General features: G+C 67.0%; 40 protein-coding genes and 1 riboswitch. Of the genes, 16 read left to right on the top strand and 24 right to left on the bottom strand.

Features of this window, described 5'->3' with window-relative positions:
• From N5D45_RS18715 to N5D45_RS18705, 3 genes are all read right to left on the bottom strand, one after another.
• The coding region (locus tag N5D45_RS18715; RefSeq protein ID WP_279939458.1) for a hypothetical protein at positions 1 to 389 on the bottom strand (389 nt) is incomplete at its 3' end.
• Between the two features lie 83 nt (positions 390 to 472).
• The gene (locus N5D45_RS18710) at positions 473 to 1369 is read right to left on the bottom strand and encodes a siderophore-interacting protein (RefSeq protein WP_019338659.1); all 897 of its coding nucleotides are present in this window, start codon (positions 1367 to 1369) and stop codon (positions 473 to 475) included.
• A gap of 141 nt (positions 1370 to 1510) precedes the next feature.
• Positions 1511 to 2737: a multidrug effflux MFS transporter gene (locus tag N5D45_RS18705; RefSeq protein ID WP_010482798.1), complete on the bottom strand. Its 1227-nt coding sequence runs from the start codon at positions 2735 to 2737 to the stop codon at positions 1511 to 1513.
• 301 nt (positions 2738 to 3038) lie between these two features.
• Positions 3039 to 3141, top strand: a riboswitch (glycine riboswitch).
• Between the two features lie 62 nt (positions 3142 to 3203).
• Between N5D45_RS18705 and gcvP the strand changes: the two genes are divergently transcribed.
• Positions 3204 to 6071 carry an aminomethyl-transferring glycine dehydrogenase gene (gene gcvP, locus N5D45_RS18700; protein ID WP_019338660.1) on the top strand — a complete coding sequence of 956 codons (2868 nt, stop codon included), beginning with the start codon at positions 3204 to 3206 and terminating at the stop codon, positions 6069 to 6071.
• Between the two features lie 92 nt (positions 6072 to 6163).
• Here the strand turns inward: gcvP and N5D45_RS18695 are convergent, their stop codons facing one another.
• From N5D45_RS18695 to N5D45_RS18685, 3 genes are all read right to left on the bottom strand, one after another.
• On the bottom strand, positions 6164 to 6574 hold the full coding sequence (locus tag N5D45_RS18695; protein WP_057502732.1) for a VOC family protein: 411 nt from the start codon (positions 6572 to 6574) through the stop codon (positions 6164 to 6166).
• 139 nt (positions 6575 to 6713) lie between these two features.
• Positions 6714 to 8081 (bottom strand): amino acid permease, encoded by a 1368-nt coding sequence (locus N5D45_RS18690; protein ID WP_057502733.1) that lies wholly within the window; start codon positions 8079 to 8081, stop codon positions 6714 to 6716.
• Positions 8082 to 8163: 82 nt separating this feature from the next.
• On the bottom strand, positions 8164 to 8886 hold the full coding sequence (locus N5D45_RS18685; protein ID WP_043399063.1) for an AraC family transcriptional regulator: 723 nt from the start codon (positions 8884 to 8886) through the stop codon (positions 8164 to 8166).
• Between the two features lie 114 nt (positions 8887 to 9000).
• Here N5D45_RS18685 and N5D45_RS18680 point away from each other — a divergent pair, with 114 nt between their 5' ends.
• Positions 9001 to 11091: a catalase gene (locus tag N5D45_RS18680; RefSeq protein WP_057502734.1), complete on the top strand. Its 2091-nt coding sequence runs from the start codon at positions 9001 to 9003 to the stop codon at positions 11089 to 11091.
• A gap of 22 nt (positions 11092 to 11113) precedes the next feature.
• Complete coding sequence (locus N5D45_RS18675) at positions 11114 to 11620, top strand: hypothetical protein (protein WP_057502735.1); 507 nt, start codon at positions 11114 to 11116, stop codon at positions 11618 to 11620.
• A 138-nt stretch (positions 11621 to 11758) separates the two neighbouring features.
• Here the strand turns inward: N5D45_RS18675 and N5D45_RS18670 are convergent, their stop codons facing one another.
• Positions 11759 to 13882, bottom strand: coding sequence for a methyl-accepting chemotaxis protein (locus tag N5D45_RS18670; protein WP_197657180.1), 2124 nt, complete (start codon positions 13880 to 13882; stop codon positions 11759 to 11761).
• 235 nt (positions 13883 to 14117) lie between these two features.
• Between N5D45_RS18670 and N5D45_RS18665 the strand changes: the two genes are divergently transcribed.
• Positions 14118 to 15077 (top strand): L,D-transpeptidase family protein, encoded by a 960-nt coding sequence (locus N5D45_RS18665; protein ID WP_057502737.1) that lies wholly within the window; start codon positions 14118 to 14120, stop codon positions 15075 to 15077.
• Between the two features lie 4 nt (positions 15078 to 15081).
• On the top strand, positions 15082 to 15732 hold the full coding sequence (locus N5D45_RS18660) for a M23 family metallopeptidase (RefSeq protein WP_057502738.1): 651 nt from the start codon (positions 15082 to 15084) through the stop codon (positions 15730 to 15732).
• Here the strand turns inward: N5D45_RS18660 and N5D45_RS18655 are convergent.
• From N5D45_RS18655 to hflK, 5 genes are all read right to left on the bottom strand, one after another.
• On the bottom strand, positions 15668 to 16330 hold the full coding sequence (locus tag N5D45_RS18655) for a hypothetical protein (RefSeq protein WP_057502739.1): 663 nt from the start codon (positions 16328 to 16330) through the stop codon (positions 15668 to 15670). The genes N5D45_RS18660 and N5D45_RS18655 overlap by 65 nt on opposite strands.
• A gap of 127 nt (positions 16331 to 16457) precedes the next feature.
• On the bottom strand, positions 16458 to 17750 hold the full coding sequence (locus N5D45_RS18650) for an adenylosuccinate synthase (RefSeq protein WP_010482787.1): 1293 nt from the start codon (positions 17748 to 17750) through the stop codon (positions 16458 to 16460).
• A gap of 325 nt (positions 17751 to 18075) precedes the next feature.
• The gene (locus N5D45_RS18645; RefSeq protein WP_005414170.1) at positions 18076 to 18261 is read right to left on the bottom strand and encodes a DUF2065 family protein; all 186 of its coding nucleotides are present in this window, start codon (positions 18259 to 18261) and stop codon (positions 18076 to 18078) included.
• Positions 18262 to 18328: 67 nt separating this feature from the next.
• On the bottom strand, positions 18329 to 19192 hold the full coding sequence (locus N5D45_RS18640; RefSeq protein WP_010482785.1) for a protease modulator HflC: 864 nt from the start codon (positions 19190 to 19192) through the stop codon (positions 18329 to 18331).
• Positions 19189 to 20322, bottom strand: coding sequence for an FtsH protease activity modulator HflK (gene hflK, locus N5D45_RS18635; RefSeq protein WP_010482784.1), 1134 nt, complete (start codon positions 20320 to 20322; stop codon positions 19189 to 19191). Before hflK ends, N5D45_RS18640 begins: the two co-directional genes overlap by 4 nt.
• A gap of 153 nt (positions 20323 to 20475) precedes the next feature.
• Between hflK and N5D45_RS18630 the strand changes: the two genes are divergently transcribed.
• Positions 20476 to 21471: a YhdH/YhfP family quinone oxidoreductase gene (locus N5D45_RS18630; protein WP_010482783.1), complete on the top strand. Its 996-nt coding sequence runs from the start codon at positions 20476 to 20478 to the stop codon at positions 21469 to 21471.
• Positions 21472 to 21559: 88 nt separating this feature from the next.
• Positions 21560 to 21931: a twitching motility response regulator PilH gene (pilH, locus tag N5D45_RS18625; protein ID WP_005410644.1), complete on the top strand. Its 372-nt coding sequence runs from the start codon at positions 21560 to 21562 to the stop codon at positions 21929 to 21931.
• An 88-nt stretch (positions 21932 to 22019) separates the two neighbouring features.
• On the opposite strand, the gene N5D45_RS18620 is transcribed toward pilH, so the two are convergent.
• A complete protein-coding gene (locus N5D45_RS18620) occupies positions 22020 to 22913 on the bottom strand; it encodes a DnaJ C-terminal domain-containing protein (RefSeq protein WP_010482782.1) in 894 nt (297 codons plus the stop codon).
• 261 nt (positions 22914 to 23174) lie between these two features.
• Here N5D45_RS18620 and N5D45_RS18615 point away from each other — a divergent pair, with 261 nt between their 5' ends.
• Together N5D45_RS18615 and N5D45_RS18610 are read left to right on the top strand one after the other, a co-directional pair.
• Positions 23175 to 23657 carry a peroxiredoxin gene (locus N5D45_RS18615; protein ID WP_019338671.1) on the top strand — a complete coding sequence of 161 codons (483 nt, stop codon included), beginning with the start codon at positions 23175 to 23177 and terminating at the stop codon, positions 23655 to 23657.
• A 29-nt stretch (positions 23658 to 23686) separates the two neighbouring features.
• Positions 23687 to 24262, top strand: coding sequence for a ferritin-like domain-containing protein (locus N5D45_RS18610; RefSeq protein WP_043399090.1), 576 nt, complete (start codon positions 23687 to 23689; stop codon positions 24260 to 24262).
• A 154-nt stretch (positions 24263 to 24416) separates the two neighbouring features.
• Here the strand turns inward: N5D45_RS18610 and pbpC are convergent, their stop codons facing one another.
• From pbpC to prpB, 9 genes are all read right to left on the bottom strand, one after another.
• Positions 24417 to 26798 (bottom strand): penicillin-binding protein 1C, encoded by a 2382-nt coding sequence (gene pbpC, locus N5D45_RS18605; RefSeq protein WP_279939456.1) that lies wholly within the window; start codon positions 26796 to 26798, stop codon positions 24417 to 24419.
• Positions 26799 to 26847: 49 nt separating this feature from the next.
• Positions 26848 to 31755 carry an alpha-2-macroglobulin gene (locus tag N5D45_RS18600; RefSeq protein WP_279939455.1) on the bottom strand — a complete coding sequence of 1636 codons (4908 nt, stop codon included), beginning with the start codon at positions 31753 to 31755 and terminating at the stop codon, positions 26848 to 26850.
• Between the two features lie 157 nt (positions 31756 to 31912).
• Positions 31913 to 33373 (bottom strand): bifunctional 2-methylcitrate dehydratase/aconitate hydratase, encoded by a 1461-nt coding sequence (locus N5D45_RS18595; protein WP_279939454.1) that lies wholly within the window; start codon positions 33371 to 33373, stop codon positions 31913 to 31915.
• A gap of 71 nt (positions 33374 to 33444) precedes the next feature.
• A complete protein-coding gene (prpF, locus tag N5D45_RS18590) occupies positions 33445 to 34623 on the bottom strand; it encodes a 2-methylaconitate cis-trans isomerase PrpF (RefSeq protein WP_279939453.1) in 1179 nt (392 codons plus the stop codon).
• 23 nt (positions 34624 to 34646) lie between these two features.
• On the bottom strand, positions 34647 to 34973 hold the full coding sequence (locus N5D45_RS18585) for a type II toxin-antitoxin system RelE/ParE family toxin (RefSeq protein WP_279939452.1): 327 nt from the start codon (positions 34971 to 34973) through the stop codon (positions 34647 to 34649).
• Positions 34960 to 35217, bottom strand: a complete 258-nt coding sequence (locus N5D45_RS18580) for a type II toxin-antitoxin system ParD family antitoxin (protein WP_019338677.1) — start codon at positions 35215 to 35217, stop codon at positions 34960 to 34962. Before N5D45_RS18580 ends, N5D45_RS18585 begins: the two co-directional genes overlap by 14 nt.
• 100 nt (positions 35218 to 35317) lie before the next feature.
• On the bottom strand, positions 35318 to 37936 hold the full coding sequence (gene acnD, locus N5D45_RS18575) for a Fe/S-dependent 2-methylisocitrate dehydratase AcnD (protein ID WP_279939451.1): 2619 nt from the start codon (positions 37934 to 37936) through the stop codon (positions 35318 to 35320).
• Between the two features lie 97 nt (positions 37937 to 38033).
• The gene (prpC, locus tag N5D45_RS18570; protein WP_010482770.1) at positions 38034 to 39191 is read right to left on the bottom strand and encodes a 2-methylcitrate synthase; all 1158 of its coding nucleotides are present in this window, start codon (positions 39189 to 39191) and stop codon (positions 38034 to 38036) included.
• Positions 39192 to 39227: 36 nt separating this feature from the next.
• The gene (gene prpB / locus N5D45_RS18565) at positions 39228 to 40121 is read right to left on the bottom strand and encodes a methylisocitrate lyase (protein WP_010482769.1); all 894 of its coding nucleotides are present in this window, start codon (positions 40119 to 40121) and stop codon (positions 39228 to 39230) included.
• Positions 40122 to 40275: 154 nt separating this feature from the next.
• On the opposite strand from prpB, the gene prpR reads away from it, so the two are divergent.
• Positions 40276 to 41859: a propionate catabolism operon regulatory protein PrpR gene (prpR, locus tag N5D45_RS18560; protein ID WP_279939450.1), complete on the top strand. Its 1584-nt coding sequence runs from the start codon at positions 40276 to 40278 to the stop codon at positions 41857 to 41859.
• Between the two features lie 84 nt (positions 41860 to 41943).
• Here prpR and pdxH read toward each other — a convergent pair whose 3' ends face one another.
• Positions 41944 to 42543 carry a pyridoxamine 5'-phosphate oxidase gene (pdxH, locus tag N5D45_RS18555; RefSeq protein WP_057502748.1) on the bottom strand — a complete coding sequence of 200 codons (600 nt, stop codon included), beginning with the start codon at positions 42541 to 42543 and terminating at the stop codon, positions 41944 to 41946.
• Between the two features lie 40 nt (positions 42544 to 42583).
• Here pdxH and N5D45_RS18550 point away from each other — a divergent pair, with 40 nt between their 5' ends.
• The gene (locus tag N5D45_RS18550; RefSeq protein ID WP_279939449.1) at positions 42584 to 43411 is read left to right on the top strand and encodes a kinase; all 828 of its coding nucleotides are present in this window, start codon (positions 42584 to 42586) and stop codon (positions 43409 to 43411) included.
• A gap of 6 nt (positions 43412 to 43417) precedes the next feature.
• Here N5D45_RS18550 and N5D45_RS18545 read toward each other — a convergent pair whose 3' ends face one another.
• Positions 43418 to 43621, bottom strand: a complete 204-nt coding sequence (locus tag N5D45_RS18545; protein WP_005410663.1) for a dodecin family protein — start codon at positions 43619 to 43621, stop codon at positions 43418 to 43420.
• A 98-nt stretch (positions 43622 to 43719) separates the two neighbouring features.
• Here N5D45_RS18545 and N5D45_RS18540 point away from each other — a divergent pair, with 98 nt between their 5' ends.
• The 5 genes from N5D45_RS18540 to mdtD all read left to right on the top strand — a co-directional run bounded on the left by N5D45_RS18540 (position 43720) and on the right by mdtD (position 48342).
• Positions 43720 to 44262 (top strand): shikimate kinase, encoded by a 543-nt coding sequence (locus N5D45_RS18540; protein WP_279939448.1) that lies wholly within the window; start codon positions 43720 to 43722, stop codon positions 44260 to 44262.
• On the top strand, positions 44259 to 45371 hold the full coding sequence (aroB, locus tag N5D45_RS18535; protein ID WP_057502750.1) for a 3-dehydroquinate synthase: 1113 nt from the start codon (positions 44259 to 44261) through the stop codon (positions 45369 to 45371). Before N5D45_RS18540 ends, aroB begins: the two co-directional genes overlap by 4 nt.
• A gap of 120 nt (positions 45372 to 45491) precedes the next feature.
• Positions 45492 to 45731, top strand: a complete 240-nt coding sequence (locus tag N5D45_RS18530) for a WGR domain-containing protein (protein ID WP_019336384.1) — start codon at positions 45492 to 45494, stop codon at positions 45729 to 45731.
• 26 nt (positions 45732 to 45757) lie between these two features.
• On the top strand, positions 45758 to 46840 hold the full coding sequence (gene hemE, locus N5D45_RS18525; RefSeq protein WP_057502751.1) for a uroporphyrinogen decarboxylase: 1083 nt from the start codon (positions 45758 to 45760) through the stop codon (positions 46838 to 46840).
• A 92-nt stretch (positions 46841 to 46932) separates the two neighbouring features.
• Positions 46933 to 48342 (top strand): multidrug transporter subunit MdtD, encoded by a 1410-nt coding sequence (gene mdtD, locus N5D45_RS18520; protein ID WP_010482759.1) that lies wholly within the window; start codon positions 46933 to 46935, stop codon positions 48340 to 48342.
• The last annotated feature ends 366 nt before the right edge of the window (positions 48343 to 48708 follow it).

Genomic DNA, 48708 nt, shown 5'->3' with positions numbered 1-48708 from the left:
CTGTTCTTCTTCGCCGCCATCGCCGCGGCCAGCTCGGCCTTGAATTCCTCGAAGGTCTGGCCTTTCTCCTGCGCTTCGGCCTGTGCGGCATCGCGCAGTGCATCGGAGTACATCAGGCGCACCGGCGTGCCATTGCGCTCGTGCAGCTCACCGGCCTGCATGATCAGCGCCAGCACCTGCGCAGCGCTCTCGCTGTGGCCCGCGATGCGGCCGTCCATGCCCAGCACCCATTCGCCGTCGCGGCGCACGACACCGGCCAGCAGGGTGCGCTGAGCATCGCGCAGTTCGGCATGCGGTTCCACCGGCGACGCCTGCGCGGCGGCCTTGTTGGCGGCCTGCTTTTCCTGGCGACGGCGCTGGTCGCGGCGGGTCTTGGAACTGGTGGACATGGTGCGGTACCGCTGCGAAGGGGGGCGCAAGGATAGCGCACCCCACCCACAGCGCTGCTTCACGCGTGCTCGATCCAGTCAGGTCAGTCCAGCACCTTGCCATGCCGCCAGTAGCCCATGAAGGTGATCGCGCGGCGGTCCAGCCCGCAATCGCGCACCAGGTGGCGGCGGATCGCCATCACCGCCCCCGCCTCACCCGCCACCCAGGCATACAGCGGACCGGCCACGCGGGTATCGGCCTGCTCCCAGAGGATCTGCGTATCGACGTCGATCTCCTCCAGCGCATCGCCGGCAGCCACGCTCGAGGTCGCTGCCAACCGCGCCTGGACCGCCTGCAGCAACGGCTGTCCGTAGGCGGCCTGCCCGCGCGGCAGCCAGACCAGCTCGGCGCTGGAGGGCGCCTTCAGGTGCACCGCATCACCGGCCTGCGCCACCTCCAGCAGCGCCAGCGTGCGCGGTGGGTCGACCATGGCCGCCAGTTCCTCAAGAATTCCGGCCACCGCCGGCAGCGCGGTTTCATCCGCCACCAGCAGCACCTGGCCGACTCCCGCCGGCGGTTTCCATTCCCAGCCTTCGCTGCTGTCGGCACAGTCGGCATCGGGGGCCAGCAGCACTACGCGGTCGCCCGGTCGCGCGTGGATGGCCCAGCGCGAGGCCGGCCCGGTCTCGCCATGAAGCACGAAATCAACGTCGACCTCGCCCTGCTCGGCGCGCAGGTGGCGGATGGTGTAGGTGCGCATGGGCGGACGCTGGTCGTCCGGCAGCGCCCGGTAGCGCGGATACCAGTCCTCGCCGCTGGGCACCTGCGGCACGTCCTGGCCGGGCAAGGGGAAGAACACCTTGATGCGCTGGTCCGGGCCTTCGGTCTTCATCCGCGCCACGTCGGCACCAGTGAACACCATGCGGTCCAGGGAAGGGGAAAGAACGCGGCGCTCCTTCAGCGCCACCTCGAACAGGCGATAGGTCTGCTGCGCAGCCATGGGGGAACCTCATGCAACGACATCGGATCGGCTGGCTGTCGTGCATCCACGCACCGGCTGGCTGGAGTCCCCAGCCTAGTCCGGTCGTTCCTCGCCGCAAGCGTTACGGGCATCGCGGCCTGCCCTACCCCTGCGCACTGCTCAATGGCCCGTGCAGGCTGCCTGCGCCGCGCGTTCACGCTGGTGTTCCCAGTACCAGAAAACGAATCCGGCGCCGAAGAACGCGGCCTGGCCCAGCGCCAGGTGCAGCGGGCTGGCACTGAGCAGCGGCGACACCACGCCGGCCACCACGGTGCTGATCATCAGCTGCACGAAGGCCTGCAGCGACGAGGCCAGGCCGCGCTGGTGCGGGTACATGTCCAGCACCGCCAAGGCCAGGATCGGGAAGATCAGGGCCATGCCCATGCCGCCCAGGAAGATCGGCAGCACCGCCCACGGCAGCACGAACTGCGGCGACAGCGCCACGTAGCCGACATTCAGCAGCGCCGACAGCGCGCACAGGCTGAAACCGATGGCGACCTGGCGTGTGGGCGTGGTGTGCCCGGCCATGCGCCCGGACAGGAACGAGCCGGTGGTCATGCCGCCGATGGTGGGGATGAACAACCAGGCGAAACCGCCCTCGCCCAGGTGCAGGTGCTGCATCACGAACACCGGTGCCGAGGAGATGTACAGGAAGATGCCGCCGAAACCGATGCTGCCGGCCAGCGCCAGGCGCAGGAAGCGCGGGTTGAAGCCGATGCGCACGTAGTCACGCAGCAGCACGCGCGGCGACAGCGGCACCCGTGCCTCGACCGCATGGGTTTCCGGCAGGAAGCGCGCGGTGGCCGCCAACAGCACCAGCCCGAACACCACCAGGAACCAGAAGATCAGCGGCCAGCCGGCGCCACTGAGCAGGATCCAGCCACCGATGATCGGTGCGATGGCCGGAGCGATGCCGAACAGCATCGACACCTGGCTCATCAGCCGCTGGGCATCGTGGCCGTGGTACAGGTCGCGGATCACCGCGCGGCCGACGATCATGCCGACACCCGCCGACAGGCCCTGCAGCGCGCGGAACGCCAGCAGCGTGGACAGGTCGGTGGACAGCGCGCAGCCGACCGAGGCGCCGACGAACACCACCAGACCGCCGAGGATCACCCGCTTGCGGCCCCAGGCATCGGACAGCGGGCCGTGCGCCAGACTCATCAGGCCATAGAACAGCAGGTACACGCTGATGGTCTGCTGCACCGCCACCTCGTCCACCGCCAGGCGCTGGGCCAGCTGCGGGAACGCCGGGAAGATGGTGTCGATCGAGAACGGGCCGAACATGGCCAGGCCGGCAAGCAGCAGGGCCATGCGGCGGGTGGAAGGGGCAACAGCGGCGGTCATGGAGGAAGCGTCCGGCAGGGCCATGCGGGGCACGCACGGCGGGCGCCGGTCCCGCAACAACGGGGACGGCGCCAGATGAATTCGGGTATCCGCCCATCATAGGTGGGGATTGCGCCTGATGCCATGCAGCACTGCACAAAACGCACGGCCGGGCCATCGGCCATTCAGGCGCGGCGGCACCGACCGGCGGCCGCTGGCCGGGCCCGCAACGGGCTATAATCGGCGGGCAACACGGTGGGAGAAGCGGAACACCGCTGCCGAAGGCGCAACGCCCGTAATCGCTCAGGCCCGATACCACCCGTAACACAACTCTGGAGAGACCGGTTCGATCCGGCGCCGAAGGGGCACGAAGCTGCGGTTTTCCGCGCTTTTAAACTCTCAGGCAAAAGGACAGAGGGGCGCCCCGCAGACCGCCGACCGGCGGCTTGTGCCCGTGCGTGTGCCCTTTCCTGACGGATCCTTCGCCATGTCCCAGAACACCCCTTCCCTGCGTGAGCTCGAGCACCACAACGCGTTCGTCGAGCGCCACATCGGACCCAACGACGCCGAGATCGCGCAGATGCTCGATGTCGTCGGCCACGCGTCGCTGGATGGCATGACCGATGCCATCGTACCGGCCAAGATCAAGTCGCCGGCACCGCTGGCGCTGCCGGAGTCGATGACCGAAGTACAGGCACTGGCGAAGATCCGTGCGATCGCCGACAAGAACACCGTGCTGCGCAGCTTCATCGGCCAGGGCTACTACGGCACCCACACGCCGAACGTGATCCTGCGCAACATCCTGGAAAACCCGGCCTGGTACACCGCCTACACTCCGTACCAGGCGGAAATCTCGCAGGGCCGCATGGAAGCGCTGATCAACTTCCAGACCCTGTGCGCCGACCTGACCGGCATGGAAATCGCCAACGCCTCGCTGCTGGACGAAGCCACCGCCGCTGCTGAAGCGATGACCCTGGCCAAGCGTTCGGCCAAGTCCAAGTCGGACACCTTCTTCGTGCACGACGCCGTGCATCCGCAGACGCTGGAACTGCTGCGTACCCGCGCCGAGCCCATGGGCATCGTGCTGCGCGTCGGCACCCCGGCCGAAGCGCTGGAAGCGGAAGCCTTCGGCCTGCTGCTGCAGTATCCGGATACCTTCGGCCAGGTGGGCGACTACAAGGCGCTGGTCGATGCCGTGCACGCACGCGGCGGCCTGGTGGCCGTGGCCACCGACCTGCTGGCCCTGACCCTGCTGGCCGCCCCGGGCGAATGGGGCGCGGACATCGTGGTCGGCAACAGCCAGCGTTTCGGCGTGCCGTTCGGCTTCGGTGGCCCGCACGCCGCCTTCATGGCCTGCCGTGACGCCTACAAGCGCTCGATGCCGGGCCGCCTGATCGGTGTTTCGGTCGATGCCCAGGGCAACCCGGCCTACCGCCTGACCCTGCAGACCCGCGAGCAGCACATCCGCCGCGAGAAGGCCACCTCCAACATCTGTACCGCGCAGGTGCTGCTGGCGGTGATGGCCTCGATGTACGCCGTTTACCACGGCCCGGAAGGCCTGACCCGCATTGCCCGCCGCACCCATCGCCTGGCCTCGATCCTGGCCGCAGCGCTGCGCAATGCCGGCGTGCAGGTTGGTGGCGATTTCTTCGACACCCTGCATGTCACCGGCGTGCACGCCGATGAGATCCATGCCAAGGCCCGCGCCGCCGGCTACAACCTGCGCGCGATCGACAGCGACTCGGTCGGCATCAGCCTGGACGAGACCACCACCCGCGCCGACATCGTCGCCGTGGCTGCGGTGTTCGGTGCTTCGCTGGACGTCGACGCGCTGGATGCCAGCACCGCCGACGCGCTGCCGGCCGGCCTGCTGCGCCAGTCCGCGTTCCTGACCCATCCGGTGTTCAACACCCACCACAGCGAGCACGAACTGCTGCGCTACCTGCGTTCGCTGGCCGACAAGGACCTGGCGATGGACCGCACGATGATCCCGCTGGGCTCGTGCACCATGAAGCTCAACGCCACCGCCGAGATGATCCCGGTGACCTGGCCGGAGTTCTCGCAGATCCACCCGCTGGTGCCGGCCGACCAGGCGCTGGGCTACAAGGAACTGATCGACACGCTGGAAGCGATGCTGGTCGAATGCACCGGCTACGACGCGGTCAGCCTGCAGCCGAACTCCGGCGCGCAGGGCGAGTACGCCGGCCTGCTGGCGATCCGCGCCTACCACCGTTCGCGCGGCGAAGATCACCGTGACATCTGCCTGATCCCGGATTCGGCACACGGCACCAACCCGGCTTCGGCACAGATGTGCGGCATGAAGGTGGTGGTGACCAAGACCGATGCCAACGGCAACGTCGATGTAGAGGACATCCGCCTCAACGCCGAGAAGTACAGCGACCGCCTGGCCGCGATCATGATGACCTACCCGTCCACGCACGGCGTGTTCGAGGAAGAGGTGGTGGAGATCTGCGAGATCATCCACAAGCACGGCGGCCAGGTGTACACCGACGGTGCCAACATGAACGCCCTGGTCGGCGTGGCCAAGCCGGGCAAGTGGGGTTCGGACGTTTCGCACCTGAACCTGCACAAGACCTTCTGCATCCCGCACGGCGGTGGCGGCCCGGGCGTTGGCCCGTGCGCGGTCAAGGAGCACCTGGCGCCGTTCCTGCCGGGCAAGCTGGGTGACAACGGCCCGGTCGGCATGGTCAGCGCGGCCAGCTTCGGCAGCGCCTCGATCCTGCCGATCAGCTGGATGTACATCGCGATGATGGGCCGCGAAGGCCTGCGCAAGGCCACCCAGGTCGCGCAGCTCAACGCCAACTACATCGCCAAGCGCCTGGCACCGCACTTCAAGACCCTATACACCGGCCGCAACGGCCTGGTGGCGCATGAGTGCATCCTGGACGTGCGCCCGCTGGAGAAGACCAGCGGCATCGGCGCCGAGGACGTGGCCAAGCGCCTGATCGACTTCGGTTTCCACGCACCGACCCTGAGCTTCCCGGTGGCTGGCACGCTGATGGTGGAGCCGACCGAGAGCGAATCGCTGCACGAGCTGGATCGCTTCATCGACGCGATGATCCAGATCCGCGAGGAGATCACCGCGATCGAAGACGGCCGCCTGGACCGCGAAGACAACCCGCTGAAGAACGCGCCGCACACCGCCACCGCGGTGACCGCCAGCGAGTGGACCCACGCCTACCCGCGTGAACTGGCTGCATTCCCGCTGGCCAGCCTGAAGCAGAGCAAGTACTGGCCGCCGGTGGCGCGCGTGGACAACGTGTACGGCGACAAGAACGTGATGTGCGCCTGCATTCCGGTCGATGCCTACAAGGATGATGAAGTCGAGGCTTGATTCCTCGCTGCATCGGTAAAGAGAACGGCCCGCGCAAGCGGGCCGTTTTCATGAGGGTGTGTGGACCAAAGTCCACACCCACAAACATCCGATCACGGGTCCGGCATCTGCCCCAGGCTCAACTGCCACGACACGCCGAAGCGATCCTGCACCCAGCCGTAGCGGTTGCTGAAGTCATAGTCGCCCACCGGCATCAACCAGTGGCCGCCCTCGCCCAGCACACGCGCGGCGCGCTCGAACTGCTCGGCACCGGAACACTCGACGAACAGCGAGATCGACGGGCTGAAGGTGAAGTCGTGCACGTCCAGGCTGTCAAAGCACAGGTAGTGGGTGCCGCCCAGCAGGAAGATGGCCTGGCGGACCTGCCCGGGCACGCCGGCACCGGCGCCCTCGGGGTGGCGCTGCAGGGCCAGCAGGCGGAGATCGGCGAAGGCTTCGGCGTACAGGGCCAGGGCGGCCTCAGCCTGGCCGGTGAACATCAGGAAAGGACGGCTGCGCAGCATGCGGTACTCCCGGTCGACGGGCCGCTGGCGGCCCACGCGATCAGGATGGCACGGCGGATGTATGCCTGCTGTAGAGCCGAGCCCATGCTCGGCTGGCGGCCGCGCGAACAGCAGCCGACCGTGGGTCGGCTCTACAGAATCACGCCTCGCGCATGCGCCGCGCGATGGCGCTGCCAGCGGCGATCGTGGCGGTCAGCGCCACCATCGACAGGAACTGCAGGCGGGTGTGCGCCTCGCTCAGCAGCAGGCCGAAGATCAGCGCCAGGATCGCCAGCGCGCAGCAGGTCAGCCACGGGAAACCGGCCATGCGGAACGGCAGGCGAGTGCCCAGGCGATCGGCGCGGCGGCGCAGCACCAGCTGCGAGACCAGCGACAGCGTCCACACCAGCAGGCAGGTGGAACCGACGATGTTCAGCAGTACCGGCAGCACCCGGTCCGGAAACAGCAGTTCCATTACCGTGGCGGCGAAGCCGAACAGCACGCTGGCCAGCACGGCGATCACCGGCACCTGGCGCGGATCGGTCCAGCCCAGCACGGCCGGCGCTTCACGGCGCTGCGCCAGCGAGTACATCATGCGCGAGGCGCCGTAGAGGTTGGCATTGAGCGCCGACAGCAGCGCGATCACCGCGATCAGGGTGATGGCAGTGCCGGCACCCGGAATACGGGCGATATCCAGCACGGCGGCGAACGGCGACTTCAGCGCCTCGCTGGTCCACGGCACCACAGCGATGATCACGCTCAGCGAGCCGATGTAGAACACCAGGATGCGCCACGCCACGGTGCGGATGGCACGGGCGATGCTGCGCTCCGGATCTTCGGTCTCCGCCGCCGCAACGGCCACGATCTCGGTACCACCGAAGGCGAAGACCACCACCAGCAGCGCGGCACCGATACCGGCCAGACCCTTGGGTGCGAAGCCGCCATGTTCGGTGAAGTTGCTCAAGCCCGGCGAGGTCACCTGCGGCAGCCAGCCCATCAGCAGCGCCACGCCGATGGCGATGAACGCCAGGATCGCCGCGACCTTGAGGATGGCGAACCAGAACTCAAACTCGCCGAAGTTCTTCACCCCGAGCAGGTTGATCGCGGTGAAGAACAGCATGAAGGCCAGCGCTGCCATCGGTACCGGCACCGCAGGCCAGACCGTGGCCAGCAACCCGGCCGCGCCCACCGCCTCGGCGGCGATCACGATCACCAGCTGCACCCACCACAACCAGCCGACCGTGGCACCGGCGGTGGCGCCCATGGCGTCGGCCGCATACACCGAAAACGCGCCGCTGGTCGGTTTGGCCGCCGCCATCTCGCCCAGTGCGTTCATCACGATGATCACCAGCGCGCCTGCGACCAGATACGACACCAGCACTGCCGGACCGGCCACCTGCACGCCCACGCCCGAACCGAGGAACAGGCCGGCGCCGATGGCGCTGCCCAGGCCCATCATGATCAGCTGGCGGGGCTTGAGCGAATGCCCGAGGCGGGACGGCGAAGCGGTCGGAATCGAGTTGGGCATCGGCGGGGCTGGCGGCGGGCTACAGGGGCGACACCTTACCCTGTCCCATGCCTGCGGGGATAGGCACAGCGCAGCAGGCGGCTCAGGCCAGCGCTGGCTCGCCGACACTGCCGCCGATGCGGGCGCGGTAGGCGCGCGGCGAGAAACCGGTTTCAGCCTTGAACTTGCGGGTAAAGGCGCTCTGGTCGCTGAAACCGCAGGCCTGGCCGATGCAGGCGATGCTGTCGTCGCCGTGCAGCAGGTGCATGGCCATCTGGATGCGCAGCCGGGTCAGCACCTGCTGAGGGGTCATCTGGAACACCTTGCGGAAACTGCGCTCCAGCTTGGACAGCGAAAAGCCGGTGATGTCCAGCAGGGTCTGCATGCGCACGTTCTCGGCGTAGTGCGCATTGAGGTGGGCCAGGGCCAGCCGTAGCTGCTCGTACTGGGTACCGAGGCTGTCCTTCTGGCCGAGGTCGCGGGAAATGCCGATCAGGCCCTCGATGGCCCCATCGACCACCAGCGGGCGCTTGCAGGTCAGGCACCAGCCCGGTTCGCGGTTGGCGAACAGGTGCAGCTCCATCAGGTTCTCGATCACCTCGCCGGACAGCACGCGGGCGTCCTGGTCGACGTAGTCCGCACTGAGCCCGGTCGGGTAGATCTCGGCCGCGGTACGCCCGATCACGTCCTTGCGCGCGCGCAGGCCCAGCCGCCGCAGCATGGTCTGGTTGACGTGGGTGTAACGCCCCTGAAGGTCCTTGATGAAAAACAGCACATCCGGGATGGCGTCGAACAGGGCTTCGATGTCGGCGGGCTCGACTCGCATGGAGCAAGCATACCCGAGCCTGCTTTTGCCTGTACGTTCACCTCTGCCGGACCTCGGTTTAACGGGGCTGGTTCCAGTGTCGTGGTTCCTTCTGATGATCCGGAGCCAACGTCAATGGCCGCCAGCAAGCCGACCGGCAAGCGCGCAACCGCCCCTGCCGAAAACCACCGCCGGGGCGACGGCGATGAACTGCACCAGCAGGCCGGGGGCACCCATCCGGTGATGACCACCGATCAGGGCATCCCGGTGGCGGACAATCAGAACTCCCTGCGGCAGGGGCCCCGAGGGCCCACGCTGCTGGAGGACTTCATCCTGCGCGAGAAGATCACCCACTTCGATCACGAACGCATTCCCGAGCGCATCGTGCACGCACGTGGCAGCGCAGCACACGGCTACTTCGAGCTGACCCGGTCACTGGCCGCCCATACCCGCGCGCGCATCCTGACCGAGGTAGGCGTCAAGACGCCCGTGTTCACCCGTTTCTCGACGGTAGCCGGCGGCGCGGGCTCGGTGGATACCCCCCGCGACGTGCGCGGCTTCGCGGTCAAGTTCTATACCAAGGAGGGCAACTGGGATCTGGTTGGCAACAACATTCCGGTGTTCTTCATCCAGGACGCCATGAAATTCCCGGACCTGGTGCACGCAGTGAAGATGGAACCGGACCGTGCGTTTCCGCAGGCCGCCACGGCCCACGACACCTTCTGGGATTTCATCTCGCTCATGCCCGAGTCGATGCACATGATCATGTGGGCGATGAGCGACCGCGCCATACCGCGTTCGCTGCGGATGATCGAAGGCTTCGGTGTGCACAGCTTCCGCCTGCTGAACGAGGCGGGAGAGTCGACCTTCGTCAAGTTCCACTGGCGGCCCAAGCTGGGTATCCAGTCCACGGTCTGGGACGAAGCGTTGAAACTGCAGTCGGCCGACAATGACTTCCATCGCCGCGACCTGTTCGAGGCCATCCAGCGCGGCGACTTTCCCGAATGGGAACTGGGAGTGCAGCTGTTTACTGAAGAAGAGGCCGACGCATTCCCGTTCGATCATCTGGACCCGACCAAGATCATTCCCGAATCGCTGGTGCCGTTGCAGGTCATCGGGCGCATGGTGCTGGACCGCTGGCCGGACAACTTCTTCGCCGAGACCGAACAGGTGGCGTTCTGCCCGGCCAACGTGCCGCCGGGCATCGACTTCAGCAACGATCCACTGCTGCAGGGCCGCCTGTTCTCCTACCTGGACACCCAGCTGCTGCGGCTTGGCGGCCCGAACTTCCACCAGATCCCGGTGAATGCCCCGAAGTGCCCGTTCGCCAATCACCAGCGCGACGGCCACATGCAGATGCAGGTGCCCAAGGGCCGCGTCGCCTATGATCCCAGCTCGCTGCAGGAGGACTCGCCGCGCGAGACGCCCGCAGGTTTCCGCAGCCATTCCAGCGCCGACGATGGACGCAAGGGCCGCACCCGCGCGGAGAGCTTCGCCGACCATTACAGCCAAGCCCGCATGTTCTTCCGGAGCCTGGAAAAGCCGGAGCAGGCGCACCTGGCATCGGCGCTGGTGTTCGAGTTGTCCAAGGTGGAAACGCTGAAGGTGCGGGAGCGTACCGTCAGCCACCTGCGCAACATCGACGAATCACTGGCGCAGCGCGTAGCTGATGGGCTCTCGTTGCCTGCACTGCCCGACCCCGCGCCGACCGCCACGCCGGTGCAGGACATGCCTGCCGCTTCCGAGGTGCGCGTGATCGGGCGCAACAAGCCCACCCTGCAAGGGCGCAGCATCGGCATCCTGTTTGATGAGGGCTCCGACGCGCGCGTGATGGCCAGCCTGAGCAAAGCGGCCCGGAAGGCGGGTGCAGACGTGAAGCTGGTCGCGCCCAAAGTAGGCGGCGCCACGCTGAGCGATGGGGCGATGCAGACGGCGGATGGGCAACTGGCGGGCACGCCATCGGCTGTGTTCGATGCGGTGGCCGTGGTGCTCAGCCCGGAAGCCGCGAAGGCCTTGTCGAAAGAGAGTGCAGCCGTCGAATTCGTCAGCCAGGCGTGGGCGCACCTGAAGGCCATCGCCAGCGACGCAGGCGGCCAGACGCTGCTGAAGGCGGCGCGGGTCGGCAACGATGCCGGCATCGTCGAAGCGGAAGACGCCAAGGCCTTCCTGGCGGCGGCCGCCACCCGCCAATGGGCGCGTGAACCGAAGCTGCGCCTGCTGGCCTGACTACTACGACAGGAGATCCGTCATGCCCCGTGGTGACAAATCCGCATATACCGAGAAACAGAAGCGCCAGGCCGAGCACATCGAGGAAAGCGAACGTGATCGCGGCGCGAGTGAAGGCACCGCCGAGCGCATTGCCTGGGCCACCGTGAACAAGCAGGACGGTGGAGGCAAACGTAGCGGCAGTGCCCGCAAGGGCGCGAAGAAGGCGACCAGCAAGAAGGCTGCCAAGAAGGCGCCTGCCAGGAAGTCGGCCACAAAGAAGGCCACGACCAAGGCGACGGCAGCGAAGAAGGCACCTGCGAAGAAGGCGGTGGCAAAGAAGGCACCCGCTCGCAAGACCGCCACAAAGAAGGCCACCAAGAAGGCCGCAAAGAAGACGGCGAAGAAGGCTGCGGCCAGGAAGACGGGTACGGCCGCCTCGCGGAGCGCCGCCGCAAAGAAGGCAGCCAAGACGCGGGCCGCGAAGAAGACCGTGCGCAAGGCGGCGGCGAAGAAAGCTGCGCGTACGCGTACGCGTGCGCGCGCCTGAAGCGTCGGTCAGGGGGGGAGCGCCCTCATCCATGCGACAACTTCGGCTGCGTCAGCACGGCCTTCAGCAGTAGACGGGCTCCTTCCAGCGAAATACGGCCGCTCAAGGCGGCCGTATTCCTGTCGCTGCACTGCCCGCTCAGGCTGCGCGACGGGGCACAGCAGAGACCGCCGCGCCTTCTACCTTGAATACCGCCACCGACGTGGTCAGTGCATGCGCCTGTTCTTCCAGCGCGCGGCTCGCGGCAGTGGCTTCTTCCACAAGCGCGGCGTTCTGCTGGGTCACCTGGTCCATCTGCACCACCACCTGGTTGACCTGCTCGATGCCGGCGGCCTGTTCCTTGCTGGCCGCTGCGATGTCGCTCATCAGCTGGGTGGTGCGCGAGCTGGCCTGGGCCACGCGCGCGATCGCGGCTTCCGATTCAACGGTCACCGCCAGGCCACTCTTCACCTTGGCAGCGGCGTCTTCGATCAGCTCCTTGATCTCCTTGGCGGCGACACCGGCACGCTGCGCGAGCGTGCGCACTTCGCTGGCGACCACGGCAAAACCACGGCCCTGCTCGCCTGCGCGCGCAGCTTCCACTGCAGCATTCAACGCCAGGATGTTGGTCTGGAACGCGATGCCGTCGATCACCGTGGAGATCTCCGAGATGCGAGCCGACGACTGATCGATCTCGCCCATGACCGATGCCATCTGTGCCATCGCCTGCTCGGTCTCGCGCACCGCGGCACCGGCGGCATGCGCTTCGCTGTCGGCCTGACGTGCCAGCTCGGCGTTCTGGCGTACGGTGGAAGTCAGTTCCTCCATCGATGCGGCCGCTTCTTCCAGATTGGCGGCCTGCTGCTCGGTGCGGCGCGACAGGTCGTTGTTGCCGGCGGCCAGTTCCTGCGCCGCGTTGTTGATGCTGTCGGCAGCCACCTGGATGCCCCGCACGATGCCAGTCAGCTGCGCAGTGGTGGTGTTGGCGTCGTCGCGCATGCGGGCGAACACACCGTCGTACTCGCCATCCATGCGTGCGGTCAGGTCGCCGTGCGAGATCGCGCGCAGCACGTCGGAGACATCGGCAATGCTGGACTGCGAACTGGCCATCATGCCGTTGAGGTGCTCGACCATCGCCTTGAACTGGAACTGGAACGCAGTGGCATCGCCACGCATGCTGAAATCACCGGCACGCGCGGCGCGGGCCAGTTCATCGATCTGCGCGTTGATCGCCATCAGGCTCTGCTTCACCGCGGCCAGGGTGCGGGTCAGCGTGCCCTTCTCGCCCGGGTAGTCCGGCAGGTCGCGGCTGAGGTCACCGATGGCGTAACGCTGCATCACTTCAGCCATCAGCAGTTCCACCTGCACGTGCGATTCGACCAGGCTGTTGGTCGCCTGCACCATGCGGCCGAAATCGCCAGGGAACGCACTGGCGTCCATGCGATAGCGGATCGCGCCCGCCTCATGCTGTTCGGCCATCTGCAGCTGCGCGCCGATCGCCGCCTGCACGCTCTGCCGCACGCTGGCCATCGCCTCACCCAGCTGGGTCAGTTCGTCACGGCCGCCAAGACGGAATTCCTGTTCCAGCTGGCCCTTGGACAGGCGTTCGGCCAGGTTCACCGCGCGGGCCAGTGGGCCGGTCAGGCTGCGGCCGATCATCACCGAGGCACCGATGCCGACCAGCAGTGCGACGCCGCCCAGCACCAGCAGCTGCAGCAGGCTGCGCTCGCCCAGCCTGATCGCCTCGGCGGCTGCATCGCGGCTTTCCTTCTCTTCGAAGTCCACGCCGTCGGACAGTGCCTTGTTCCAGCCATTGGCCGCTTCCTGCACCGGGCCCAGGGTCAGCGCCACGGCGCCCGGGTAGTCGCCCTGCTCCATCAGTTCGCTGGTCTGCTTGTTGAGCGGGCGCGCGATGGCGCGCTTGGCCGCGATGGTTTCCGCGATGGCCTTGCCCTCCGCATCACCCGGCAGTGCCTGATAGGCGGTCCAGCTGGCCTCATAGCGCTTGACCAGATCGGCGATGCGCTGCTCGTCGCTGTCGCGCGCTTCGCCCTGGCGGATCAGCATTTCACGGCGCACCACCATCATCTGGTTGTTGGCATCGAGCATCTGCGACAGCAGGCGCACCTTGGCCACGCTGACGTCGACCACCTGCTGCATCGCGCGCTTCTGCACGACACTGGCGGTGGCGCCGGTGGCCACCACGGCGGCGACCAGCAGCAGCAACAGGCCAAAGCCCAGCCCAAGACGCCAGGCAACCCTGACATTCCTCAAGTAGTTCATCGGTACATCCAAAACGGGGGGATGCGCCCCTATCGGCCGTGCCACCGGCAATCTTGATCGGCAACACGCACGCGCGTCGGCAGCCGTTCACCTTGGTGAGGCCACGCGCCGCGCTTCTGCGGCAAGGTCCAACCGCCCGCCGGGACCGCACTGCTCATGCCAGCATCAGGTTGCTTTCACGGGGGCTGCGCAGCCTCTCCGGGCAGGGTGGAGCTGCCATCTGCCGGAGATCTCCATGCCCGTATGTCGCCCCGCCCTGCTCGCCCTGTCCTTGCTGATGTCCCCCGCCTTCGCGCAGGTGCCGCCGCCGGTCCAGCTGCCGGAGCCCATTGCCGAGAAGACCGGACCCGATACCGCGGCGCGATCGCCACTGCACGCCCAGGTGCTTCTGGATCGCGCCAATTTCTCCCCGGGCGAGATCGACGGTGAGGTCGGCAGCAATCAGCGCCGGGCCGTGGCAGGCTTCCAGGCGGCCCACGGCCTGACAGTGAGCGGAGAGCTGGACGATGCCACCTGGAAAGCACTGCAGGCCGATGCGACCACGCCGCTTGCCAGTTACACGTTGACCGCCGAGGACGTGGCCGGGCCGTTCATCGCCGTTCCGAAGACGCCCGCCGCGCAGGCAAAGCTGAAGGCATTGGGCTACAGCAGCGTCGAGGAATCACTGGGAGAGCGTTTCCATGCGTCGCCGGCATTGCTGAAGGCGCTCAACCCCGGCGTCGATCTGGCCAAGGCCGGCAATCGCATCCAGGTGCCCAACATCGCACCGGCTGCATTGCCGAAGGCGGCGAAGATCGTGGTCGACAAGTCCGATTCCACGCTGCAGCTGCTGGATGTGCAGGGCAAGGTGATCGCGCAGGTGCCGGTCTCTTCCGGCAGCCAGCATGATCCGCTGCCGATCGGTGAATGGAAGATTCTCGGCGTATATCGCGACCCGCCGTTCCACTACAACCCCAAGCTGTTCTGGGATGCGCGCAAAGGCGAGAAGAAAGCCACGCTGCCGCCAGGCCCGAACAATCCGGTCGGCCGGGTCTGGATCGACCTGTCCAAGCCCCACTATGGCCTCCACGGAACGCCGGTACCGGGCCATGTCGGCAAGACCGAATCGCATGGCTGCGTACGCATGACCAACTGGGATGCGCTGCGCGTGGCCGATGCGGTGGATACCTCCGTCCCCGTGGTGATGCAGGAGTGAGCCGATGCGTTTTTCGCAGCTGATCGTGCTGGGCGTGCTGCTGGGTGTGGGACTGGGCTGGTGGCTGCGCCGCGATGCTGGCGAATTCGTGGCCGCGTCCACTCCTGCAGCGCAGCCCAGCGTGGCCACAACGCCGTCGATGCAAGCTGCCGCGCCGCGCGCGACGGCACCGACTGGCATCGACGCAGCCTCGGGCACCCTGCTGCTGCCGGTGCAGGGGGTACTGCCCTCTCAACTGCGCGACACCTTCACCGATGCACGCAGCGAGGGCCGCGTGCACGATGCGATCGACATCATGGCCGATGCCGGTACGCCGGTGCTGGCGGTGGCCGACGGCACGGTGGAGAAGCTGTTCGACAGCAAGCGCGGTGGGCTGACCATCTACCAGTTCGAGCCCAGCGGACGCTGGTGCTACTACTACGCGCACCTGCAGCGCTATGCCGATGGCCTGAGCGAAAAGCAGGTGATCAAACGCGGGGATGTGATTGGTTATGTGGGCAGCACTGGTAATGCCAGCGCGGAGGCCCCGCACCTGCATTTCGAAGTACACGTACTGGGGCCGGAGAAGCAGTGGTGGAAGGGGGAATCGATCAATCCGTATCCGCTGCTGAAATCGGCTGCTTCGACGCCCGGCGCTGCCAGCGCCGCAAGGTGAACGTGAACACCGCCAACGCACCCCCGGGAATCAGCAGGAACAGTGCCGCCACCTTCCAGAAAAAGAACGGCCACAGCCAGACGTAATCCAGGTCGGTCAGCTTCAGCAGGTCCAGCGGGGGCTGCAGTTCGATCACGGCCGCCCTGCCCGCCAGCGCCGGGTCCACCTCCAGTACGGTTACCCGCAGCCATGAGCGCCCGCGTGGCAATGCATCACCGCGGCCATATCCAAAGCAGGACGCCATGAGCCCGCTGGACTCAACCGATGCCAGCCTGCGGTTGATACCCTGCCCGGCCACTCCCGAACGCTCTCCTGCGCGGAAGTCCCCATGACCGGTGAGAGTGTCGATGCGCAGCAGCACTTCAGGGTCAGCCTCAGTACCGTCTGCGGCATACCGCAGTCGCAGCCGCAGTTGGTCATCAATGAAGCGGTAGACCGTCACCTCGGCCGTCGCGCCGGGGCTGAGCAGCAGCGGCAGGGTCTGGGTACGCGAGGCCAGATGGTTGGCGATGGCGCCGAGCGCCAGAACCGCGCAGGCGATGACCCACAGGCTCCACAACACCAACAGGGTGACCCGCACCACGGTCTCGCCTTTCACGCTGACATCCTGGTCATCGCTTCGCTTCCTCGCCGGCACTGGCAACACAGTAACGAAAAAGCCCCGCGTTCGCGGGGCTTCTTCCTTCTGCGACGCCAGGCATGGCCCAGCGCTACCAGTCACGCACTCAGGCGAACGGATCCTGCAGGACCATGGTGTGGTCGCGGTCCGGGCCGGTGGAGACGATGCTGATCGGGCAACCCGCCAGCTCTTCCAGCGAACGCAGGTAGGCACGTGCGGCCGGCGGCAGGTCGTCCCAGTGGGTGATGCCGTGGGTGTTCTCGCTCCAGCCCGGGAACTCCAGGTACACCGGGGTGCAGTCTTCCCAGCCCTGTGCGTCCAGCGGGGCGTACTCGGTGCGCTTGCCGTTGTATTCGTAGGCGATGCAGACCTTCAGCTTTTCCATGCCATCGAGCACGTCCAGCTTGGTGATGCACAGGCCGCTGATGCCGTTGATGGCCACGGCACGCTTCAGCGCGACGATGTCCATCCAGCCGCAGCGACGCGGGCGACCGGTCGAGGCACCGTACTCGGCACCGCGGTCACGGATGCCCTGGCCGACTTCGTCGTCCAGTTCGGTCGGGAACGGGCCGCCGCCGACGCGGGTGGCGTAGGCCTTGGCGATACCCAGCACGTAGTCGATCGAATCGGCGCCGACGCCAGAACCGGCCAGCGCACCACCGACGGTGGTGTTGGAGCTGGTGACGTACGGGTAGGTGCCGTGGTCGATGTCCAGCAGCGCACCCTGCGCGCCTTCGAACAGCACGCGCTTACCCTGCTTGCGCAGGTCGTGCAGGATCCCGGCCACGTCGGACTTCATCGGCTGCACGTACTCGCCGAAGGCCAGCGCTTCGTCGAAGGTCTTCTGGAAATCGACCGCATCGGTGTTCAGATACTTGGTCAGCACGAAGTTGTGGTAATCCAGCGCAGTGCGCAGGAGTTCTTCCAGCTGCTTCGGGTAGTGCAGGTCGGCGATGCGGATGCCGCGACGCGCCACCTTGTCTTCGTAGGCCGGGCCGATGCCACGGCCGGTGGTACCGATCGCCTTGCCACCGGCAGCGCGCTCGCGCGCCTGGTCCAGGGCGATGTGGTACGGCATGATCAGCGGCGCGGCCGGGGAGATCTTCAGGCGCGAACGCACTTCCACGCCGGAGGATTCCAGCTCGGCGATTTCCTTCTGCAACGCGGCCGGCGAGATCACCACGCCGTTGCCGATCAGGCACAGCGCGTCGTCACGCAGGATGCCCGACGGGATCAGGTGCAGGACGGTCTTCTTGCCGTTGATGACCAGGGTGTGGCCGGCATTGTGGCCGCCCTGGAAGCGCACGACGGCGCCGATTTCCTCAGTGAGCAGATCGACGATCTTGCCCTTGCCTTCATCGCCCCACTGGGCACCAAGCACTACGACAGACTGACCCATGACGGGCTCCTCATATGTTGCGGCCATCGGGGCCGCGGACGGGTAAACCGTGGCGGGGCTGGCCAGCACCTGGAGGGCGGCTCCAAACGGGGAGCAGCCGGCGATGGAAGGCCCAGACACGGAAAAAGCCGAACGGGGAGGCCCGTCCGGCTTTTGTGCATTATCCGGGTTTCCGGGGTCGGGTGCCACCTTTCCGACGGACGGCTTCACCGGCCGGTCAGCCGCCCCGCCCGGTCGTGCCGGCCGCTGGCCGGCAATGCCAGCCAAGGTTGGCCTCTACCAGAGCAGGGCCACGCATGTGAACGCAGGCGGCCGTGCCGGGCCTTCAGTGCCGCACCCACCACAGCAGGCTCAGCCCGGCCAGCAGCACCAGCCCGCCGAAGCTGCGCAGGGCCGGGCTGGGCAGGTCCAGCAGGCGCTCGGCCATGCGCTTCCAGGCGAACGGGGCGACGAACAGGAACAGGCCTTCCAGCACCGCGACCAGGCAGACGGCGGCGAACAGATCTTTCATGGGGGACTCCGGAAAAAGCACGGGGCCCGGCGTCTGGCCGGGCCCCGTGGGGTAGTGCCCTGCGACCTCAGCGGTCGTTCTTCAGGTACTGCAGGAACGGGTCGTTCTTGTCCAGCACGATCACGCCGTTGCCGTCGGTCATGGAGCCACGGTAGGCCTCCAGGCTGCGGTAGAACGCGTAGAACGAGGGATCGGCCGAGCCGGCCTTGCCGTAGATACGGGCGGCATCGGCATCGCCTTCACCACGCAGGCGCTGGGCATCACGCTCGGCCTCGGCGATCAGCACGGTGCTGTCACGGTCGGCCTGGGCACGGATGGTCAGCGACTGCTCCTCGCCCTCGGCGCGCAGCTTGGCGGCTTCCTGCTTGCGCTGGGCGCGCATGCGCTCGTACACGTCATTGATCACCTGGCTGTCGGTGGGCAGGTCCACCTGCTTGATGCGCAGGTCGATCATCTGCATGCCGAGGCCGGCCACGGCTTCGTTGATTCCCTTCAGCTGCTCGGCGATCAGCTCGCTGCGGTCGCCGGAGACCAGCTGCTGCAGGGTGCGCGAGTTGATCTGGTTGCGCAGCGAGTCGGTGATGATCGGTGCCAGGCGGGCATTGGCGATCCGCGGATCGCCGCCGGTGGCACGGAAGTAGTCCCCCACGTTGGAGATGTAGCCGATGGCGAAGAAGTCGACGCTGACGTCCTTCTGCTCGGCGGTGAAGTAACGCGCCGGCGCGGTGTCGAGCACCTGGAAGCGGCGGTCGAAGACCTTCACCGTTTCCACCACCGGCACCTTGAAGTGCAGGCCCGGCTTGATGTCCGAACGCACCACCTTGCCCAGGTTCAGGACCATGGCGGTCTGGTCCTCACGGACCACGTACACCGAGCCGAGCAGGCCCAGCACCACCGCCACGATCACGGCGATCCAGATAGGACTCTTCATCGGCTGCCCTCCTCACGGCCGCTCGGTCGCCCGGTCGGGCGGCCCACCGGCCGGCCCGGATCACGGGAAGCTTCCGCCGCTGCACCCGGCAGCGACGGCATCACCACCTCCGGGTTCGTCACTCCCGGCGGAGCCGGGGTGGTGGGACGGGTATCGCCGGTCATCGGCACGTAGATCAGCTGGCGGCCATCACCACCGATCACCTTGCGGTTCTCGCTCAGCACCTGCTGCACGGTCTCCAGCCACAGGCGCTTGCGGGTCACTTCCGGGGCGTCCTTGTACTGGGCCTGCAACAGGCTGAAGCGCTGCGCGTCACCCTCGGCCTTGGACACCACGGCCTGCTTGTAGCCTTCGGCAGTGGTACGGGCGCGCGAGGCCTGGCCTCGGGCTTCCGGCACGACCTTGGCGGCGTAGGCCTGGGCTTCGTTGATCAGGCGTTCCTTGACCTGCTGGGCGCCATTGACCTCGTCGAAGGCCGGCTTGACCTCTTCTGGCGGACGGGCGTCCTGCAGGGTCAGGCCGGTCACGGTCAGGCCGGTCTTGAACGCCTTCAGCAGCGCCTGCAGGCGCTCTTCGGCAGCCACGGCCAGCGGGCCACGGTTGTTCAGCACGGCGTTGAGATCAGCGCGGCCCACTTCTTCGCGCACCGCGCTCTGCGCCGACTGCTCCAGCACCTGGTTGGCATCGACCGTGCCGAACAGGTACTGCTGCGGGTCGTCGATGCGGTACTGGACATTCAGCGAGACGTTGACGATGTTCTCGTCGCGGGTCAGCACCGGCACCTGGATCGAGAAGGTCTTGATCTCGGTGGCATTGACCTTGGTGACCGATTCGATCGGCCACGGCAGCTTGAAGTTCGGGCCGGGCTGCAGGATGCGCGAGAACTGGCCGAAGCGCAGCACCACGCCACGCTGCTGTTCGCCGATCAGCTGGAAGCTGGAGAACAGCACCAGCAACACCACGGCTGCCACCACCCAACGCACGATGCCACCGTCGAACAGGTCCTTCAGCGGCCCGGGCAGTCCGCCCCAGCCACCACCATTGCCACCGCCGCGCGACCCGAAGGGCCCGCGTCGATTGTCCTCGGGGCCTTGTCCGCCCTTGTTGCCGCCGGGTGTATTCCAGGCCATGCACGCTCCATCAAGATTTGGGCTGCGGCGCGGGCCCTTCCCGCACCGCCAGCCGTGAAACCATCACCGATCATACAAGATGGGGCGGATCGGCAGGATCGAAAGGGGGGCAACGGGGTAAGGTGGCGTTTTCCTCGAAGTCAGGCAACGCCGATGGCCCCCACCACCCCGTTCACCGCCTTCCGCATCGAAAACGACGACGCCGGCTACCGCAGCGGCCTTGCCCAGCTCCGGATCGACGACCTCAACCCCGGACAGGTGCTGATCCGCGCCCACTGGTCCTCGGTCAACTACAAGGATGCCCTTGCCGGTACCGGCAAGGGGAAAATCCTGCGCCGCTTCCCGCTCGTGGGCGGCATCGACGTGGCCGGTACCGTGGTCGCCAGCTCCGACCCGGACTGGCGTGAAGGCGATGCGGTGCTGGCCACCGGCTGCGGCCTCAGCGAGACCCGTGATGGCGGCTACAGCCAGTACGTGCGGCTGGAATCGCGCGCGGTGATCGCCCAGCCGGCCGGGCTGACCCCGCGCGAGGCGATGGTGCTGGGCACCGCCGGCTTCACTGCGGCGCTGGCCCTGCTGCGCATGCAGGACAACCGGCAGACCCCGGAACTCGGCCCGCTGGCAGTCACCGGTGCCAGCGGCGGCGTCGGTGCGCTGGCGCTGTCGATCTTCAGCCGTGCCGGCTACAGCGTGCACGCGGTCAGCGGCAAGCAGGACCAGGCCGATTTCCTGCGCAGCATCGGCGCCACCGAGGTACTGCCACGCAACGCGCTGGCCGATACCGGCCCGCTGCAGTCGGCGCGCTTCGGCGGTGGCCTCGACAATGCCGGAGGCGACATGCTGGCCAGCCTGCTGGCGCAGACCGTGCCCTACGGCAGCGTGGTCAGCGCCGGTCTGGCCGCCAGCCCGACGCTGGACATGACCGTGATGCCGTTCATCCTGCGCGGTGTCTCGCTGCTGGGGGTGTCCTCGGCCAATGCGCCGCGCGGGCTGCGCGAAGAGGTGTGGTCGCGACTGGGCAGTGACTGGAAGCCGCAGCACCTGGACCGCATCTGCACTGCCGAAGTCGGCCTGGATGGCCTGCCCGCCGTGTTCCAGCGGATGCTGGCCGGCGGCTCGCTGGGGCGCACGGTGGTGCGGATCGACTGAACGTCGCAGGCAGGCGACGGACGGCAGACGCGCCCCTCCCGCCGGTAATGTGCCCGCACTACACTGCGGGCATTACATGGGGAACAACATGGCACGCATTCTGATCGTCGACGACTCACCGTCGCAGCTGTTGGGGATACAGCGCATCGTCGAGAAGCTCGGGCACCAGATCCTGACCGCCACCGATGGCGCCGCCGGGGTCGAAACCGCCAAGGCCGAGCTGCCCGACCTGGTCCTGATGGACGTGGTGATGCCCAACCTCAATGGCTTCCAGGCCACCCGCACCCTCGCCCGCGACGAGGCGACCCGGCACATTCCGGTGATCCTGGTGACCACCAAGGACCAGGACACCGACCGCATGTGGGGCATGCGCCAGGGCGCCAAGGCCTACATCACCAAGCCGTTCTCGGAAGATGAACTGTCCGAGGTGCTGGAACGGGTGTTCGCCGGGCAGGGCTGAAACATTCCGGTGGGTGCCAACCTTGGTTGGCACGCCTTGAACGGCCGAAAGGCGTGTGGACCGAGGTCCACACCCACCAGAATCGATCTCAGATCGTTTCGCCAAACGCCTTGGCCAGGTTCCGATAGGCCTTCTTCTGCGCCTCGTCGGTCGCAGCCGGGGCCACGATCTCGATTTCGACGATCTGGTCGCCGTCCGGGCTGCCGGGAAGGCCACGGCCACGCAGGCGCAGCTTGCGCCCGGCATCGGAATCGGCCGGAATCTTCAGCTCCACCGCACCGCCCAGGGTCGGCACGCTGATGCTGGTCCCCAACGCGGCCTGCCACGGTGTGACCGGCAGCGTATAGAGGATGTTGCGGCCATCGACCTCGAACTGCGGGTGCGCGGCGTATTCCACTTCCAGCAGCAGGTTGCCGCCATGGTTGCCCTGCCCTGCCAGGCGGATCACCTGGCCCGGGCGGATGCCCTTGGGCACGCGCACGTCCAGCTGCTTGCCGTTGACGGTGATGCGCAGGCTGTCACCGTTGTAGGCCGCCTCCAGCGGTACCGACAGCTTGGCGCGGGTATCGCGATTGGGCGCATGGCCCTGGCTGCTGAAGCCCGGCCCCGGACCAGCGCCGCCACCGCCACGCTGGCGCGCGAACAGGCTTTCGAAGAAGTCGCTGAAGCCGCCGTTGGGGCCGCCGCCGCCGAACACTTCCTCGAAATTGAACCCCCCGGCGCCGCCGTAGTTCGGCGGCACGTTGAACTCCTCGCCCGGGCGATAGCCCTGCGCGCGCAGCTGGTCGTAGGCCGCGCGCTTCTCCGGGTCGCGCAGCGCCTCATAGGCCTCGTTGACCGCCTTGAACTTGTCTTCGGCCCCGGCCTCCTTGCTGACGTCCGGGTGGTACTTGCGTGCCAGCCGGCGGTAGGCGGTCTTGATCTCCGCCTCGCCCGCGCTCGGTTCCACCCCCAGGGTGGCGTAGTAATCCTTGAATTCCATCCAGCTACCTCGATTCGCTTCGGCCGCGCCGGTGGCGCCGCCCCGGGTTCATTCTACGCGCCGGCGATGCTACGCCGGGCCTCGTGCGGCGCCGGTGAGGCCGACTGATCCTGCGCAATGCGGCTGCCATCCCCATGCCCCACGCTGTGGCTGGAAGCCCCTGCCGCAAAGCCCGAAGATGGGGCCTGCACGCAGGTTTTCCAATGTCTTGACGCCCCTGTCCCATCCGGCCCACTAGCCTGCCCCAGCAAGGAGTTCCCCATGACCATCCATGTCGGCGACCGCATTCCGGAAGTGACCCTCAAGCGCATCCGCGAGGGCATCGAAACACTCGATACGCATTCGCTGTTCGATGCGCGCAAGGTGGTGCTGTTCGCCGTGCCCGGCGCGTTCACCCCGACCTGCTCGGCGCGCCACCTGCCCGGCTACGTCGAAAAATTCCAAGACTTCCGCCAGCGCGGCATCGACGTCTACTGCATGGCCGTCAACGACCCGTTCGTGATGAAGGCCTGGGCCGCCGACCAAAACGTGCCCGACGGCCTGCTGATGCTGTCCGACGGCAACGCCGAACTGACTCGCGCGCTCGGCCTGGAGCTCGATGCCAGCGCCTCCGGCATGGGCATCCGCTCGCGCCGTTTCGCCCTGTACGTGGTCGATGGCGTGGTGCGTGCGGTCTGGGTCGAACAGCCGGGCCAGTTCGAAGTCTCTTCAGCCGAGTACGTGCTGGAGCACCTGCCCACCTGATCTTCCACCGCAAGAGGAAACGGCCAGCCATGTCCAGCAAGCCAGCCAAAGCCACAAAGCCTGCCGCAAAGGTTCCCGGCATCAGCGACCGCAAGACCCTGCGCGAACGCGCCCGGCGCAACATCGAAGATGGTGCGATCACCGACAGCTACAATGCCGACCGCGAGGCAGTGATCAAGCTGCTCAACGACGCGTTGGCCACCGAGTACGTGTGCGTGCTGCGCTACTACCGGCACTTTTTCATGGCCAAGGGCATGCTGGCCGACGCGGTCAAGGCCGAGTTCCTCGAGCATGCGCAGCAGGAACAAGCGCACGCCGGCAAGCTGGCTGAGCGCATCGTCCAGCTTGGCGGCGAGCCCGACCTCAACCCCGATACGCTGACCGCACGCTCGCACGCCGAGTACAAGGAAGGCAGCGACCTGCGCGACATGGTCCGCGAGAACCTGGTGGCCGAACGCATTGCCATCGACAGCTACCGTGAAATGATCAACTTCATCGGCGACCGCGACACCACCACCAAGCGCATCCTCGAAGAGATCCTGGCGCAGGAAGAGGAACACGCCGACGAGTTTGCCGACCTGCTGGATGGGTGGATCGGGGAATAGCGGTTGCGCCACACGCTCGCTGCCATCTGCCGCGTTGTAGAGCCGAGCCCATGCTCGGCTGACTGCACCACGCACGTCGCAAGAGCAGCCGAGCATGGGCTCGGCTCTACAACAGCGTTGCAAATATACGGAAAGCGGCGACCAAGGTCGGCACCTACCGCAGCACGTTGAACCGTACCTGGGTCCACGCGCCATCTGCCGCCAGCGCGGTCAGGGTGTGTGCTCCCGGATCGGCGAACTCGCGCTGCATCAACTGCGCGCCGTGGGTCTGCGCAATCCAGCGTCCATCCAGCAACCAGTCCACCGCCTGCTCGCTGCCCAGCGCGCGCAGCTGCAGGCGTACGCCATGTTCGGCGTTGGGTGCACGCGCCAGTGCTGCGCCATCATTGAGGCCATCGATGTGCAACGCGACACTGGCCTCACGCCCATCGTCGCGGCAGTCAGGGGATAGCGCTGGCAATTGCGAGGCCTCGCGCGTGGCCTTGGACAACCACGGCGACAACAGCGCCGGCCAGCGAGCGATCTCACGCGCGACTTCCTCATGCGGCAAACGGCAATCAGCGGAGACACGCAGACCGGTCCGCGCATCGGCCAGGTAACGCTGCCGCCCCGGCTGCCAGCGCCGCGCCTCGCGCTCGGGGAAGGTCGGTGGTGCTGCACCGTCCAGCAGGTAGGCCTGCATCCTGCGCTGGCAGAGCGCAGCTGGCAGTCCCTCGGCACGTTCGCCGGTCGGCCAGCAGATGTCTTCCTGGCTGACACTGGCCGGCATTGGCGCAGCAGCGGAATCGCCACGCTGGCGCGGCAGGCTGTCCACCACTTCGAACATCAGCGGCAGTGCGGTAACCGCACCATACTGGCCCGGCAACGGCGTGCCGTCTGGTCGCCCCACCCACACGCCCACTGTGTAGTGACGGGTACTGCCGATGGCCCACGCATCGCGGTACCCGTAACTGGTGCCGGTCTTCCACGCCACACGCGGGCGGCCACCGACATCGAACGTCCCGACGCCATAGCCCGGGCGCGGATTCGATTCCAGCATCTCGCGGACGATCCAGCTTGCGCCGGGCGAAGCGAGGCGCCGCTCGATCATTGGCTCATCGTCGGTGTAACGCACGCGCCCGGCGATGCCATTGCGGTTGAGCGCGGCGAACGCGCCGACCAGGTCCTCCAACCGCGCGCCGGTGCCGCCCAGGATCAGCGACAGATTAGGCGTGCTGCCCGGCGGGAAACGCAGCTGGATGCCGGAGTGCGACAGGCGAGCGGCGAAACGCGCAGCACCGACCCGTTGCAGCAGATCCACCGAGGGTACGTTGAGCGACAGGCGCAATGCACTGGAAGCGCCGATCGGTCCGTTGAAGGCCATGTCGAAGTTGCCGGGGCGGTAGCTGCCGAAACTCTGCGGCGCATCCACCAGCAGGCTTTCCGAATGGATCAGGCCGTCATCCAGTGCCATCGCATACAGGAACGGCTTGAGCGTGGACCCCGGCGAGCGCCAGGCCTGCACCATGTCCACGTGCCCCAGCCGCTGGCGGTCACCGAACGCCAGCGTGCCCACATAGGCACGTGCCTGCAGGGTCTGGTTGTCGACCACCAGCAGGGCGGCCGAGGTGCGTTCGGGCAGCGTCGAGAAGTAGCTGGCCAGGCGTTCTTCCAGCGTGCGCTGCAGGCCGATATCAATGCTGCTCTGGATGCGCGCTTTGCCCGGCTGCGCTGAATGCAGCCGCTGCGCCAGCAGTGCCGCATGCAGCGGCGGCCGCAGCGAGCGCGCCACCACGTTCTCGATGCGCGCGTCCTCCACTTCCTCCGGCGTCCACGCACCCAGTTCGGCCATGCGTGACAGCACCTTGTCGCGCGCCTTCTGCGCCGCTTCCGGATGGCGGTCCGGGCGCAGCCGGCTTGGCGCCTGCGGCAGCACCGCCAGCAACGCGGCCTCGGCATGCGACAGCTGCGCCGCCGGCTTGCCCAGGTAGGCCCAGCTGGCCGCTTCCACGCCCTCGATGGTGCCGCCGTAAGGCGCGCGCTCCAGATACAGGGCCAGGATCTGCTGCTTGCTCAGATGCACTTCCAGCTGCACCGCGCGCAGCATCTGCTTGAGCTTTCCCCAGGGCGTGCGCGTATGCGGGTCGAGGATGCGGGCAACCTGCATGGTCAGGGTCGAGCCACCGGACACGATGCGGCCGCCGCGCAGCAACTGGCCGCTGGCACGCAGGATCGCCAGCGGGTTGATGCCAGGATGGCGCCAGAACCAGCGGTCTTCGTAGGTCAGCAACGCCTGCAGGTACAGCGGCGAGACGCTGTCGATCGAAGCCGGATAGCGCCACACGCCCTCGGCATCGGCAAAGGCACGCAGCGGCGTGCCGTCGGCGGCCACCACCAGGGTGCTGGTATCACGCTGCTTCGGCAGCGGCGGCGGGAAAGCGAAGTCCAGCACCAGCAGCAGCGCCAGCGAGGCGGCCGTGCCCCAGCGCAACCACGGCCACAGCGGCCGCAGCCGGCGGCGCAGGGCTGCCAGCCGGGTCTTCATTGCGTCATTCATTGCGAATTGCCATCAGGACGGGCCGCGCCGTCGCGGCCCGTCCGCGCGGTCACGGCTGTACCACCGTGATCGTGGTCGGGTTGCTGCGGCCGACGCCGCGCAGCTGCGGCCGGTACATGTCCTCCACCAGCGGCGGCGGCACCGAGTAGGTTCCCGGGGTCACCGCGCGTACCAGGTAGAACACGTTGGCCTTGCTGCCACGCGACAGCTTCAGCGCAGCCACGTAACGGTCGTCGCGGAACTCCTCGTGCTTGGTATCGGCGGCTTCACCACGATCGCTGATGGTGATGCCGTCCACGACCACATCGGCCCACTGCTTGGCGTCGCCCAGGTTGAAGTTCTCGATCTCCAGGCCGGCCGGCAACAGGTCGGTCAGCAGTGCATCCGGCATGGTGGTATCGGCAGTGACGGTGACGCGCACGATCAGCGCTTCGCCTTCCTTCAGCGGCCGCGGCGTCCACGGCTTGCCATCGGTGCCGAAGTAGCTGCGTTCAACACCCAGCACGCTGTTGTCCGGTGCCGGCGCGCTGCGCGGGATGCCGGCCACGTCGATGCTGGCGAACATCGGCGGCTGGCCCTGCGGGGTGAAGCGTACGCCGCTGGCCAGTTCGCTGCCGGTGAAGTTGCGGCCGAACAGCTTGCGCTCACTGATCGCCTCGGTGCTGCCACCGATCACCAGCTCACCGGCCACCAGCGCCTTCTGATTGGCAGCCAGCGCCTTGCCGAGGCGGGCAATCGCCACCTGTTCCTGCGTGCTCAGCCACATCCAGCCGGCATTTCGGCGCGCATCCAGGCCACGGCCGAGATCGACCGCACGCGCGTCCCAGGCGGGCTTGGCCAGCTTGTTTTCGTGCGTCAGCGCGATCATCAGTGCGTCATCGCGGATCGCGCTGCCGTAGTCGCCGAAGTACGACGGGCGCTCGCTGCTGGACTTGGCGAACGCCGCCGCCAGTGCCGCCTGGCCACGCTTGGCATCACCCTGCAGCGACAGCGCCACGCCCAGGTGGACCAGCGACAGGCCACCGACCGCCTTGCTGCGCTCGTTGTCGTACAGCGTGCGCAGGGTACCCAGCGGCGCCCGGTTGACCCGGGCCAGCACATAGCCCGAATACGCCTGGTTGGCGAACTTCAGCTTCTCGCGGTCATCCTGGCCGTAGAACTGATTGCCACCGGACAGCAGGTCCTCACTGAGGCGGTTGAGTGCCTTCTGCAGTACGTTGTCGGGCACCGCGAAGCCGGCGTCCTTGGCATCGAGCAGGAACTCGGTGATGTACGGGGTCAGCCACGGGTTCACGTAGCCGTCGTCACCCCACATCGAGAAGTTGCCGTTGGCCACCTGCATCGACGCCAGGCGACCGAACGCGCCTTCCATGCGCTCGCGGCGGGTCTTGGCATCCAACCCGTCAGCACCGAGCATCGACGACGTCGCCTGGTCCAGGATCAGTGCGGCGTAGCCCTTGCTGGTGGTCTGCTCGGCGCAGCCGTATGGGTAGTTCAACGCACCCTGCAGGGCACTGGCGAACGGGATTGGCGGCAGCGGGCTGACCAGCAGGCGCGCGTTCACCGACTCGGCCATCAGGCCGTCGGTCAGGCTGTTGTCGAGGCTGACCGCGGCCAGGGGATCCAGCGTGCGTACCTGCGAGCGCAGCACCTGCGGCCACGCCGCACGCACCGGCAGCTCGTAGCGGCGGTCGGCCTTGAATCCGTTGCCGTCCACCCGCACCCGCACCTTGGCTACGCTGTGGCCCTCACGCGCGGACAGCGGGAAACTCAGCGTGGTCTTGGCATCGGCATTCAACTGCACGCTGCGGCTGCCCTCACCCAGGTTCAACGGGCCCTCGCTTTCCACCTTCACATTGAACTGCCCCGGCTTGCCGGTGAAGTTCTGCACGTCCAGGGTCACGGTGCTGCGGTCGCCCGGGGCCAGGACGCGCGGCATGCTGGCTTCGGCCAGGATCGGCGCGCGCACCACGGTCTCCACATCGCGCTTGCCGTACTGGTCATCGCTGTAGACCAGCGCCGATACGCGCAGGGTGCCGTTGAAGTCCGGCACCTTCAGGCGGATGCGGGCGATGCCCTTGGCATCCAGCTGCACCGGGCCGGAGAACAGGTCCACGGTCTGCACGCGTGCGGTCGGGCGCTTGGCCTGCGGCAGCGCCTGCAGCGCCATGTCGCCACCAAACTTCAGCTTGCCGCTGCCGCCATCGAAGCTCTCGATCACCCGGCTGTAGATGTCGTAGGCATCGATGCCGAGGCGACGCTGGGCGAAGAAGTGCGCGCCGGCGTCGGGCACCGGGAAGCGGGTGATGTTGAGGATGCCTACATCCACCGCCGAGACGGTGACGTGCGCCATCTTGCCCGCCAGCTGCGGTGCACTGACCGTCACCGGCAGGTCCTGCTCCGGCCGCATCTGCTTGGGCGCAGCCAGTCCAACCGCCACGGTGCGGCCCTTGCGGTCCATCGGAACGTGCACCACACCCACAGCACGGGCCGGGGTGATCTTGCTCGGCGCACTGCCGCCACGGAACACCAGCGCGGTGATGTACACGTCGTGGCGTTCCCAGTCGGCGGTGACCGGAATCTTGAAGGTCGACCCCGGCTTGGCGTCGATGCCCTGCACGTACAGCATGCGGTCGGTCTCGACCATCAGGATGCCCTTGCCGGCGTGCGGCGGGGTCACCGTCACCTCGAGCGTGTCGCCTGCCTTGTAGCCGGTCTTGTCCAGGCCCAGCTTGATCTTGTCAGGGCGCGCGTCCAGGCCGCGGTTGTCATCACCCCAGCTCCAGCCCGCACGGAACGGATAGCGGCTGGTCAGGCCGGTGGACGGATCGAACACGTCCACCCGGTACTCGCCCCACTCCACCGGGAAATCAAAGGCCACCGCGCTGCCGCCGGCATCGACGGTGCGCGTTTCCTTGTTCTCGAAACGGCGGGTGAAGTCGTAGTCCCAGCGGTTGTCGTTGAAGGTCCAGTGGTAGTCGCGCAGTTCGCGCACCAGGGTGATCTTCAGGCCCTTGGCCGGCTGCGGCTTGCCCGCTGCATCCACGCGCATCAGCTCGAAGCGCGCATTGCCGTTGGCATCGGCACCGTCTTCGGGGTTGAACAGCGGGCGCACGCCCACCAGCGCATTGGCCGGCCACATCACCCGCTTCAAGGTGCGGGTGACGGTACGGCCGCCGGTCTCGTACAGGCTGCCGGACAGCACCACTGCAATCGGTGCCTTGGCCTTGGCCGCCTCCTCCGGCAATGCCACATCCTCGCGCAGCTGGCCGTTGGCCGGCAGCGTGGTGTCGATCACGTCCTTGGCTTCGCGCGGCAGCTGCAGGGTCGGGTCACCGAAGAAGTAGCCCGGCAGGCCCTCCACCGGCTGCTGCTCGGCCGCCACTGCCATGCGCGCGGTGAAGCGGTTGCCATCGGCCGGCGCACCATACAGGTAGGCACCGTTGGCCTGCAGGCGCAGGTCCTCACCCGGCTTCAGCGTCTTCTGCACGCTGTCCAGATCCAGCTTCATGCGCTCGGGCAGGAACTCCTCGATGCGCAGGGTCATGCCCTGGATCGCTTCCTTGCTGGCCGGGTCGGTGCGGAACTCGACCTGCCAGCGCCCGGTCGGCGCCTCGGCGGGGATCACCTGCTCGAAATTGATGTAGCCCTGGTCACCCGGCTGCAGGCGAGTCTCGCGGAAAGTCTTGCCGTCGGGCTGCTTCAGGCGCAGGAACACCGGTTGCGCCTTGACCGGCTTGCCATCGTTGTCACGCAGCAGCGCGGACAGGCGCACGGTCTCGCCCGGGCGGTACAGGTCGCGGCCGGACCAGGCGTAGACGTCGAACCAGGCATTGTCACGGCCGGCCACGGCGAATTCGCTCAGGTCCAGCGCCGGCTGGTTGAACGGCAGGAAGCTGGTGTCCTTGCCAGTGCTGGCGACCAGCACGTGGGTGGCATCCAGCGTGTAGTTCAGCAGCGCATTGCCATTGCCGTCGGTGCTGCCCTTCAGCACCACCTCGCCCTTGGCATCGAGAACCCGCAGGTCGATGCCCTTCAGCGGTGCGCCGTCCTTGAGGCCGGCGGTGTGCACGAACAGCTTGTCCTTGTAGGCGCGGGTATGCAGGCCGATGTCGCTGACCGAGAAGAACGCGGTATCGAACTCGCCCTCGTAGTCACCGGTGCGCTTGAGCAGGGCGAAGTACAGGCCCGGCTCCTGCAGTTCCTTGATGTCCTGGGTCGGCAGGTAGGTCAGCACCCGCTCGTTCTGCTTGCCACCCAGGATGAAGCGGTTGACGTAGACCGGCTCGGCCAGCTTGTTGATCGGGCTGCGCTCGTAGTCGCTGCTCAGCTCCCAGCTGCCACGGCGGCCTCCGCGCTGGTACTGGCTGAAGAAGGTCGGCAGGTCCTTCTCGCGCACACGCAGGAACTCGACGTCGACCTCCGGCACGTTCACCGACACCACCGGCAGGCCACGGCTGTCCTTGGCCGGCAGCACGCTGCCCTGCGAAGCGAAGCCGACCACCGGCTTCAGCTCGCCGCTGAACACCTTCTGCTTCAGTTCCTTGCCCAGGCGGCTGCCATCGGCGGCCAGCAGGTCCGGCGAAACCACCAGGCTGAACTCCTTGCCGGCCTCGACGAACGGGTAACGCAGGGTCAGGCCGTCATCGGACAGCGTCCAGCTGCTGTCGTCAGTGCCGACCTTTTCCTCGAAGCGCACCAGTTTGTCGAAATCCTGGGTGCCGACCAGCGGGCGCGAGAACTCCAGCGCCAGCGACAAGCCGTCATTCTTCTGGTCCGGGTAGGCACGCAGCAGGGTGAACTCCTTCACCTGCTCGGCCTTGGTGGTGATGGCTTCACCGCTGGCCTTGGGCAGCTGCCCGCTGTCGTTGCGGCAGCCGGCCAGACCCAGCAACAGGCCTCCTGCCAGTACCGCCGCCGCCCATCCCCACCGCTTCCGCCGTGCCGGACCGCTCATGTCGTCACTCCTTGATCGAGGTGGCCATTATAGGCAGCCCGCGTCAAGGTGTTGACGCCCCGGCGGTCGGAAACCCGGTCCCGCCCGGGACCGGGTAGCCGTCAACCTTGGTTGGCGCCCCCCATGCCAACCAAGGTTGGCATCTACCAGAGCGGCCTCACCCTGGCAGGTACAGGTCCACGTAGTCGGTCACCGGCATCGCCGGCAGCGTCACCGGGTCCAGTGAAGCGGCCCAGATGCGCTGCTGCTGGGCGGTCGGGAAGCGATGGGCCAGGTGCCGGCGGAACTTGTCCATCAGCAGCGGAATGCCTTCCTCGCGGCGCCGGGCGTGGCCGAGCGGGTATTCCACCAGTACCTCGGGCAGCTCGCTGCCGTCGGTAAAGCGCACGCTCAGGCCGTTGGCGATGCTGCGCTTGTCCGGATCCAGATAATCCGCGCTGAGCTGCGGATCCTCATGGCAGGCCATCTTCGCCCGCAGGGCATCGATGCGCGGATCGGCGGCAACGTCGTCCTCGTAATCCTCGGCCACCAGCCGCCCGTGCAGCAGCGCGATGGCGACCATGTACTGCACGCAGTGGTCGCGGTCGGCCGGGTTATGCAGCGGGCCCTGCTTGTCAATGATGCGGATGCAGGCTTCCTGGGTGCGGATTGCGATATGCGCGATGTCCTCGACCCGCCGCCCCATCGCGCGCAGCTGCTGATGCAGCGTGACCGCCGCCTCCACTGCGGTCTGGCCGTGGAACTCGGCCGGGTAGCTGATCTTGAACAGCACGTTCTCCATCACATAGCTGCCCAGCGGTCGCCCCAGCGTCAGTGCCTGACCGTGCATGGATACGGCCTCGAAACCCCATGTCGGTGCACTCAATACGCTGGGATAGCCCATCTCGCCGCTGGCTGCCATCAGCGCCAGACGCACGCCACGACTGGTCGCATCGCCAGCGGCCCAGCTCTTGCGCGAGCCGGCATTGGGCGCGTGCCGGTAGGTTCGCAGCGCCTGGCCATCTATCCAGGCCAGCGACACTGCATTGAGCATGCGTTCGCGATCCAACCCGAGCAGCTGCGAGACCACCGCGGTGGTGGCCACCTTGACCAGCACCACATGGTCCAGCCCGACGCGGTTGAAGGAATTCTGCAGCGCCAGCACGCCCTGGATCTCGTGCGCCTTGATCATCGCAAGCAGCACGTCGTGCACGGTCGGCGGCGGACGACGCAGGGCCTGCGCGTTGCGCCCCAGCCAGTCAAGGACGGCAAGGATGCCGCCCAGGTTGTCCGATGGATGGCCCCATTCGGCGGCCAGCCAAGTGTCGTTGAAATCGAGCCAGCGCACCATTGCGCCGATGTTGAAGGCGGCCTGCACCGGGTCCAGCACGTAGTGCGTGCCCGGTACGCGCGCGCCGTCGACCACGCTGATGCCCGGCACCAGTGGACCGAGCAGTTTGCTGCAGGCCGGGAAGGACAGCGCTTCCAGGCCGCAGCCCAGCGTATCAAGCAGGCAGTGATGCGCGGTCTGGAACGCCAGCGGTGAGTCGATGCGGGCATCGCGCACGTAATCGACGATATCCACCAGCAGTGCATCCCACGCTGCACGCTCGTTGGATGGGGTGTGGTTGTCGGACATCGTCGATCTCCTCGTTGCGGTGCACGGTTGCCCGTGCACCATGCCAACCAAGGTTGGCATCTACCAGAGCACTATTCGGCTGGCACCCGCACCTTGCCTTCCATCAGCACACGGGCGCTGCGGCTCATGATGGCCTTGGTCACTGTCCACTGGCCGTCAACGAGACCAGCCTGCGCACCCACGCGCAACGTGCCCGAGGGATGGCCGAAGGTCACCGCCTCACGTTCGCCGCCACCGGCGGCGCGATTGACCAGGGTGCCCGGAATCGCCGCCGCGGTACCGATCGCCACGGCGGCAGTGCCCATCATCGCGTGGTGCAGCTTGCCCATCGACAACGCACGCGCGTGCAGGTCGATGGCCGAGGCCGGGATGGCCTTGCCGCTGGACGACACATAGTCCTGCGCCGGTGCCACGAAGGCCACCTTCGGCGTGTGCTGGCGCGTGGCCGCATCTTCCAGGTTCTTGATCAGCCCCATGCGCAAGGCGCCGTAGGCGCGGATCTTCTCGAAGCGCTCCAGCGCCCCCTTGTCGTCGTTGATCGCAGGCTGCAGTTCGGTGCCGGTGTAGCCCAGGTCGGCCGCATTGAGGAAGATGGTCGGAATGCCGGCGGTGATCATGGTCACCTCGAAACTGCCCACGCCCGGCACGTCCAGGGTGTCGACCAGGTTGCCGGTCGGGAACATCGCGCCCGCATCGCCGTCATCGGACGGATCGATGAACTCCAGCTGGATCTCGGCGGCCGGGAAGGTCACGCCATCCAGTTCGAAATCGCCGATTTCCTGCACTTCGCCATCGCGCATCGGCACGTGGGCGATGATGGTCTTGCCGATGTTGGCCTGCCAGATGCGCACGGTGCACAGGCCATCGCGCGGCACGCGGGCGGGATCGATCAGGCCATTGGCAATCGCGAACGGGCCGACCGCGGTGCTGAGGTTGCCGCAATTGCCGCTCCAGTCGACGAAGGCGGTGTCGATCGAGACCTGGCCGTACAGATAGTCCACGTCGTGGTCCGGCACCGAGGCGGTGGAGATGATCACGCACTTGCTGGTGCTGGAGGTGGCGCCGCCCATGCCATCGGTCTGCTTGCCATACGGATCGGGCGAGCCGATCACGCGCATCAGCAGTGCATCGCGTGCGGCGCCCGGCGCCTGCGCGGCCTCGGGCAGGTCCTGCAGGCGGAAGAACACGCCCTTGCTGGTGCCGCCGCGCATGTAGGTGGCGGGAATACGGAGTTGCGGGAGGAAGGTCATCGTCGGATCCACGCGTTTGGATTTCAGGAAATGTCTTGCATCAGTGCGTCAAGACCACGATCAACGCACCACACACGCATGATGTCCACGCGGTCCGGTAGATCGAGGTAATAGACGAGGTACCGTTCGAAGCTCGGAACCAGCATGAACCGCAACGGCACCGGCAGCTGTGCTGCGAGGTCGGCGTGCCGGATGGAACCCGAGCCTGGAAATACCGCGATGCGTTGAAGCGTGGCCTCCAACTCGGCGAGAAAGCGCCGACCCAGTATCAGCCCACCCTGCCGTGCGAACCACAGCGCGGCATCGGCTGCGTCGGCTTCGGCCCTGGGTCGCCATTCAATCGCCTTCACGCTCCATCCTTTCGGTCAGTTCACGACGCATGCGCTCGAATGTGTCGGCCGTCACCGGGACGCCAGGCCCAGAAGCCAGCCCCTCGGCAATCAGCTGCTTGAGCAGTTCTTCGGCCTTGCTGCGCTGGCGCTGGCGGATCAGGTCACGCACGTAGTCCGACGTACTGGAATAGCCGCCTTCACGCACTTCCTCGTCCACGAACTGCTTGAGCGGGTCGGTCAGCGAAATGTTCATGGTGGCCATGAGACTCTCCATTGGCAGTTTTTGCCAAGTCAGTGTGCGCCCTGCCCAGGTGTCGGACAAGCCCGCCCCCGGTCTCCGGGGGCAGGCATTCAGGCCGGTATCACGCCACCTTGGCGCCTTCCAGGAAATCCTGGGCAAAGCGCTGCAGCACGCCGCCGGCTTCGTAGATCGCCACTTCCTCGTCACTGTCCAGGCGGCAGGTGACCGGCACGATCAGGTCCTGGCCGTCGCGGCGGTGGATGACCAGGGTCAGGTCGGCGCGCGGGGTGCGCTCGCCCACCACGTCGAAGGTCTCGGTGCCATCGATGCCCAGGGTCAGGCGGGTGGTGCCCGGCTTGAACTCCAGCGGCAGCACGCCCATGCCGATCAGGTTGGTACGGTGGATGCGTTCGAAGCCCTCGGCCACGATCGCTTCCACGCCGGCCAGGCGCACGCCCTTGGCGGCCCAGTCGCGCGAGCTGCCCTGGCCGTAGTCGGCACCGGCAATGATGATGAGCGGCTGCTTGCGCTCCATGTAGGTCTCGATCGCTTCCCACATGCGCATCACCTTACCCTCCGGCTCCACGCGCGCCAGCGAACCCTGCTTCACGCTGCCATCGTCGTTGCGCACCATCTCGTTGAACAGCTTCGGATTGGCGAAGGTGGCGCGCTGCGCAGTCAGGTGATCACCGCGATGCGTGGCATAGGAATTGAAGTCCTCTTCCGGCAGGCCCATCTTCGCCAGGTACTCGCCGGCGGCGCTGGAGGCCAGGATCGCGTTGGACGGCGACAGGTGGTCAGTGGTGATGTTGTCCGGCAGCACCGCCAGCGCGCGCATGCCGGCCAGCGTGCGCTCACCGGCCAGTGCGCCCTCCCAGTACGGCGGACGGCGGATGTAGGTGCTCTGCGGGCGCCAGTCGTACAGCGGGCTGACCGCGGCACCGTTCTCCACGCGCACGTTGAACATCGGGTTGTAGACCTTGCGGAACTGCTCGGGCTTCACCGAGGCCTTCACCACCGCGTCGATCTCGGCATCGCTCGGCCAGATGTCCTTCAGGCGCACCTCGTTGCCATCGGCGTCCACGCCCAGCACGTCCTTCTCGATATCAAAGCGGACGGTACCGGCGATGGCATAGGCGATCACCAGCGGCGGCGACGCCAGGAAAGCCTGCTTCGCATACGGGTGGATGCGGCCATCGAAGTTGCGGTTGCCCGACAGCACGGCCGTGGCGTACAGGTCCCGGTCGATGATCTCCTGCTGGATGGCCGGATCGAGCGCGCCGCTCATGCCGTTGCAGGTGGTGCAGGCGAAGGCGACGATGCCGAAGCCCAGCTTTTCCAGGTCCGGCAGCAGGCCGGCCTCTTCCAGGTACAGCTGCACCGCCTTCGAGCCGGGCGCCAACGAGGACTTCACCCACGGCTTGCGCAGCAGGCCACGTTCATTGGCCTTGCGCGCCAGCAGTGCGGCGGCGATAACGTTGCGCGGGTTGGAGGTGTTGGTGCAGCTGGTGATGGCGGCGATGATCACCGCGCCATCCGGCATCAGGCCCTGCGCCTGCTCGGCCTTGCCCGCTGCCAGCTTGGCCTCGTCGGCGATGCCGCGCTCGACCAGCTCGGAAGTGGCGACGCGCTTGTGCGGGTTGGACGGGCCCGCCATGTTGCGCACCACGCTGGACAGGTCGAAGCGCAGCACGCGCTCGTACTGCGCGGTGGCCAGGTCGTCGGCCCACAGGCCTGTGGTGCGTGCATAGTTTTCCACCAGCGCCACCTGCGATTCCTCGCGGCCGGTCAGGCGCAGGTAATCGGTGGTCTGTGCGTCGATGTAGAACATCGCGGCGGTGGCACCGTATTCGGGGCACATGTTGGAGATGGTGGCGCGGTCACCGATGGTCAGTGCCGCAGCACCCTCGCCGAAGAATTCAAGCCAGGCTCCGACCACGCGCTCCTTGCGCAGGAACTCGGTCAGGGCCAGCACCACGTCGGTGGCGGTGATGCCCGGCTGCGGGCGACCACTCAGTTCGACACCGACGGTGTCGGGCAGGCGCATCCACGACGCGCGGCCCAGCATCACGTTCTCTGCTTCCAGGCCGCCAACACCAATTGCGATCACGCCCAGTGCATCCACGTGCGGGGTGTGGCTGTCGGTGCCCACGCAGGTATCCGGGAAGGCCACGCCGTCCTGCACGTAGACCACCGGCGACATCTTCTCCAGGTTGATCTGGTGCATGATGCCGTTGCCCGGCGGAATCACGTCCACGTTCTCGAAGGCCAGTTTGGTCCACTCGATGAAGTGGAAACGGTCTTCATTGCGACGATCTTCGATCGCGCGGTTCTTCTCGAACGCCTGCGGATCGAAACCGCCACACTCCACCGCCAGTGAGTGATCGACGATCAGCTGCACCGGCACCACCGGATTGACCTTGGCCGGGTCGCCGCCCTTGTCGGCGATCGCATCGCGCAACCCGGCCAGATCGACCAGTGCGGTCTGGCCGAGGATGTCGTGGCACACCACGCGCGCCGGGAACCACGGGAAATCGAGGTCGCGACGGCGCTCGATCAGCTGCTTCAGCGAATCGCTGAGCGTGGCCGGATCGCAGCGGCGCACCAGGTTCTCGGCCAGCACGCGCGAGGTGTACGGCAGGGTGGCGTAGGCGCCGGGCTGGATCGCATCGACAGCGGCACGCGCGTCGAAATAGTCCAGCGCGCTGCCGGGGAGGTTCTTGCGGTAATCGGTATTCATGGGCTGGCGGAGTGCTTGAGGCGGGCCGGGTGCCGGCGGTGCGGCGGCGAAAGCATCCGGCCGGCACGCGGCCGGCCGGATGGGTACAGCAGGTGGATCAGACGCGCTTGTCGATGGCGACGAAGTCGCGGTCTTCCGGACCGATGTAGTTGGCGCTCGGGCGGATGATCTTGCCGTCGATGCGCTGCTCGACGATGTGCGCGCTCCAGCCGGCGGTGCGGGCGATCACGAACAGCGGGGTGAACATCGCAGTCGGCACGCCCATCATGTGGTAGCTGACGGCGCTGAACCAGTCCAGGTTCGGGAACATCTTCTTGATGTCCCACATCACCGATTCCAGGCGCTCGGCGATGTCGTACATCTTCATGCTGGACTGTTCTTCGGACAGCTCGCGGGCCACGTCCTTGATCACCTTGTTGCGCGGATCGGAGACGGTGTAGACCGGGTGGCCGAAACCGATCACCACTTCCTTGCGCTCGACGCGGGCCTTGATGTCTTCCTCGGCCTCATCGGGGGTGTCGTAGCGCTTCTGCACTTCGAACGCCACTTCGTTGGCGCCACCGTGCTTCGGACCGCGCAGGGCACCAATGCCACCACAGATCGCGCTGTACATGTCACTGCCGGTACCGGCGATGACACGGCAGGTGAAGGTCGAGGCGTTGAACTCGTGTTCCGCATACAGGATCAGCGAGGTGTGCATCGCCTTCACCCACGACTCCTGCGGCTTCTCGCCGTGCAGCAGGTGCAGGAAGTGGCCACCGATCGAGTCGTCATCGGTTTCCACATCGATGGCGCGGCCGTTATGGCTCCAGTGGTACCAGTACAGCAGCATCGAACCGAGGCAGGCCATCAGCTTGTCGGCGATGTCGCGCGCGCCGGGGTGATTGTGATCGTCCTTCTCCGGCGCCACGCAGCCAAGCACGGACACGCCGGTGCGCATTACGTCCATCGGGTGCGCCGACGGCGGCAGCTCTTCCAGCGCGGCCTTCACCGCGGCCGGAATGCCACGCAGCGACTTCAGCTTGGCCTTGTAGGAAACCAGCTCGGCGCGGGTCGGCAGCTTGCCGTGCACCAGCAGGTAGGCGATTTCCTCGAACTCGCTGGTGTTGGCCAGGTCCAGGATGTCGTAGCCACGGTAGTGCAGGTCGTTGCCACTGCGGCCCACGCTGCACAGCGCGGTGTTGCCGGCAGCGGTGCCGGACAGGGCGACGGACTTCTTCGGCTTGAAGGTCGGGGTTGCGGTCGTATCGTTCATGTTTCCCTCCGAAAACTTGATGGTGCAGGGTACTGCTTATTTCTTGGCGGCGAACAGTGCATCGAGCTGCTGCTCGAACGCGTGGTAGCCGATGCGGTCGTAGAGTTCTTCGCGGGTCTGCATGGTCTCCACCACGTTGCGCTGGTGGCCATCGCGGCGCACCGCCTGGTAGACGTTCTCGGCGGCCTTGTTGGCGGCGCGGAAGGCAGACAGCGGGAACAGCTGGATGGCCACGCCGGCCGAAGCCAGTTCATCGCGGCTGAACAGCGGGGTGGCGCCGAACTCGGTGATGTTGGCCAGCACCGGCACCTTCACCGCGTCGACGAAGCGCCGGTAGGTGTCCAGGTCGTAGGCGGCCTCGGCGAAGATGCCGTCGGCACCGGCCTCGACGCAGGCGATGGCGCGCTCGATGGCCTTGTCCACGCCGTCCACCTGGATGGCGTCGGTGCGCGCGATCAGGAAGAAGTCCGGATCGGTCTTGGCATCGGCGGCCGCCTTCACGCGGTCGACCATTTCACCCTGCGACACGATCTCCTTGCCCGGACGGTGACCGCAGCGCTTGGCGCCGACCTGGTCCTCGATGTGGCAGGCGGCCGCGCCGGCCTTGATCAGCGACTTCACGGTGCGTGCGATGTTGAACGCACTCGGGCCGAAGCCGGTGTCGATGTCGACCATCAGCGGCAGGTCGCAGACATCGGTGATGCGGCGCACGTCCACCAGCACGTCTTCCAGGGTGTTGATGCCCAGATCCGGCAGGCCCAGCGAGCCGGCGGCCACACCGCCACCGGACAGATAGATGGCGCGGAAGCCAGCGCGCTTGGCCAGCAGGGCGTGGTTGGCGTTGATCGCGCCGATCACCTGCAACGGCGATTCGGCAGCCAGCGCCTCACGGAAGCGGGCACCGGCGGAGAAAGGAGTGGAAGCGGTCATGCGGCAATCCAGGTTGGAGATCGTGTGTGTAGGCGCAAACACCATGCCAACCTGCAAGCGCTTGATTTCACGGGGATGACTGACCCGCATCAGTGAAACATATGAAACACTGAAACAGATGTATCATGAAACACCCTTCCCGGTCCGAGCCACCATGTATCTGCCCCGCTCGCCCCTGCGCCACACCGATGCCGACCCCAGCCGCCCGGTGATCTGGACGGTCAGTGTCTCGCGGCTGACCGGCCTGCTGGGCGACGTCATTCCCGAGTTCGACCGCCGCGCGCGCATCGAGCAGATCAATCTCGGCTTCGAGGAAGCCGTCGAGGTGATCGGCCAGCGCCTGCGCCGTGAGCATTGCGACGTGGTGATCGCCGGTGGCTCCAATGCCGCCTGGCTGCGCAGCCGGCTGGAGCTGCCGCTGGTGCCGATCCAGGCCAACGGCTTCGATCTTATGGAGGCGCTGGCGCGTGCACGCCGCATCGCCAGCCGCATCGGCCTGGTCACCCACGCCAGCGACGTACCGGTGTTCAGCAACTTCCAGCAGAGTTTCGGCCTGGATATCGAGCATCGCCGTTTCGTCACCCGCGAGGATGCGCGCGACTGCATCGCTGACCTGCGCGCCAATGGCATCGAAGTGATCGTCGGCACCGGCATGGCCATCGATCACGCCGAACAGGCCGGCCTGCCCGGCGTGCTGCTGTACTCGGCCGACTCGGTGCGGCAGGCGTTCGAACATGCGCTGGAACTGACCCAGACGCTGGCCCGCTCCAGTGGCAACCGATCCACCCCACGCCGGCGCCCGGCAGTACGTGCCGACGCGCATGAACTGCTCGGCGACAGCGATGCGATGGCACAGGTACGCGCACAGATTGCGCTCTATGCACCGCACGACAGCACCGTGCTGGTCAGTGGCGAAACCGGCACCGGCAAGGAACTGGTGGCACGCCAGCTGCACGCCGCCAGCGGCCGGCGGGGTCGCTTCGTCGCGCTGAACTGCGGTGCGATCAGCGAATCGCTGCTGGAGGCAGAACTGTTCGGCTACAGCGATGGTGCCTTCACCGGCGCACGTCGCGGCGGACGCGTCGGCCTGGTTGAAGCCGCAGACGGGGGCACCTTGTTCCTGGATGAGATCGGCGAGCTGCCGCTGCCGTTGCAGACCCGCCTGCTGCGTGTACTTGAAGAACGTGAGGTACTGCGTGTCGGCGCAACCGAACCGACCCCGGTCGACCTGCGCGTGGTGGCCGCCACCCTGCAATCGCTGGAGCAGCGCGCGGCAGCGGGCAGCTTCCGCCGCGATCTGTATTACCGACTGGCCGCACTACGCATTGCCCTGCCCTCGCTGCGTGCCCGGCGCGGTGACATCCCGTTGCTGGCGCAGCACTTCTTCCGCCAGCTGCGTGGCATCGACGCGCCACTGGATGAGGATGCACTGGCGGTGCTGACCACGGCCGAGTGGCCCGGCAACGTGCGCGAACTACGCAATCTGGTGGATCGCCTGCGCATCCACTGGCAGCCGGCTGAAGGGCCTATTGATGCTTCGCGACTGCTGCAGCTTGCGCCCGAGCTGGCAAGCGAAGGCGCGACGGCACTGCCGCTGGAAAGTAACGGCAAACGCCCGCCGCGTGCGCAGCTGGAAGCATTGCTGCAGGAACATCGCAATGACCGCGAGGGCATGGCACAGGCGCTGGGCGTATCACGCACCACGCTGTGGCGGTGGCTGCGCGCGGAGGGTCTGTAGAGCCGAGCCCATGCTCGGCTGCTTCTGCAGGGACAACAGCCGAGCATGGGCTCGGCTCTACCGCAGCCCCGGCACCGCCCCGACTTACGGATACAGCAGGCGCTTGCTCCAGCGCCCTTCGGCACCGGCTTCATAGCACCAGCGTTCGTGCAGGCGGAACTGCGCGCCGTACCAGAACTCGATGCGGTCGGGCACCACGCGCAGGCCGCTCCAGCCCTCCGGGCGCGGCACGTCCTTGCCCTCGAAGCGGGCCTCGACCTCGGCCACGCGCGCATCGAATTCCTCACGCGTTGCCAGCGTCTTCGACTGCTGCGAGGCCCAGGCGCCGATCTGGCTCATCCGCGGACGGCTGGCGAAATAGGCATCGGCTTCGGCGTCGGCCACCTGCTCCACGCGCCCCTCGATGCGCACCTGGATGCCGGCTTCGCGCAGGCTGCGCCACAGGAACAGCAGCGCGGCCTGCGGGTTGGCATGGAGTTCCTGGCCCTTGTGGCTGTCCAGATGGGTGTAGAAGACAAAGCCACGCTCATCGAACGCCTTCAGCAGCACGGTACGTGCCGAGGGGCGGCCGTGCGTATCGGCAGTGGCCACGGTCATCGCGTTCGGCTCGACCTCGCGGCTCTGTTTGGCCTCTTCAAACAGGCCGGCAAACGTGGACAGGGCTTCGGCGTACAGGTCGCTCATGATTGCGTTCTTCTCACACGGATTGGGCTATTGTGGCTGCATGGCCGCTGCTGCGTATATGCCCCAGGTGAAAGGATTCCCCGAAACATTGGCCGAACAGGTGCTGGACGATGCACTGGGCAGCGGCGCAGCAGTTCCAGTATTGGCGATCAGCGGCCTGCAGGGGAGCGGCAAATCGACGCTGGCCGCGCAGGTGGTGGCCCGCGCCCAGGCACGCGGCCTGAACGCAGCCACGCTGTCGATCGATGATGTCTACCTGACCCGCGCACAGCGCCAACGGCTGGCCCGCCAGGAGCACCCACTGCTGATCACCCGCGGCCCGCCTGGCACCCATGACCTGCCGCTGGCCCACGCGGTACTGGATGCAGTGGCCGCACGCCAGCCCTTCGCGATGCCGCGCTTCGACAAGCTGGCCGATGAACGCCTGCCCGAAGCGCAATGGCCGCAGCTGCAACAACCGCTGGACCTGCTGGTGTTCGAAGGCTGGTTCCTAGGCACGCCTGCGCAGGATGACGACGCGCTGGACAGCCCGTTGAACGCGCTGGAACGGGAGGCCGACGCCGATGGCCGCTGGCGGCGCTGGTGCAACCAGGCGCTGGCCCGCGACTATCCTGCGCTGTGGCAGCGCTGCGACCGCCTGTGGTTCCTGCAGCCACCGGATTTCTCGGTGGTACCACGCTGGCGCTGGCAGCAGGAGCAGAACCTGCAGGCCGCACAGCCGGGCCGGCACGGCATGAGCCGGCCACAGCTGGAGCGCTTCGTGCAGTATTACGAGCGGGTCAGCCGCCAGGCGCTGCGTGCCCTGCCCGCCCTGGCCGACCACGTAGTGGTGCTGGACGGCCAGCGACAGGTGCAGGACGTGCGCTGAGCGCGCCTATTCCACCAGGAAGGTCACCCGCAGGTTGACCCGCCATTCGGTGATCTCGCCACTGCCATTGGTGACCACCTTGGTCTCGTTCACCCAGGCGCCCTGGATGCCCTTGACCGTCTCGGAGACCTTTTTCAGCCCGCTGCGCACGGCGTCCTCCACGCTTTTCGGCGAGGAGGCGGTGATTTCGATGACCTTGGCGACCGTCATGGCCTGTACTCCGGCTGGCGCGGGAGACCCCGCAGGAACGCCTACCCTGACGTGAAGAACGTAAAGGCCAGGGCACGGAGGTGTTAGCATCAGAGAGCATGAATCCTGCTCCGAACCTGATCCTGATCGGCCCGATGGGCGCCGGCAAAACCTGCATCGGCCGCCGCCTGGCCGAGCGCTTCACGCTGGACTTCGTCGACGTCGACCAGGCCATCGTCGATGCCGCCGGCACCAGCATCCCGACCATCTTCGAGCACTCCGGCGAAGCCGGCTTCCGCAACCATGAACGCGAGGCGCTTGCGCGCGTGCTGGAAGGCCGCGGCCAGCTGGTCTCCACCGGTGGCGGCGCGGTGCTGGATCCTGGCAATCGTGCACTGATCGCCCAGCGCGGCTTCGTGGTCTACCTGAGGGTCAGCGTGGCCGCGCAGCTGGAACGCCTGGCCCGCGACAAGGGCCGGCCGCTGCTGCAGCGCCCGGACCGCGAGCAGGTGCTGCACGATCTGGCCGCACACCGCGACCCGCTGTACCGCGAACTGGCCGACCTCACCCTCGATACCGACCCGTATACCGCTGCCGACGCGACCGCCCACCTGGTGGTCAAGCTGGCCACGCAATGGCAGCGCCAGGACCTGACCGCATGACTTCCCCCGCCCTGCTGCAGGTCGCCGTTGGCGGCGACCGCCCTTACACCATCACCATCGGCCCCGGTGCCCAGGCCGACGGCGCTGCGCTGGCCTCGCATGTTCGCGGCCGCCACGTGCTGCTGCTCAGTGACAGCGAAGTGGCCCCACGCTATCTGGACGCCGTGAAGCAGACGCTGTTGGCCGCACGCCCCGACCTGATCGTCGGCGAGCACGTGCTGGCCGCAGGCGAAGCCTCCAAGACCCTGGCCGAGTTCGGCCGTGCGATCGAAGCACTGGCCGCGCTTGGCGCCACCCGCGACGCCTGCGTGTTCGCCCTCGGCGGCGGCGTGGTCGGTGATCTCGCCGGTTTTGCAGCCGCCTGCTGGATGCGCGGCGTGGACTGCGTGCAGCTGCCGACCACCCTGTTGGCGATGGTCGATTCGTCGGTGGGCGGCAAGACCGCGGTCGACATTCCGGCCGGCAAGAACCTGGTCGGCGCCTTCCATCCGCCGCGCGCAGTCATTGCCGATACCCGCGTGCTGGCTACGCTGCCGCCGCGCGAACTGCGTGCCGGCCTGGCCGAAGTGGTGAAGTACGGCGCGCTGGGCGATGCCGTGTTCTTCGAATGGCTGCAGCAGCATGCCGATGCGCTGATCGCCGGTGAAGACAACGTGCTTTCCGAAGCCATCGCGCGCAGCTGCCGGCACAAGGCCGCCATCGTCGAGCGCGATCCGTTCGAGAAGGGCGAGCGTGCCCTGCTCAACCTGGGCCACACCTTCGGCCATGCCATCGAGACCGAACAGGGCTACTCGGCCCCGGGCCGCGATGCGCTGAACCACGGCGAGGCCGTAGCGGTGGGCATGGTGCTGGCGGCGAAGCTGTCCACCCACCTGGGCCTGGCCGAGGATGCCGACCGCGCGCGCCTGCAGTCGCTTCTGGAACGCCTTTGCCTGCCGGTGGCGATTCCGGCCGGGCTGGACCCACAGGCCCTGCTCGGCCGCATGCGGCTGGACAAGAAGAACGTGGCCGGCCGCCTGCGCCTGGTGCTGTGGCGCGGCATGGGCCGTGCCGAGGTGGTGCCGGACGTGGATGAGGCGGCGGTGCTGAAGGTGCTGGGCGCGGGCTGACCTTTCCGCGTTCGCCGGGCATGGCCCGGCGCTGACGGATTGTGCTGCGGCATGAAGCGCAGCCGAGCGTGGGCTCGGCTCTACAGGTCCGTGCCGCCCCGGGGCGATACAATCGGCGCCATGCACGTCTACCTGCAACATCCCGACGCCGGTGCGCAGGCACCGCGCTTCCTGCGCCTGAGCCTGCAGCCGGATCTGTTCGGCGGCTGGGAACTGCTGCGCGAAAGCGGCCGCGTCGGTGCCCGCTCGCAGCTGCGGCGCGAGCTGTTCCTGCAGGCCGACGAAGCCCGCCATGCTTTCGAGAAGGCCCGCGATGCCGAACTGCATCGCGGCTTCCAGATCCTTTCGCACGGCGACTGACGCCGCTGCCAACTTTCGTCCAAGGAATGCCCATCGTGACCAGCCCTCTCCGCAATGATCGCCTGCTGCGCGCCCTGCGCCGCGAACCGGTGGACTGCACCCCCGTCTGGCTGATGCGCCAGGCCGGCCGCTACCTGCCGGAGTACCGCGCGACCCGGGCCAAGGCCGGCAGCTTCCTGGCCATGGCCAAGAATCCGGAGATCGCCTGCGAAGTCACCCTGCAGCCGCTGCGCCGCTTCCCCTTGGACGCGGCCATCCTGTTCTCGGACATCCTCACCATTCCCGACGCGATGGGCCTGGAGCTGTACTTCGTCGAAGGCGAAGGCCCGAAGTTCCGCCACCCGGTGCGTGATGAAGCGGCCATCGCCAGGCTGGCCGTGCCGGACATGGAACAGGACCTGGGCTATGTGATGGACGCGGTGCGCCTGATCCGCCGCGAACTGGATGGCCAGGTGCCGTTGATCGGCTTCTCCGGCAGCCCGTGGACGCTGGCCTGCTACATGGTGGAAGGCGGCGGCAGCAAGGACTTTGCGCGCATCAAGGCGATGGCGCTGAACCACCCCCAGGCCCTGCACCGCCTGCTGGAGATCACCACTGAAGCGGTGATCGCCTACCTCGGCGCGCAGCGTGCGGCTGGTGCGCAGGCGCTGCAGGTGTTCGACACCTGGGGTGGCGTGCTGTCGCCGTCGATGTACCGCGAGTTCTCGCTGCGTTACCTGCAGCGCATTGCCGAGGGCCTGGAGCGTGGCGAAGGCAGCGAGCGCACGCCGCTGATCCTGTTCGGCAAGGGCACCGGCCTGCATCTGGAAGCGCTGTCGCAGACCGGCGCCGATGCGCTGGGCCTGGACTGGACGCTGGACCTGGACGAGGCCATGCGCCGCACCGGTGGCCGCGTTGCCCTGCAGGGCAACCTCGACCCGACCACGCTGTACGCCTCGCCGGATGCGATCGCCGCCGCTGCCGCACGCGTGCTCGACACCTATGCCGCGGGCAACGGTGGTTCGCGCGAGGGCCATGTGTTCAATCTTGGCCACGGCATGTCGCCGGACATGGACCCGGCGCACGTGCAGGTGCTGGTCGACGCGGTGCACGCGCACAGCCAGCGCTGAACCTTGCGCATGCGGTTGCGGCGCGATGTTGATCGCGCCGTGACCCGCAGTGCGCGATCATGGTCTCCCCAACGCTGCACCGGCCGCGCCCCATGTCCACATCGCCATCGACCTACAACCGCCAGCGCCCCCTGCTGTGGTTGGTTTCGTTGGCGATCTTCATGCAGATGCTGGACTCGACCATCGTCAACACGGCGTTGCCGGCGATGGCCGCCAGCCTGGGCGAAAGCCCGCTGCAGATGCAGTCGGTGGTGTTCAGCTATGCGCTGGCGGTGGCTACCTTCATTCCCGCCTCCGGCTGGATCGCTGACCGCTACGGCACCCGCCGCACCTTCCTGGTGGCGATCATCCTGTTCACCCTCGGCTCGCTGGCCTGCGCGCTGGCCCAACACCTGCACCAGCTGGTCGGTGCGCGCGTGCTGCAGGGCATCGGCGGTGCGATGCTGCTGCCGGTCGGTCGCCTGGCGGTGATGCGTTCGGTGCCGCGCGAGGATTTCCTGCGCGCGATGAGCTTCATCGCCATCCCCGCGCTGGTCGGCCCGTTGATCGGTCCCACGCTGGGTGGCTGGCTGGTCGAGATCGCCTCGTGGCACTGGGTGTTCCTGATCAACCTGCCGATCGGCGTGATCGGTTTCATCGCCGCGATGAAGATCATGCCCGACCACTACGCCAGCCATCGCACCCGCTTCGACCTGCGTGGCTACATCATGCTGGCCTTCGCGATGGTGGTGCTGTCACTGGCGCTGGACGGCATCTCTGGACTCGGCACGCCACATGCGCTGGTGATGCTGATGACCGTGGCCGGCCTGGCTGCGCTGGTGGGCTACTGGCTGCACGCCGCCAACTCCACCGCTCCCTTGTTCTCGCTGGCCCTGTTCCGCGTGCCCAGCTATCGCATCGGTATCCTCGGCAACCTGTTCTCGCGCATCGGCAGCAGCGCCATGCCGATGCTGATCCCGCTGCTGCTGCAGGTCGGCCTGGGCCTGGGCCCGATGAACGCCGGCCTGATGATGGTGCCGGTGGCAGCGGCCGGCATGGTGTCGAAGAAGCTGGCGGTAAAGCTGGTTGAGCGCTACGGCTACCGCCGCGTGCTGATGGTCAACACCGTGCTGGTCGGCCTGGCGATGGCCAGCTTCATCCTGATGACACCGGGCCAACACCTGGCTTGGCGCCTGCTGCAGCTGGCGTTCTTCGGTGCGGTCAATTCGCTGCAGTTCACCGTGATGAACACCGTGACCCTGCGCGACCTGGACCGCGAATTCGCCAGTTCCGGCAACAGCCTGCTGTCGATGGTGATGATGCTCGCCGCTGGTTTCGGTGCCGCCGCTGCGGGCAGCCTGCTGGCCGCGTTCGGCAACCACCTGGACAGCAACAGCGCGACCGCGGCGCTGCATGCGACGTTCCTGTGCGTGGGCGCGATCACGCTGACTTCGACGATGATCTTCTGGCAGCTGCCCGATACCAAGCCGGAGCCACGGCAGGTCGAGCACGTCGCGGAGTGAGGGTGGTTCGGCAGGGCTGCGCCCTGCACCTGCAGAGGCTTCAAGCCAAGGCAACAGCAACGGCAAAAGCAGGCATTCCTTGGGATGGCGGGGCGGTGTGGGCTTGCAGGACACGCCGTAAACCCGTCCATGGGGGCTCGATGGCGCCATCCATGGCGCCAACGGTCCTGCAAGCCCACACCGCCCCACCTCTGACAGATTTTCGCGATTGGGTAGATTCACGCCATGCGTGGATGAACGTCCATTGAAATCGAACATTTCGATATCTGTGAGATTTGAGCCGAGCATGGCTCGGCTCTACACAGGGCGCCGGCAGCTCGCGAGAATCTGTCGAAGGCGGGGTGGGTCCGGTTGCGGGGGCGTGAG

The organism is Stenotrophomonas sp. GD03819, from assembly GCF_029841665.1.
GTDB classification, from domain to species: Bacteria; Pseudomonadota; Gammaproteobacteria; order Xanthomonadales; family Xanthomonadaceae; genus Stenotrophomonas; species Stenotrophomonas geniculata.
Note: the sequence above shows the minus strand (reverse complement) of the source record. Positions and strands in the feature narration are given on the sequence as shown.

Excerpts from the sequence above, each read along its gene's own strand:
- N5D45_RS18710 (WP_019338659.1), bottom strand. The coding sequence starts at position 1,369 with ATGGCTGCGCAGCAGACCTATCGCCTGTTCGAGGTGGCGCTGAAGGAG.
- N5D45_RS18705 (WP_010482798.1), bottom strand. The coding sequence starts at position 2,737 with ATGACCGCCGCTGTTGCCCCTTCCACCCGCCGCATGGCCCTGCTGCTT.
- gcvP (WP_019338660.1), top strand. The coding sequence starts at position 3,204 with ATGTCCCAGAACACCCCTTCCCTGCGTGAGCTCGAGCACCACAACGCG.
- N5D45_RS18695 (WP_057502732.1), bottom strand. The coding sequence starts at position 6,574 with ATGCTGCGCAGCCGTCCTTTCCTGATGTTCACCGGCCAGGCTGAGGCC.
- N5D45_RS18690 (WP_057502733.1), bottom strand. The coding sequence starts at position 8,081 with ATGCCCAACTCGATTCCGACCGCTTCGCCGTCCCGCCTCGGGCATTCG.
- N5D45_RS18685 (WP_043399063.1), bottom strand. The coding sequence starts at position 8,886 with ATGCGAGTCGAGCCCGCCGACATCGAAGCCCTGTTCGACGCCATCCCG.
- N5D45_RS18680 (WP_057502734.1), top strand. The coding sequence starts at position 9,001 with ATGGCCGCCAGCAAGCCGACCGGCAAGCGCGCAACCGCCCCTGCCGAA.
- N5D45_RS18675 (WP_057502735.1), top strand. The coding sequence starts at position 11,114 with ATGCCCCGTGGTGACAAATCCGCATATACCGAGAAACAGAAGCGCCAG.
- N5D45_RS18670 (WP_197657180.1), bottom strand. The coding sequence starts at position 13,882 with ATGAACTACTTGAGGAATGTCAGGGTTGCCTGGCGTCTTGGGCTGGGC.
- N5D45_RS18665 (WP_057502737.1), top strand. The coding sequence starts at position 14,118 with ATGCCCGTATGTCGCCCCGCCCTGCTCGCCCTGTCCTTGCTGATGTCC.
- N5D45_RS18660 (WP_057502738.1), top strand. The coding sequence starts at position 15,082 with ATGCGTTTTTCGCAGCTGATCGTGCTGGGCGTGCTGCTGGGTGTGGGA.
- N5D45_RS18650 (WP_010482787.1), bottom strand. The coding sequence starts at position 17,750 with ATGGGTCAGTCTGTCGTAGTGCTTGGTGCCCAGTGGGGCGATGAAGGC.
- N5D45_RS18645 (WP_005414170.1), bottom strand. The coding sequence starts at position 18,261 with ATGAAAGATCTGTTCGCCGCCGTCTGCCTGGTCGCGGTGCTGGAAGGC.
- N5D45_RS18640 (WP_010482785.1), bottom strand. The coding sequence starts at position 19,192 with ATGAAGAGTCCTATCTGGATCGCCGTGATCGTGGCGGTGGTGCTGGGC.
- hflK (WP_010482784.1), bottom strand. The coding sequence starts at position 20,322 with ATGGCCTGGAATACACCCGGCGGCAACAAGGGCGGACAAGGCCCCGAG.
- N5D45_RS18630 (WP_010482783.1), top strand. The coding sequence starts at position 20,476 with ATGGCCCCCACCACCCCGTTCACCGCCTTCCGCATCGAAAACGACGAC.
- pilH (WP_005410644.1), top strand. The coding sequence starts at position 21,560 with ATGGCACGCATTCTGATCGTCGACGACTCACCGTCGCAGCTGTTGGGG.
- N5D45_RS18620 (WP_010482782.1), bottom strand. The coding sequence starts at position 22,913 with ATGGAATTCAAGGATTACTACGCCACCCTGGGGGTGGAACCGAGCGCG.
- N5D45_RS18615 (WP_019338671.1), top strand. The coding sequence starts at position 23,175 with ATGACCATCCATGTCGGCGACCGCATTCCGGAAGTGACCCTCAAGCGC.
- N5D45_RS18610 (WP_043399090.1), top strand. The coding sequence starts at position 23,687 with ATGTCCAGCAAGCCAGCCAAAGCCACAAAGCCTGCCGCAAAGGTTCCC.
- pbpC (WP_279939456.1), bottom strand. The coding sequence starts at position 26,798 with ATGAATGACGCAATGAAGACCCGGCTGGCAGCCCTGCGCCGCCGGCTG.
- N5D45_RS18600 (WP_279939455.1), bottom strand. The coding sequence starts at position 31,755 with ATGAGCGGTCCGGCACGGCGGAAGCGGTGGGGATGGGCGGCGGCGGTA.
- N5D45_RS18595 (WP_279939454.1), bottom strand. The coding sequence starts at position 33,373 with ATGTCCGACAACCACACCCCATCCAACGAGCGTGCAGCGTGGGATGCA.
- prpF (WP_279939453.1), bottom strand. The coding sequence starts at position 34,623 with ATGACCTTCCTCCCGCAACTCCGTATTCCCGCCACCTACATGCGCGGC.
- N5D45_RS18580 (WP_019338677.1), bottom strand. The coding sequence starts at position 35,217 with ATGGCCACCATGAACATTTCGCTGACCGACCCGCTCAAGCAGTTCGTG.
- acnD (WP_279939451.1), bottom strand. The coding sequence starts at position 37,936 with ATGAATACCGATTACCGCAAGAACCTCCCCGGCAGCGCGCTGGACTAT.
- prpC (WP_010482770.1), bottom strand. The coding sequence starts at position 39,191 with ATGAACGATACGACCGCAACCCCGACCTTCAAGCCGAAGAAGTCCGTC.
- prpB (WP_010482769.1), bottom strand. The coding sequence starts at position 40,121 with ATGACCGCTTCCACTCCTTTCTCCGCCGGTGCCCGCTTCCGTGAGGCG.
- prpR (WP_279939450.1), top strand. The coding sequence starts at position 40,276 with ATGTATCTGCCCCGCTCGCCCCTGCGCCACACCGATGCCGACCCCAGC.
- pdxH (WP_057502748.1), bottom strand. The coding sequence starts at position 42,543 with ATGAGCGACCTGTACGCCGAAGCCCTGTCCACGTTTGCCGGCCTGTTT.
- N5D45_RS18550 (WP_279939449.1), top strand. The coding sequence starts at position 42,584 with ATGGCCGCTGCTGCGTATATGCCCCAGGTGAAAGGATTCCCCGAAACA.
- N5D45_RS18545 (WP_005410663.1), bottom strand. The coding sequence starts at position 43,621 with ATGACGGTCGCCAAGGTCATCGAAATCACCGCCTCCTCGCCGAAAAGC.
- N5D45_RS18540 (WP_279939448.1), top strand. The coding sequence starts at position 43,720 with ATGAATCCTGCTCCGAACCTGATCCTGATCGGCCCGATGGGCGCCGGC.
- aroB (WP_057502750.1), top strand. The coding sequence starts at position 44,259 with ATGACTTCCCCCGCCCTGCTGCAGGTCGCCGTTGGCGGCGACCGCCCT.
- N5D45_RS18530 (WP_019336384.1), top strand. The coding sequence starts at position 45,492 with ATGCACGTCTACCTGCAACATCCCGACGCCGGTGCGCAGGCACCGCGC.
- hemE (WP_057502751.1), top strand. The coding sequence starts at position 45,758 with ATGCCCATCGTGACCAGCCCTCTCCGCAATGATCGCCTGCTGCGCGCC.
- mdtD (WP_010482759.1), top strand. The coding sequence starts at position 46,933 with ATGTCCACATCGCCATCGACCTACAACCGCCAGCGCCCCCTGCTGTGG.